A 45188-nucleotide genomic window follows, 5' to 3' on the forward strand; every position below is an offset into this window, starting at 1 on the left:
GGCACTTGGACCACAGATTCTCGGGCACCTCGCGGCGCGAGAACAGCGAATTGATGGTCGGGCGGACGTAGTTGGTGATCCAGTTCATCGGGTCTCCCCTCTTTGCTGGATCCAGATAGGACGCGGCCAGCCAGAATGCAACACAGGCCCGCGCCTTACCGGCGACGCACCCACAAACGACAGGCGGCCCAGACAGCCACCATCAGGATCATGTCGGAATAGAGCAGGGGCCGCAGCAGCTCTTCCCCCGCAGCCCCGTCGGGCAGCCGCAGTAGGGCCAGACCGTCCAGCCCGCCCATCACGCTGATCACCAGGATCGCCAGCACGTTATTGGCAAAGTGCAGACCCCAGGCCAGTCCCAGCGCCCCGGTGCGCTGCGTCAGATCCGAGGCGATAAGGCCAAACAGCGCCGTCGATGCAACAACGACCCACGCCAGCCCGCCCAGTTCCTCGGCATTGAAATGCGCCATGCCGAACAAGAGCGAAGGCACGATCAGATAGACCAGCGGCTGCGCGAACCGCGCCGCGAGCTGGCTTTGCACATAGCCCCGAAACACCAGTTCCTCGGCCCCGGTCTGGATCAGGATGCCCAGCAGCGCCAGCGGCAGGAAGGTCAGCCACACCCCCAGATCCGGCGTCAGCGCCAGAGGTGGCAGCCAGGGCGCAATCGCCAGGGTCATCGTGCCGCCGATCAGCGCCATCGCCCCAACCCCGATGACGAAATCGCGCAACACCAGCGGCGCGCGGCCCAACAGGCTGCGCAGGCTTCGGCGGTGCAGCAGGTGCATCGTCACCCACAGCCCGGCCCAGCCGCCCAGAAAGGTGCTCAGCAGCAGCACAAGCGACCACGGGTCGGACCCGGTGCTGATCCGCCCCAGCTGGACCGAGAACACATCCCCGCCCTGCCACGCCCAAAGCACCGCCCCCATGGCGACCATCCACAAGACGTAAATCGCAAGGGCGACGGCCAGCCCCAGCACCGTCCGCCACAGCTGACGGCGGGGCCGCGCGGGCGCGACAAGAGGCTCGTAGCTGGGCGGGATCATGCCGTGGGGCGCTCGAAGCGGGCGCGCGCGGCTTCCGACTTGGCATGCTGGGCGCAGGTCGGCAGGTGGTCATTGACCATGCCTATCGCCTGCATGAACGCATAAACCGTCGCCGGACCGACGAATTTCCAGCCGCGTTTTTTCAGATCCTTGGACATCGCCACCGAGGCAGGCGAGCTGGCGATCCCCGGCGTCGGGGCCTCGCTCGGCTCGTAGCCCCAGACATAGGCGGCAAAGCTGGTGCCGCTTGCCTGCAGCTCCAGCAAGCGGCGGGCGTTGTTGATCGTCGCGTCGATCTTGCCACGATGGCGCACGATGCCCTTGTCCTGCAGCAGCCGCGCGACATCGCCCTCATCGAAACCCGCGACTTTCTGCGCATCGAACCCTGCAAAGGCCAGCCGGAACGTGTCGCGCTTTTCCAGAATGGTGCGCCAGCTCAGGCCGGACTGGAAGGCCTCAAGCGTCAGCTTTTCGAACAGGCGCTGATCCTCACCGACCGGATAGCCCCAGTCGTCATCATGATAGGCGATGTATTGCGGGGTCGAGAGACACCACCAGCAGCGGTGCTGCCCATCGGGGCCGGGTTCGGTGTGCATAGTGCCTCCAGAGATTTCCGCCGCATTGTCGCGGTTCTGCGCGCGGGGTCAATTGCAACCGGGCGCGGCTGTCGTCACTGTGAGCGGTATGGATGGATGGGGCAGCCTTGTCGCCGCGATGGCGGTGTTTGTCGGCGCGCACCGGCTGATGGTATGGCCAAGGGTGAAAGCGCCTCTGGTCGCCCGGCTGGGGGCGGGTGGCTTCACGCTGGCCTATTCGGCGCTGTCGGTGGCGCTGCTGGTCTGGGTGATCGTGGCGGCGGCGCGCTCGCCCTTTGTGCCGCTCTGGTCGCCCGCCGCGTGGCAGGCCTGGGCGGCACTGGCGCTGATGCTGGTAGGTTGCGTACTGGTCGCGCAGGCGCTGGCCGGGGTGAATCCGTTCAGCTTTGGCAGCCGCACTGCGCCGTTTGATCCTGAGCGACCGGGTATCGCTGGCGTTACCCGCCACCCGGTTCTGCTGGCGCTGGCGCTCTGGGCGCTGGCCCATACGCTGGCCAATGGCGATCTGGCGCATGTGCTTTTGTTCGCGCCGATGGGGCTTTTTGCCCTGCTGGGCATGGCGGCCATCGACCGCCGCAAGCGCCGCGTGATGCCCGACTGGAACGCGCTCTCCCGCAACACCGCGCTGCTGTCGCTGCGCGGCGTTGCGGCCCTGCCGCTCTGGCCCAGTCTGGCTGGCGTGGCCGCCTGGGCCGCGCTGATCGCGCTGCACCCGCTGGTGATCGGCGCCGATCCGTTAGGCTGGCTGCGTTAGTCGCCCAGCATCCGCTTGAACCAGCCCTTCTTGGGCGCGTCGCCCTCGGCGTCGGCTTCGGGCGCGTCGGCTTTGGGGCCTTCGACGGCATCGGCAAAGCGGGCGAAGAAATCATCCGCCATCTTGCGGGCAAAACCGTCGATGATGCGACTGCCCAGCTGCGCCAGTTTACCGCCGACCTTGGCATCGACCTGATAGGACAGCTTGGTGCCCTCGCTGCCATCCTCCAGCGTCTCAAGCTCCAGCGCGACCTTGGCCTCGCCCTTGGCAAAGCCGGCAGCGCCACCCTTGCCCTCACCCAGCAGGGTAAGGCTCTGCAGTTCGACGATATCGGCAAAGGTCACGCGACCGGCAAAGCGCGCCTTGACCGGGCCGACCTTTTGCACGACGGCGGCCTCATAGCCCTCTTCCACCGATCCACTCAGCTCTTCACAGCCGGGCACAGCGGATTTGAGCACCTCGGCATCCAGCAGCGCGGCCCAGACCACGGCAGGCGGGGCGGCAATAATACGGCTGTCGATCATCTGCATGACAAAATCCTCCCTGGGTCGCGGGCACCTTAGGGCACCGGCGCAGGCTGTGAAAGCAGGCTTTTGTCTCTCAGACCTTCGTCGCATGAACGGGCGGTTCCGGGATGCCACGCAGCCTGCTATCGTGGGTGCCCAAGACCCGGAGCCAGCCCATGACCGCCAGCGCCCAGACCTTTGCCCACGCCCTGATCATCGAAGACCACCCGCTGTTTTGTGACGCGCTGGCGCTGACCTTGCGTGGCATCGCGGGCAACATCGCGGTGGACACGGCGCATTCACTGGGCGCGGCACTGACGCGTCTGGAAAGGGCGCCACAGCCGGATCTGGTGCTGCTCGACCTCGACCTGCCCGACGTTGACGGGCTCGACGGTCTGCTCCGTCTGCGCGCCACGCACCCTGAGCTGCCGGTGCTGGTGGTGTCTTCAATGGCCGAACCGCGGCTGATCCGGGCGGCGCTGGCTGCCGGTGCCGCGGGCTTCGTACCCAAGCACGCCGGTCGCGACAGCGTCCGCGCGGCACTGGACGCGCTGGGGCATGGGCGGACATGGCTGCCCGAAGGGATCGCGGCGGATGAAGCCGACGCCAGCGCCGATTCCGTCGCCCGCCTCGCCCAACTGACCCGCCAACAGGCCCGCATTCTGGAACTGCTCTGCCAGGGACGGCTGAACAAACAGATCGCCTGGGAGCTGTCGATCGCCGAAACGACGGTGAAGGCGCATGTCACCGCCATCATGCGCAAACTCGGCGTGCAGAGCCGGACGCAGGCCGTGCTGATCGCCCAACAGGCGCGGTTCACCAGCTTCGTGCCCGAAGGGTGAGCGGCGCTCGGGATATTTAGAGACAGAAAATAGGGGCGTTAACCTTCAGTTAACCGCGCATTTTCTGTCTGAAAATATCCTCGGGGGGTGAATTCGGCTTCAGCCGAAGAGGGGGCTGAAGGCCCCCCTCAACGCACGAAAAGGAACGCGCGCGGGCTTGCCCGCGCGCTCCGCTCGCATCGGGCGACGCGTGATCACCCACGCTCGTTGCGAAGCGGACGCGACAGGAGCAGGTCTTTCGCCTGCTCAAGGCTGACCTGTTCACGCAGCAAGGCCGAAACCATGCAGGTGACCGGCAGCATGTCGGGGTCAGCATCCTGGGCGATGGCGTGGGCGGTCATCACGCCCTCGACCGTCTGGGTCAGGTCTGGCGCTTCGCCCCGGCCGATCGCCTGCCCGTGCCGGAAGTTGCGCGATTTGTCCGAGGTACAGGTCAGCACCAGATCACCGAAGCCCGAGAGGCCCCAGAGCGTCTCGGCCTGCGCCCCGCGCGACTGGGCCAGCCGCCCGATCTCGGCAAAGCCGCGGGTCATCAATGCGGCGCGCGCACTTTCGCCAAAGCCTGCGCCCAGCACGACACCGGCGGCAATGGCGATGACGTTCTTCAGCGCCCCGCCCCATTGCGCCCCCACCACGTCATGCGCCAGATAGAGCCGCAGATTATGGCTAGCCAGCGCCGCCTGCAGCGCCTCGCCGCCCGCGCCCTCAACCGCCAGCGTCAGCGCCGTCGGCTTGCCCCGGGCGATATCCGCGGCGAAGCTCGGCCCGGTCAGCACAGCCGTCTGCGCCCCCGGGATCACCTGCCCCAGCACCTGCGTTGGCAACAGCCCTGTGCCCAGCTCAACCCCCTTGCAACACGCCACCAGCCGACGGTCGGCCAGAAACGCCGCATGCGCCCCGGCCAGCCCCCGCAGGGTCTGCGTCGGGACGGCGAGCAGCAGCACCGGGGCCTGCGCCGCCATCGCGACATCGGCGGTGACGTCCAGACCATCGGGGAACGCCGCACCCGGCAGGCGCGCGACATTCTCGCGCGCGGCCGCCATCGCAGCAGCCTGCTCCACATCCCGTGCCCAAAGCACCACGCGCTTTCCCGCCTGCGCCAGCGCAATCGCCAGCGCGGTTCCAAAGGCTCCGGCACCTAGAACGCCAATATCTGGCCGCATTACGACCGTCCTTTCCGCCCTTTGGGGCTTTGCACCTTCGGTTCCCTGCCGCTAAGAGGGTTCAAACGCCCTTGTGCGGCAGGAGGGCCGAGATGGTCGATATCGCAACCCGCGTCCATAATCACAACTGGAAGATCGATCCGATCGTCCGGTCGCTGATCGACACAGACTTTTACAAGCTTCTGATGTGCCAGTCGATCTTTCGCAACCAGCCCGAGACGCGCGTCACCTTCAGCCTGATCAACCGTTCGAAAGACGTGCGGCTGGCCGACCTGATCGACGAAAGCGAATTGCGTGAGCAACTCGACCACGTGCGCTCGCTCTCGCTGACGCGGGGGAAAGCACATGGCTGCGCGGGAACACCTTCTATGGCAAGCGGCAGATGTTCCGTTCCGATTTCATGGAATGGTTCGAGGCGCTGCGCCTGCCACCCTACCAGCTGGAAAAACGTGACGGTCAGTACGAGCTGACGTTCGAGGGCGCCTGGCCGGAAGTCATGCTCTGGGAGATCCCGGCGCTGGCGATCCTGATGGAGCTGCGCTCGCGCGCGGTGCTCAAGAGCATGGGCAAGTTCGAGCTGGAAGTGCTCTATGCCCGCGCGATGAGCCGGGTCTGGGAGAAAGTCGAACGCCTGCGCGCCATTCCGGGGCTGAAACTGGCCGATTTCGGCACACGGCGGCGGCATTCGCACCTGTGGCAGGACTGGTGCGTACAGGCGATGATGGAAGGCCTGGGCGATGCCTTCACCGGCACCTCGAACTGCAAGATCGCCATGCGCCGCGAGATCGAAGCGATCGGTACCAACGCGCATGAATTGCCGATGGTCTATGCCGCCCTCGCCGACAGCGACGCCGAACTGGCGCAGGCACCCTACAAGGTGCTGGCTGACTGGCACGAGGAACACGATGGCAACCTGCGCATCATCCTGCCCGACACCTATGGCACCGCAGGCTTCCTCAAACACGCCCCCGACTGGCTGGCGGGCTGGACCGGGATGCGCATCGATTCCGGCGATCCCGCCGAGGGGGCCGAGGGGGCAATTCGCTGGTGGAAAGAACGGGGCGAAGACCCGCTGAACAAGTTGGTGATCTTTTCGGACGGGCTGGATGTGGACAAGATCGAAGCCCTGCACAGGCAGTTTGCAGGCCGGGTGAAAGTGTCCTTCGGCTGGGGTACGCTGCTGACCAATGACTTCCGCGGTCTTGTTGCCGACGACGCCCTCGCGCCTTTCTCGCTGGTCTGCAAGGCGATCTCGGCGGACGGAAGGCCAACGGTAAAGCTGTCGGATAACCCCAACAAAGCCATGGGCCCGGCGGACGAGATCGCGCGCTACAAGCGTGTGTTCGAACTGGGCGCGCAGCAGGCGCTGGACGTCATCGTGTGACACGCCGTGTCGGGGGGCTGCCGCCCCCGAACCCCCTGCCCAAAGGGGTGAGCACGCTCCCCCTTTGGAAACCCCCCGTGGATATTTTCAGACAGAAAATAAAACAGGGTTAACGAAACCTTATCATCTGTCCTTAAATATCCTGGGGGGTGAATTGGCCGTCAGGCCAAGAGGGGGGCAAGGCCCCCCTGCCCGGTCGCCCGAGGGCGCGGCGGCGGCAGCCGACAGGGGGCGAGGGCGAAACCCCGCCCTAGCTGCGCAGCGCCGGCAGCCCCACACCCGTGCTCTCGAACCCGCCGTCTGCCGCGACGATCTGGCCGGTCACGTAGCTCGCCTTGTCCGAGCACAGGAACACGATCACCTCGGCGATCTCGCGTTCGGTGCCGTAGCGGTTGAGCGGGATCGCGTCGTGATAGGCGTCGATGATCTCCTGGCTATGCACCGCCATCGCCAGCTTGGTGCGCACCGGCCCCGGGCAGACGCAGTTGCAGCGGATGCCGTATTCCCCCAGTTCCGCCGCCTGCTGCTTCGTCAGCTGGATCACCGCCGCCTTGGATGTGCCATAGGCCACCCGCAGCGTCGACGCCCGCAATCCGCTGATCGAGGCGATGTTCACAATCGCGCCCTTGGTTTCTTTCAGCGCCGGGATGGTTTCCTGCGACATCAGGAACACGCCGTCCAGATTGGTGCTCATCACCCGCCGCCAGCGATCAAAGGTGGTTTCCTCGATCGGGCCGAAATCCGCCACGCCCGCGTTGTTCACCAGCGCGTCGATCCGTCCGAAGCGTTTTTGCACCTGCGCGACGGTGGCCGCCACCTCGTCAGGGATCGAGACGTCGCAGGCGAAGTGCTCGGCCTTCTCCAGATCAGCCGCGCTGCTGTCGAGTTCGGGCAGGTCGCGGTCGATCATGGCGACCTGCCAGCCCGCTTCCAGAAACAGTTTCGTCGTGGCCAGACCGATGCCGCGCGCGGCGCCGGTGACGAGGGCGGTTTTCAGCATACCAACTCCTATTGATGCGCCGTCACGATGGCGCAGAGCATTTCGAACATCAAGGACACGCCCAGAAAGGCCGTGCCCCCGGCAGGGTCAAACGGCGGCGAGACCTCGACCAGATCCGCGCCAACGATCTTCACCCCGCGCAGCAACCGCGCGCATTCCAGCGCCTGCCACGAGGTCGGGCCGCCGACCTCGGGCGTGCCGGTGCCCGGCGCATAGGCGGGGTCGACGAAGTCAATGTCATAGCTGACGTATGTGTCACCCGTACCGACGATGTTGCGGGCCTCGGCCATCACATCCTCGACCCCGCGCCGGTGGAAATCCTCGATCGGGATCACCCGGATGCCGACCGCCTTGGCGAAATCACGGTCCTCACTGTCATAGGCCGTGCCGCGAATGCCGATCATGCAGACGCGGTGCGGGTCCAGCAGCCCCTCTTCCACCGCGCGGCGGAACGGGGTGCCATGGGTGTACATCTGGCCACCGAAATAGCTGTGGAACAGGTCGGTGTGGCTGTCGAAATGGATCATCCCGAGCCTGTTTTCGGGCGGGCACTCGGCCGCCAGGGCGCGCAGGATCGGCAGGGTGCACAGATGGTCGCCCCCGGCGGTCAGCGGGATGATCCCGGCCCCCCGCACCCGGGTGTAGAACGCGGTCATCCGGCGCAGGCTGTCTTGCACATCGGCCGGGTTGGGCGCGACATCGCCCAGATCGGCGCAGTTCATTGCCTCGAAGGGCCGCACCCCGGTGATGCCGTGCTGCGCGCGGATCATCGTCGAGGCATCGCGCAACTGCCGCGGCCCATGGCGCGGGCCGGGCCGGTTGGTCGTGCCGCCATCCCAGGGCGCACCGATCAGCCCGACCTGCACCTCGGCCAGACGCGGGTCGTCCAGCCCGATATGCGGCAGGCGCATGAAGGTGGCGATCCCGGCATAGCGCGGCAGCACAAAGCCGGAGGCGGGTTGAAAATCACTGCTCATCGGGGCCTCACCTGTGACGTGTCGTCAGCAAAGCAGAAGCCTCTTCGCCTGTCACCCTCTGTTGACGGCACCCGCCCTGCGGTTAGTCTTGGGCGCAAAGGGAGCATAGCATGCGCATTCTGGCCATCGATCAGGGCACGACATCAAGCCGTGCCATCGTCTTTGACGCGGATCTGACCGTGCAGGCCGTGGCGCAGCAGGAATTTCCCCAGCATTTCCCGGCCTCGGGCTGGGTCGAGCATGATGCCGAGGATCTGTGGCGCACCACCGTGGACACCGTCACCGAGGCGCTGGCCAAGGCCGGACCGGTCGCCGCCATCGGCATTACCAACCAGCGCGAGACGGTGGTGATCTGGGACCGCGCCACCGGCGAGCCGATCCACCGGGCGATTGTCTGGCAGGACCGGCGTACGGCGGATATCTGCGCCAGTCTGAAAGCCGCCGGGCATGAGGCGGAGGTGACAGAGCGTTCCGGCCTGCTGCTGGACCCGTATTTCAGCGCGACCAAGGCGGGGTGGCTGCTGGACAACGTCGACGGCGCGCGGGCGCGGGCGGAACGGGGCGAGCTGGCGCTGGGGACGGTGGACAGTTTTCTGATCTGGCGGCTGACCGGCGGCACGGTCCACGCGACCGATGCCACGAATGCCGCGCGCACGATGCTGTACAACATCGGCACCGGCAAATGGGACGACGAACTCTGCCGCCTGTTCAACGTCCCCATGGCGCTGCTGCCCGAGGTGCGCGATTGCAACGCTGCGTTCGGAGAGACCACGCTCTTTGGCGCGCCCATCCCGATTCTGGGCGTCGCGGGCGACCAGCAGGCCGCGACCATCGGGCAGGCGTGTTTCCAGCCCGGGATGATGAAATCGACCTATGGCACCGGCTGCTTTGCGCTGCTCAACACGGGCGAGACCATGGTGCCCTCGCAAAACCGGCTGCTGACAACGGTGGCGTATCAGCTGAACGGCAAGGTCACCTATGCGCTGGAGGGCTCGATCTTTGTCGCGGGGGCGGTCGTGCAATGGCTGCGCGACGGGTTGGGGATCATCGAGCGGGCCGACCAGACGCAGGCGCTGGCCGAATCCGCTGACCCCGCGCAACAGGTGATCATCGTCCCCGCCTTCACCGGCCTTGGCGCGCCCTATTGGCGGCCCGAGTCGCGCGGCGCGGTGTTCGGTCTGACCCGCAACTCTGGCCCGGCGGAACTGGCCAAGGCGGCGCTGGAAAGCGTCAGTTTCCAGACCCGCGATCTGGCCGAGGCAATGCGCGCCGACTGGGCGGCCAGCGGCGAGACAGCGACGCTGGGAACGCTGCGGGTGGACGGCGGGATGAGTGCGTCGGACTACGCGATGCAGGCACTGGCCGATGTGCTGGCCGCGCCGGTGGACCGGCCGACGGTGCTGGAAACCACGGCGCTGGGGGTGGCATGGCTGGCCGGGCATCAGGCGGGCATCCTGCCCGACGCCAAGGGATTTGCCGAAAGCTGGGCGCTGGAACGCCGGTTCGAGCCGGTGATCGACGAAGACCGGCGCGCTGCCCGTTACGCGGCGTGGCAACGCGCGGTGCAGGCGACCATCGCGGCGGGATAATCCCGCCGCAGCGGGGTCAGGGGCGGCCCATGTTGAAGATCAGCCGCGTCAGGCGCTCTTCGGCCTTGCCGCGCACCAGCCGCATGGATTGCAGCGCCAGCTTGGCCATGATCGTGCGCGCGCTGACCACCCCCTTGCCGATCACCCGGCAGCCGCCATCGGGCAGGTCGTAGAAATCCATCGTGATCTGCGCATCGGCCAGATCCGAGGTGAACTGCATCACCATGGTTTCCGCCGCCGCCGTTTCCACCAGCCCGGCTGCAAAGCGCCGCGGTTCCTCGCGCCACTGGACCGAGCAGGCCCAGGTCGCGCTCGGCGGCTCGCTGGTGCGCTCGGTCTCGATCTTCATATCGCGCATCACCGACTCGAAGCGGGCGGGATCGCGGAATTTCTCCAAGACCTGAGCGCGCGGGCGCTTGAAATCCTTGGTGGCGTCAATGTCCAAAGCGGTGCTCCTTGTCAGTCTTCAGCGTCGGTCTGCGGCGCGAAGCCGATCTCTTGGGCCAGCCAGCGGGCCATCAGCTCTTGCGCGATGGCACCCTTGCGCGGGCGGCGAATGCGCGGGTGCTCGCCTGCCATCACGTGCGCCAGCTCGGCACGGGTGATCCACAGCGCGTCTTCCAGCTCGTGATCCAGCGTGATGTCTTTGCTCACCGCCTCGGCCACGAAGCCCAGCATCAGATTGCTGGGCCAGGGCCAGGGCTGCGAGGCGACATAGGACACCCGCGTGACACGGACGCTGGTTTCCTCGAACACCTCACGGCGCACGGCGGCTTCCAGCGATTCACCGGGTTCCACGAACCCTGCGAGCGTCGAATACATCCCCTCGGGCCAGCCCGGAGAGCGGCCCAACAGCACCGTATCGCCGTGCTGCACCAGCATGATAACCGCCGGATCGGTCCGTGGGAAATGCACCCCGCGGCAGGCCGGGCAGATGCGCTGCCAGCCCCCCTGCGCCGCGTCGCTGGGTTGACCACAAGACGAACAGAACCGATGCGAGCGGTGCCAGTTCAGCAAACCGCGCGCGGTCGCGGCCATGGCCGCGTCGACGGGGTCCAGCCGCGCCATCAGCCCGCGCAGATCGGCATAGCGGTGATCCTCGGGCAAGTCGGGATGGCCGTATTCGGTGGCGTCGAAAAAGCCGGACATCGCGGCCTCGTCCAGACCGGCGGGCACCCAGGACGACACATCGGCCACGAAACGCGCGTGGCCCTGATGGGTGCCCAGAAAGATCAGATCGGCCCCGGCATCGTCCAGCACAACGTGACCCGGGGCCAGCCAGACGGCTGTCGCCTCGGCCTCGCCCGAAATCAGCGGTCGGCCACGCCAGACCGGCAGGATCCGCGTCGCCGAATCACCAAGCAGCGCGCTCAAACGATCGGCGTCCCCGCGCAGTTCTGCCTGGCGATCGTCCCATTCTGCGGCAAAGACTATGTTTCGCGGCACGCTAACCCCCTAAATTACACGTCGTTTAGGGTATTTTCCGTAGCTTGGGAACACCGCTGCTTTGCAGCATTCAGTTTACGTGTTGTCTTGCAACTATGAGCTGTGGATACTTGCCTTCGACAGGTCGGTCTTTTGCCTAATTTGTGCCACTGAGTGCCATCATTAACCAAGGCGTGTCCCTCGCGCCTGGTCATCGCCGGAACTGCGTGCGCGTTTGGGACTGAAACAGTGATCGTCAGAGGCAACAGGTTGCTCAACACCCTCTCCTTCAGCGGATTAGCCGCCGGGCAGCGCGCCGTCCACCTCAGGGTGATCGAGACGACGGACCTGCACCTGCATCTTCTCCCCTACGATTACTACGCTGACCGCCCTTCGGCCGGGGTGGGCCTGTCCGAAGCCGCCCGCCTGATCGACGAAGCCCGCACCGAGGCCGGCAATTCGGTGGTGTTCGACAACGGCGATTTCCTGCAGGGCACCCCGATGGGCGATTACGTCGCGCATCAGACCGGATTGCGCGACGGTGACGTGCACCCGATCATGGCGGCGATGAACGCGGTCGGCTATGACGCGATCACGCTGGGCAACCACGAATTCAACTATGGCCTCGATTTTCTGATGGCCACGCTGGACGGCGCGAACTTCCCCGTCGTCTCGGCCAATCTGGCGGTCGGTCTGGGGTCTGAGCCGCGCAAGGACACAACGCTGGTCAAACCCTATGTCCTGCTGGACCGCAGGCTCAAGGATCAGACCGGGTTCGAGCATCCGATCCGCATCGGCGTGGTGGGCTTTGCGCCGCCGCAGGTGATGGACTGGGACAATCACGCGCTGGATGGGCGCCTGCACGCCCGCGACATCGTCGAAGCCGCCCGCGCCTGGGTGCCCGAAATGCGCGAGGCCGGGGCCGATCTGGTCATCGCCCTGGCCCATACCGGCATCGGCAGCGCGCGCTATTCGCATGGGATGGAGAATGCCGCCATCCCGCTTGCCCGTGTCCCCGGGATCGATGCGCTGCTGACCGGCCACAGCCATCTGCTGTTCCCCTCGCCCGTGTTCGGCTCGCTGCCCGATGTCGATATCGCCACCGGCACCATCGCCGGGAAACCCGCCGTGATGGCCGGATGCTGGGGCGCGCATATCGGTGTCATCGACATGTTGCTGGTCCACGAAGCGGGCGAATGGCAGGTTCTGGGCACACGGTCCGAAGTCCGCGCCCTGCCGACCGCACAGGAGATCGCGCACGCCGACCCCGCCGCCCCTCGCGATAACGGTCCCAGCGAACGCGTGGTCGAGGCCGTCGCGCAGGCCCATGCCGATACGCTGACCAGCATCCGCCGCCCGGTCGGCACCTCGTCCGAGGCGCTGCATTCCTACTTCACCCATCTGGGCGTCACCGCCTCGCTGCAGGTCGTGGCCGAGGCACAGCGCGATTACGTGCGCGCCCGCATCACCGATCCCGATCTGGTGGATCTGCCGATCCTGTCCGCCGTGGCCCCGTTCAAATCGGGCGGTCGCGGTGGCCCTGCTGGCTATACCGACGTGCCCGCCGGTCCCGTCGCCCTGCGCCACATCGCCGATCTCTACCCCTTTCCCAACGCGATTGCCGCGCTGTGCCTGACCGGGGCCGAGGTCATCGAATGGCTGGAACGCTCGGCGGCGGCTTTCAACCGGATCCGCCCCGGCTCGACCGGAACACCGCTGCGCAACGGCGATGTGCCGGGCTATAATTTCGAGGTCATCGACCCGCTCGACGTGATCTATGATCTGTCGCAACCCGCGCGCTATGATGTCGCCGGGGTGATGATCCATGAACAGGCGCACCGGGTGATTTCGGTGATGCTGGACGGTGAACCGCTGGACCCGCAAGGCCGCTATCTGCTGTGCACCAACAGCTACCGTGCCGGGGGGCGGGTAAATTCGCCGGGGCCAAGGCAAGCAATCTGGTGCTGTCAGACGAAAGCGTGACCCGCGATATCCTGCACCGCCATGTCCGCGAACATGGCTCGCTGCGGCGCCCCGATCACGGCAGCCTGCGCTTCAAGGCGATGCCGAACACCAGCGTGATCTTCGAAACCGGCCCCGCCGCGATGGCGCATATGGACGAGATCGAGGGCTTCCACCCCGAGCAGCGCGGGCTGACGCCGCATGGCTTCCTGCGGCTCAAGCTGGATTTGTCGGACGGGGCCTGACGCGGGATGTCCCACGATGGGACAGCCGCTTGCCGCGAATGCCATCAATGACTTACGGTGACGCGTTAAGCTTTCGTCAAGCGTTCGACGCCCCAGACCGAGTGCAAGCCGCGCGCAGCGCCCCCTGCAAGCCGTTGGCCGACTTGACGCGAACCGGAGTCAGCCCGTCGTGAACTTCGCCCTCCTCCTGTCGCTCTTTGCCCTGAGCGCCTCGGCCGCCTGTGCCGATCAGGCGACGGGTGTGACCACAGTCGTTGACCGTCACGCGGACAGGCCTTTGACCATGACACTCTGGTATCCCGGCACTGGCGGCATGGCCGAAGACGTCGGCGGCAACGCGGTCTTCACCGGCGTCACCGGTGCGCGGGACGCTGCGGTGGCGATGGAGAGCCTGCCGGTGGTGCTGGTCTCGCACGGCGGCTTGCGCTCGGCAGCGGACTCCGGCGCGTGGCTCTCGGCCGGACTGGCGCGGGCGGGCTATCTGGCCGTCGAAATCAACGCCCCGCGCGCACCCTCGGCGGTGCAGGGCGTCAACGAGATCTGGCAGCGCCCCGCCGATATGACCCGCGCGCTGGACGCCCTGACCCGCGATCCCGAATGGTCGGCGCGGATTGATCCGGCCCGCATCGCCACGGTCGGCTTCGCGCTTGGCGGCACGGCAGCGCTGGCGCTGGCCGGGGGCAGGGTCGACCCCGAAGCGTACCGGCAATCCTGCACGCCGCCGCAATCCGGGCCGGACTGCGGCTGGTTCGCGGCGCAGGGGGTCGCGCTGGCCTCGGTTGACGGCCCGGCGCTGGCAAGCCCGCGCCGCGATCCGCGCATCGGGTCGGTGGTAGCACTTGCGCCTGAACTGGTCGGTGTGTTCGCGGACGCGCTGAGCACGGTCGCGGTGCCGTCGCTGATCCTGTCGCTGGGCGACGCACAAAGCGGAACGGGCGCGGTCCCGCAGGTCACGCTGGCGGCGACGGTGTTCGACGGGTTCGCGACCTGCACGCCCGCCGGTCCCGCGATCCTGCGCGAGGAAGGTGGCGATCCGGCGCTCTGCGGCGGCTCTCCTTCCGCGCGCGACGCGGCGCATGCGGCGATCCTTGCCGCGGTTCTGCGCTTCCTGCAGGCCGCCGGGCAGTGAGCCCGCGACGGCGGGAATATTGACGCGACGCAGAGAACCTGTTCCAAGGCGGCGACTTCCTTCCCTCAGCAAAACAGGGCGCCGCCATGACCACCACCACCCGTATCGTCCTGTCCAGCGATCACGCGGCCATCGCGCTGCGCCGGATCATCGCCGCGCATATCACCACGCTGGGCTGGGAGGCCGTCGACATCGGCCCGACCACGGCTGAGAGCACGCCCTACCCTGAGCGCGGCGAAGAGGCGGCGCGGCTGGTGGCCTCGGGCGATTGCCGGTTCGGCATCATCCTGTGCGGCACCGGGCAGGGCATCATGATGGCGGCGAACAAGGTGACCGGCATCCGCTGCGGGGTCTGCGCCGAGCCGTTCTCGGCCCGCATGATCCGCCAGCACAACAACGCCAACATGCTGTCCATCGGCGCGCGGGTGGTGGGGGAGAGCCTCGCGCTGGACATCGTCGAGGCGTTCCTGAGCGCCGAGTTCGAGGGCGGCCGGCACGCGACGCGGGTGGCGATGATCGAGGCGTTGGAGGGGTAAGCAGCCTTCGGGTTTCAGCACGGATCAACCGGAAAAGGGTCGCGCCACGCGGCCCTTTTTGCGTTTCGGGAGGGGGATGTCCCATGATGGGACATTTTGTGAGGTGAGGGGAATCAAGGGGTTAGGGGGAGTGTTAGGGATTTGGTAGGGGTTTTGGTTGGTGGGGGGAGAGAGTCGGGGTGAACCCCGACCTACGGATGCTGATTGAGTTAATTGTAAATTCGCTAGATGATATGAAAAATCATCGTAGTAGCTAAGGCAACCTCATGTTTAGTGACGCATCCACCCCGATAGAAGTCCCAGATGATTTATTTGAGTGCGCGCTGCATCTGAAAGGTAACGTACTCGCCCTTACGACTGAGGGAGGCTCCGAGTCGGATTATAGGATTGCACGAACGAGATTAGTGGAAGATCCTGCGAGCAAGCGATTACTCCCTGATTTCGTACGGTTATCGCGAGATGCCCCTTCATTGCGGGCAAACCTTTCAAGCGTTGCTAGTGGATCCGGTTCATGGGCATTGCGTCGCGCACACGTAATTGAAAAATTTGCACCGCTACTAGACTTCTTAGAAACGGGCGGTAGCGCTGCAGATTTAACCATCACTGAGGGCCTTACTGGCTATGATGCCCCCGCAGTTCAAGCGTTCTGGGCGAAAGCACTGGACCGCCGAGCATCCGACCCAGAAGGTGCGGTAACTGCTGCCAGCACTCTCCTAGAGGAAGTTTGCAAACACATAATTGAAGACAGCGGCGATGAATGGTCCGCAAATTGGAATATGCCTAAACTCTACGCTGAAGCCGCTACGAAATTGAATTTAGCCCCATCTCAACATCAAGGAGACGTGTTCAAGACAATCCTTGGGAATTGCCAGAGCATTGTTCAGAGTGTCGGGTCACTTCGTAACAAAGGCGGCGACGCTCACGCTGGAGGGCGAGCGCGTGTCCCATTCAAACCCCGACACGCAGCTTTAACCGTAAACCTTGCAGGCTCAATGGCTTTGTTTTTGATTGAGACGTGGCAGGCCAGATCCGAAGAAGCGCGTCTTAGCGAATCGTAACTCAACATGTTGGATTCTCGGGCGACTCACTTGCTCTTGCCGCAAACAAAAAGAGCCGCTCTCGCGGCCCCTTCCCTGTCCCACAACGGTGCGTTGAAAACGCACCCTACGCGTCTTTGCGGATGGCGGTGTTGGTGGGGTCGTAGGGGCTGTCCTCGACCACCACGGCGTCCCATTCCTGCAGCAGGATCTTGACCTTGAGCCTTGTGCCGACCGCCGCCAGATCGGGGCGGACATAGCCCATGCCGATCTGCTTGCCGAAGGCGACGGAATACCCGCCCGAGGTCAGGCGGCCGATCTTTTCGCCGTCCAGCAGCAGCGCCTCTTTCCCCCACGGGTCGGTGTCGGACGGGCCGTCGATCAGCAGCGTGACGCATTTCGAGCGGATGCCGGTGTCCAGCATCGCCTGCTTGCCCCGGAACTCTTTGGAAAGGTCGATGAAGCGGTCGAGACCGGCTTCCATCGGCGTGGCGTCGCGGCCCAGTTCGGTGCCGAAAGCGCGGTAGGATTTTTCCTGACGCAGCCAGTTCTGTGCCCGCGCGCCGACGGGTTTCAGCCCGTGTTTCGCCCCGGCCTGCATCAAGAGATCCCACAGGTAGCGGCCGAATTCGATGGGGTAATGCAGCTCCCAGCCCAGCTCGCCGGTATAGGCGACGCGGATGGCGCGGACCGGGCACATGCCCAGCTCGATGTCGCGCATACTCAGCCAGGGGAAGCGCTTGTTGGACAGGACCGTGTCGGGGTTGGCGTCCTTGACGATCTCTTGCAGGATGGCGCGGGCATTGGGACCGGCCAGCGCGTAGACGCCCCATTGCGTGGTCACATCGTGGCAATCGACGTAATCACCGCCGGCTTTGCGGAAATCTTCAATCTTTTTCGTCAGGTAGTCGCCGTCATACGCGCTCCAGGCACCGGCCGAGATCAGGTAGTATTCGTCCTGCTTGAGCCGGACGATGGTGTATTCGGTGCGCGTGGTGCCGGTTTCGGTCAGCGCGTAGGTCAGGTTGATGCGGCCCACTTTGGGCAGGGCGTTGGTGGTGAAGTGGTCGAGGAAGGCCGTGGCCCCCGGCCCGCGCACGAGGTGCTTGGTGAAGGCGGCGGCGTCGAGGATGCCGCAGGTTTCGCGCACCGCCTTGGCCTCGGCTTGCGCGTATTCCCACCACGCGCCCCGGCGGAAGCTGCGGCTGTTGTGGTCGAAATCGGCGGGCGCACCGATGGGGCCGTAATAGTTTGGGCGTTCCCAGCCGTTCACCTGCCCCATCTGCGCGCCAAGGGCGAGCTGGCGGTCATAGGCGGGGGCGGTGCGCAGCGGGCGGGCGGCTTCGCGTTCCTCATCGGGGTGGTGCAGGATGAAGACATGCTCGTAGCATTCCTCATTCTTGCGGGCGGCGTATTCGGTGGTCATCCACGAGCCGTAGCGTTTGGGGTCGAGGGAGGCCATGTCGATCTCGGCCTCGCCTTGGGTCATCAGTTGGGCGAGGTAGTGGCCGGTGCCACCGGCGGCGGTGATGCCGAACGAGAAACCCTCGGCCAGCCACATGTTGCGCAGGCCGGGCGCGGGGCCGACGAGGGGGTTGCCGTCAGGGGTGTAGCAGATCGGGCCGTTGAAATCGTCTTTCAGGCCCACGGTTTCCGAGGTCGGAAGGCGGTGGATCATGGACATGTATTCTTCCTCGATCCGCTCGAGGTCGAGCTGGAACAGGTCGGCGCGGAAGCTGTCGGGCACATCATAAAGGAAACGGGCGGGGGCGTTACGCTCGTACGGCCCAAGGATCCAGCCGCCGCGTTCTTCGCGCACGTACCATTTGGCATCGGCGTCGCGCAGCACGGGGTGCTCGGGGTTGCCCGCCGCGCGCCAGGCTTGCAGGGCGGGGTCGGGTTCGGTGACGATATACTGGTGCTCGACCGGGATGGCGGGGATCTTGATGCCGAGCAGGCGCGCGGTGCGTTGGGCGTGGTTGCCGGTGGCGGTGACGACATGCTCGGCGTGGATCTCGAATTTTTCGTCGGACGGGATCAGCATGCCGCCTTTGTCGAGCATGCGCGTGCACGACACGATCCATTCGTCGCCGGTCCAGAAATAGCTGTCGACCTGCACCTTGCGCTCGATCCGCGCGCCGTGCTGGCGGGCACCCTTGGCCATGGCCTGCGTCACGTCGGCGGGGTTGATGTAGCCGTCCTGCGGGTGGAACAGCGCGCCTTTGAGGTCTTCGGTCCTGACCAGCGGCCAGCGGTCCTTGATCTGCGCAGGCGTCAGAAATTCGTGGTAGACCCCGGCGGTTTCGGCGACCGAGGAGTAGAGCATATACTCATCCATCCGCGCATCGGTCTGCGCCATGCGCAGGTTGCCGACGACGGCGAAACCGGCGTTCAGACCGGTTTCCGCCTCGAGCGATTTGTAGAAATCGACGCTGTATTTGTGGATGTGGGTGGTGGCGTAGCTCATGTTGAAGAGCGGCAGCAGACCGGCGGCGTGCCAGGTCGAGCCCGAGGTCAGCTCGTCACGCTCGACCAGCAGCGTGTCCCAGCCTGCCTTGGCCAGATGATAGGCAATCCCGGTGCCCACCGCACCACCGCCGACGACAAGGGCTTTCACATGGGTTTTCATCGCACCGGGCTCCGATTGCTGGTTTGGCTCCGGTTTCGCAGGTAATCACGCCGCGCGGTGAAATGCACCCGACCAGTCGAGGCGCGAAAACGACGCGCTCAGTCAAGCGCGGCGGTGAGTTCGGTCTGGTCGTGGCGGCTGTGACCTTCGGCCCAGCGGGCGGCGAGGTGGATCAGGATGATGATGAACGACACCGGCACGACGACCGAGATCCAGACCATCGGAATGCCCAGCGTGTCCATGGTGATCCCCGCCTGCCGCGCCAGATAGCTGCGCGCCATGCCTCCGCGCAGATCGAAGAAGCAGAAATAGAGCACCGGCAGGATAAAGGTCAGGATGGCAACGGTTTGCAGCGCGTCGGCCAGCAGGCCCAGCAGATGCGGGCGGCTGGGAAAGACGCTTTGCATCAGCACCGCGTCGCTGCGGGACTTGAACGACAGAGAGGCCCCCAGAAGACCGGTCCAGACCATCGCATAGCGCGCGACGTCTTCGGTCCAGACGGGCGGGGATGAGAAGACATAGCGGGCGATGACCTGAACCATCACCGCCACGAACATCAGCGCCACGGCAAAGATGGTGACGCGGCGGACGACGGCGTTGATGCCGTTGCTCAGACCCAGGATGAAACGGCGCATGGCAGGCCTCAGGTGTTCAAGACAGGGCGCGGCGGGCCGGGGGTGGCCCGCCGCGACAGGTTCAGCGCGTTTGCGCGGCCAGATCGACCCAGCGCGCCACATCCTCGGCGACCATCAGGTCAGACTGATAGGTGGTCGAGGACAGGTCGCGGAACACCGCGCGTTCCTCGGCTGACAGGCGCTGGACGGTGACGCCTGCGGCCTCAAGATCGGTGAGGGCAGTGTCGGTCATGCCCGCCAGCCACGCGCGGTTGGCAGCATTGCCCGCCTCGACCGCCGCATCGACGGCAGCGCGGTCGGCGTCGGACAGGTCAGAGTACCACGCCTGCGAGAACAGCACGGCGCGCAGCGGGATGATCACCCCGGCGTCCGAGAAGTTGCGCACAAAGTCGGTCTGGCCGAACATGATCGGCACGGTGGGCGAGTTCAGGTAACCGTCGATCACGCCGGTTTGCAGGCCGGTCGGCACCTCGCCCCACGGCACGATCGTGCCGCTGGAACCCCAGGCCTGATACATCGCGATCTGCGCGTCATCGAGGGCGCGCATGCGCAAGCCGCTCATGTCGGCGGGGCTGCGCACCGCCTGATCGGTGGTGATGATGCCCGACGACGGCCCCAGCGGCACCAGCGCGGCAAGGATCACTTCTTGCCCCGCGATGGACTCGTTGATCCGGGCGAACACGTCACCGGCGGCCAGCGCGCGGTCCATATGGGCGGCATCGTCAAAGATATAGGGCAGCCGGACGCCGTAGATGAACGGATCGACTTGCGCGACCGAGCGGACATCGGACAGCGAGACTTCCAGCAGGCCGGTGCTGATCTGGTCGAAGACCTCGGCCTCGGCCCCCACCGCGCCGCGCGGCAGTTCGCGCACGTCCATCCCGGCGGCGGTGAGCGAGGCTTCAAACGCGCTCACCCAGTTATACGAGCCCGAGGTGGCCAGATCCGGCGCGGTATCCAGCGCGATCTTCACCTCGGCCTGTGCTGCGGTGGCGGCTGCCAGCAGGGTGGCAAGGGTCAGTGTGGTCAGTTTCATGGTCGTTCCTCCCTAAGATCAGTTCACGGCGAAACCGGCGAAGCGCGGCAGCGCAAGGCTGATTTCCGGCCAATAGGCCAGCGCCAGCAGCAACAGGATCTGCACGGCGATAAACGGCAGCGCAGCCCGCGCCAGCCGCCAGTAGTTGAGGTCCGTCAGGGCTGCGACGACGACCAGACATTTGCCCAAAGGCGGCGTGATCAGGCCGATGCACAGGTTGAAGCACAGCACGATACCCAGATGGATCGGGTTGATCCCCTGCTCGACCGCCTGCGGGACAAAGAGCGGGATCAGCAGGGTCAGGGCCACCGGCGTGTCCATGAACATGCCCGCGACCAGAAAGATGGCGATCAGGAAAAACAGGTACTTGGTGCCGGTCAGGCCGATGCTGTCGACCCAGTCCGCCAAGGCCTCGGACCAGCCCAGTTGCCCGGCCAGATAGCCCAGAAGCGAGATCGCGGCGAGGATGATGAAGATCGTGCCGGTCAGGCGGGCGGTGGCTTCCAGCGCCTCGGCCACCATTTTGACGCTCAGGCCGTTGTAGAACAGGCCCGCCAGCAGCGCGAAGCAGACGGCGACGGCAGAGCCTTCGGTGGGCGTGGCAAGGCCGAACACCAGCGTGCCAAGGATGATCACCGGCAGCATCAGCGCCGGTGCCGCGCGGCGCAGAGCGGGCCAGAAGCGCGGCAGGCTGGGATCGCGGCCACCGGGGTGGTTGCGCAGATGCGCGATCAGGGTGTTGAGCGCCATCAACGATACGGCCAGCAGCAGGCCCGGCACGATCCCCGCCGAGAACAGCGCGCCGACCGACACGCCGGTCAGCCCGCCGTAGATGATCATGATGATCGAGGGCGGGATGATCGGGCCGATCATTGACGAAGCCGCCGTGATCGCTCCGGCGTAATAGCGGTCATACCCGCGCGCGACCATCTCGGGGACAAAGGTGCGCGACAGGGCGGCTGAGTCCGCGATGGCCGAGCCCGAGATCCCGGCAAAGAACACCGAGGTCAGGATGTTGACGTGGCCCAGCCCGCCCTTGAAACGGCCGACCATCGCCATGGCAAAGTCGATCAGGCTGCGGGTGACGCCCGCGCGGGTCATGATTTCCGCCGTCAGGATGAACAGCGGCATCGCCATGAAGGAAAACACGTCGAGCTGCGCGAAGATGCGTTGCGGCATGATCGACAGGTATTGCGCGCGGTCGGCAGCGAAAAAGGTCACCACCGACACCGCGCCCATCAGATAGGCAAAGGCGGTGCCGCTGATCAGCAGCACGACAAAGGCGAGGGGCGCGATCCACATCGGCGGGCTCCTAGACGGCGGTCGGCGCAGACAGCGCGGCGCTGGCGGCGTCGCTCTGCGGCGGATGGGTGACGATCGCGCGCAGATCGACGGTGGAGCGGGTGAGCGCGTCAAGGTCAGGGCGCGGGCGGGCGGTGTCCGGGTCGCGGGCCAGCAGCGCCTCGAGGCTGCGCGCGCAGGCCAGAAGGCCCGCGTCACCGCGCACCGGGCCGAGCAGTTGCAGGCCAAAGGGCATGCCCGCCGGGTCCAGCCCGCTGGGCAGGGTGATCGCCGGGCCGCCGGTCAGCGACCCGCGATAGGTCAGCGCCAGCCAGCGGTAGTAGATGTCCATGTCCTGCCCGTCGATCTGCGTGGCATGCGACTGCGTCCACGGGAAGGGCGAGACGGGCGCGGTGGGCAGCAGGATCGCATCCAGCCCGGCGATGCGGGCGTTGAACTGGCGCAGGATGCGGGTCTGCTCGGCATGCGCCCAGGCGCGGTCGGCAAGGCTAAAGCCCAGACCCAGCTGCACATTGGCGTGGATATGCGGGCCGAAATTGTCGGGATCGGTCTGGGTGGCGGTGCCAAAGGCGGCAACGAAGCTTTCGGCGCGCAGGATGTCGAAAGCGCGGTCCATGGCGCCGAGGGTCAGGTCCACCGGGCGCAGCTCGGCCACATCGGGCTTGAGCGCGGCGAGGCGGGCGCGGAAGGTGGCACGGATCTGCGGATCAACCGGCGCGCCGCCGAAATCCTCGCTATAGCCCAGCCGCAGGGTGCCGGGGTCGCGCGGGAGCAGGGCATCGAAGCGGGCGGGGTCCGACGGCGCGGACAAGGGATCGCCCGGATCGAAGCCGTGGCAGGCGCGCAGCATCAGCACCAGATCGTCCACGGTGCGCGCCATCGGCCCCAGCACCGAGATCGCCGACCAGCCCAGGGGCCGCGTCGGATGCGCGATCACATCGACCGAGGGGCGATAACCAACGATGCCACACAGCGCGGCGGGCAGGCGCAGCGAGCCGCCGGTGTCCGAGCCGGTGGCCAGCGGCACCAGATCCGCCGCCAGCGCCGCAGCCGAACCCCCCGACGAGCCGCCAACGATCAGCGCCGGGTTGAACGGGTTGCCGGTTGCGCCCCAGACCGGGTTGCGGGTGTTGCCGCCTGCGCCCAGCTCTGGCACGTTGGTCTTGGCCAGCACGATGGCCCCGGCAGCGCGCAGGCGGGCGACCATGGGCAGGTCCTGCACCGGAACATGGTTGCGCGAGCGCGGGTTGCCATAGGTGGTCAGCAGGCCCTTGGTTTCCTGCAAATCCTTGACGCCAATCGGCAAACCATCGAGCAACCCTTTCGGCTGACCCTTGGCCCAACGCTGGGTCGAGAGCGCCGCCTCGGCCCGTGCCGCGTCGATGTCGAAGGCGGTCAGCGCGTTGATAGCGGGATTGATCGCGGCGATATGCGCCAGCAGCGCGTCCAGCAGGGTGCTGGGCGTCAGGGTGCCCTGCGCGAATGCGGTGAGCATCTGGTGCGCCGTCAGCGCGGCGAGTGGATGTGCGGTCATTGGCCCTCTGACCGGATCGCCCGCGGGGCGGTCCGTGCCTTAATTTTCTCCCTCTGTTATGGTTATGGGGAAAATTCGGCCGGGAATATTGAATTATGCGGCGAGAACCTTAACCATTCGGCATGGTTTTACGCTCTGCCGCCGCCTGATCCAGACAGCGCAGGAACAGCGCGAGGGTGTTGTTGGTCTCGGCCCCGCGGGCGTGCCAGAAGCTGCGCGCCTCGGACAAAAGGCCATCGGTTTCCAGCGGCAGCACGACGATATCGCCGCGCGCGACATGGGTCTGGGCAAGGCTCTTGGGGAACAGACCCAGCACCGGCATGTCCCGCATCAACGCCAGATTGAGCGGCAGCGAAACCGAGGCGATGGTGTTGGTCGGCAGCGGCAGGCCAAGCTGGGCGAAATACGCCTCGACCGCATTGCGCGCGACGGAGGTGCTTTGCGGCAAGAGCCAGGGCCAGTCGGTGACATCGGCCCATTGGAGGGAGTCGCGCAGGCCCAGCGGGTGATCGCGCCCGGCGACGACCACCACGGCGTCGCGCATCAACACGCTTTGGCGCACACCGGGCAGTTCCTGCGGTTGCCAGGTGCGGGCGATCAGCAGGTCGATCTGCCCGGCTTCGAACTGCGGATAAAGGGCGGTGAAATGCCCCTCGGTGATGGTCACGCTGGCGGTCGGCGCGCCGCGTTTGAACAGCGTCAGCGCGGCGGGCAACAGGATCGGCGCAACCGAACTGACGACACCGATACTGACCGATCCGGTGATGCCGGTCGCCATGGCCTCGATGTCAAAGGCGGCGCGGTCAAGCTGGCTGAGCACCTGCTGCGCATGCACGGCAAGGCGCGCGCCGATGGGGGTGAGGAACAGCCGGTTGCGTTCACGCGTGACCAGCGGCGTGCCGACGAGGCGCTCCAGCTCGGCGATCTGCTTGGAGATCGCGGGCTGCGAGAGGTTCAGCGCCTCGGCCACCCGCGCCACCAGTTTGAGATCGGCCAGCGTGGCGATGACCCGCAAATGGCGCAGGGTCAGCAGCTTGCTCAGATCGGCGGTCAGCATGGGCGCGGTTTCCTTGGACGGGGCGCGGCCATTGTGCACCGCGCCGCGGCCGCGAACAATCGTGCGCCTGCGCCGCCGCCCCATGCGGCTTGCCGGTCGTGGCGAGGGACGCTAGGGATCGCGCTCAGCCTTGGGGGGTGCGATGCAGCTCATCACGACAAAATCCGCGATGCGCGACACCGCGCGCAGCTGGCGCGCGGCGGGCGAGGCGGTTGCGCTGGTGCCGACTTCAAGCTTTGTGCATGACGGGCACAAGGCGCTGGTCGCGCGGGCCAAGAGCGAGGGGGCCCGGGTTGTCGTGTCGATCTTTGCCAGCCCCACGCCCTTTGGTCTGACCGATGACGTCGCCACGCGGTCGCGCGTGCCGGAATGGGATGAGGCAATGTTGCAGTCGGCCGGGGTGGACGCGGTCTTCGTACCCTCGGTTGACGAGATGGTCGGGCCAGACGCGCAAACCATCGTGGAAACGACCGAGCTGGCAAAGACATTGATCGGCAAGTTCAGGCCGGTGCATTTCCGCAGCGTGGCGACGGCGTTTGCCAAGCTGTGCAACATCGTGCAGCCGGATATGGCCTGCTTTGGCGAGAAGGATTATCAGCAGCTCTGTGTGATCCGCCAGATGGTGCGCGATCTGGATATGCCGGTGCGGGTGCTGAGCGTCCCGACCGTGCGTGACGCCGACGGGCTGGCCCTGTCCACCCGCAATGCGCGCCTGACGCCTGGGGAGCGGAGCGCCGCGCTGGCGCTGTCACGCGCCCTGTTCGAGGCCGAAGAGATGGCGAAAACCGGCATCACGGCGTCCCGGCTGCGGGCCTGGGTCGCGGCGACACTTCAGGCAGACCCACGGGCCGAGCTGCAATCCGCCGACATCCGCGACGCCGAAACGCTGGCAACCATCGCCGGGCCGCTGACCGCGCCGGCGGTGCTGCTGCTGGCGGTGCGGTTCGGGGCGGTGCTGCTGCTGGATCAGCGGGTGGTCCAGCCTGAGGACGCGCAGATCGGGGGGCTGCTCGCCCCCCGACCCCCTCGCCCGGGGAGGGGGCACGCCCCTCCCCGGGACCCCTCCTGTGGATACTTAGAGACAGAAAATGCAGCTTAACGGCGCGTTAACCGTTCTTTGCTCTTCAAATATCCTCAGGGGGTGAGGCCGTCAGGCCGAGGGGGGCAGACGCCCCCCTGCGCGCGGCACGCGCGCCGCAACGAGGGGGCTCGATGCCCCCGAGTTGCGGGGTTCCAGACGCAAAAGGGGGGCGCGCGGCCCCCCTTTTCCTGTCTCGTATCGGCGCGGGGTTCAGCCCAGACGCGCGGCGACGTTTTCCCAGTTGACCAGCTTGTCGAGGAAGTTGGTCAGGTAGGCCGGGCGCTTGTTGCGGAAGTCGATGTAGTAGGAATGCTCCCACACGTCGCAGCCCAAGAGCGCGGTCTGGCCAAAGCACAGCGGGTTCACGCCGTTTTCGGTTTTGGTGACCTTCAGCCCGCCGTCGGTGTCTTTCACCAGCCAGGCCCAGCCCGAGCCGAATTGACCGGCGCCAGCCGCCGAGAAATCTTCCTTGAACTTGTCGACCGAGCCGAAGCTGTCAACGATCGCCTTTTCCAGCGAACCGGGCATGGCATTGCCGCCGGGGCCCATCATTTCCCAGAACTGGGTGTGGTTCCAGTGCTGCGAGGCGTTGTTGAAGATGCCGTTCTGCGCCACGGCGCCCGACTGGTAGGTGCCCTTGACGATCTCTTCGACCGACTTGCCTTCCCACTCGGTGCCGGCAATCAGCTTGTTGCCGTTGTCGACATAGGCCTTGTGGTGGATGTCGTGGTGGAATTCCAGCGTTTCCTTGGACATGCCGAGCGAGGCCAGAGCATCGTGGGCATAGGGAAGATCGGGAAGGGTGAAGGACATCGCGGTACCTCTTTCGTTTGGTTGCGTTGGGGGTAATAAGTGCCTCACGCACCAAAAGGTCAAGTGCAACCGGCCCGCGATCTGGGTTCCATCACGGTTTAGGGTGGTCGTCGTAGTCGCCGCGCAGGATGCGCTGGCTGTCGCCTTCGGGGTCATCGTATTGCCCGCGCCGCAGGGTCCACCAGAAGGCCAGCAGCCCTGCAATCCCCAAAAGCAGCGAAACCGGAATCAGGATCGCCAGAATATCCATGCCTTGATCCTTATTTGAGCCGCAGGGCGTTCAGCGCGACGGTAATCGACGACACCGACATGGCCAGCGCCGCAATCAGCGGCGACGCCAGACCGACCAGCGCAATCGGCACCGCGATCAGGTTATAGCCAAACGAGATCGCGAAATTTTCCCGGATCCGCCGCACCGCGCGTACGGCGGTGCGTTGCGCATGGGGCAGCGGGGCAAGCGAGGTGCCGAGCAGCACGATGTCAGACGCCACCCGCGCGGCATCCAGCGCCGTCGCCGGAGAGATCGACACATGCGCGGCGGTCAGCGCCACCGTGTCGTTCAGCCCGTCGCCGATCATCAGCACCTTGTGCCCCTTGGCCTGCAGCGCCTCGATGGTGGCGGATTTGTCCTGCGGCAGGGCTTCGGCCTGCCAGTCCTCGATGCCCAGCCGTTCGGCCATGGCGCGCACCGCACCCGGCACGTCGCCCGAGATCAGCATGACCCGTTTGCCCTGCGCCTTGAAGGCGGTCACGGCCTCTTGCGCGCCGTCGCGCAAGCGGTCGGTAAAGGCGATGGCGTGCACCGGTTCGGCACCGATGGCGAGGTAGGTGCCGGTGGTCTCAAGGCTGTCGGCCCCGACCCAGGCCGCGCGGCCAAGGCGCACGCGGGTGCCTTGCCACAGCGCCTGCACACCGTGGCCGGGGACTTCGGCGATGTCGTCAAGCAGGGCGGGGACCACGCCACGGGCCTTTGCCGCCTGCGCCAGAGACTGGGCGAGCGGGTGGGACGACGCAGCGCCCAGCGCCGCGCCGATTTCCAGCGCGTGGGGGCTGAGGGTGTCGAGGTTGACCGGTTCCGGCGTGCCCAGCGTCAGGGTGCCGGTCTTGTCGAAGACCACGGTGTCGACCTCGGCCAGACGTTCCAGTGCCGAGCCATCCTTGATCAGCAGCCCGGCCCGGAACAGTCTGCCCGAGGCGGCGGTGACCACGGCGGGCACGGCCAGACCCAGCGCGCAGGGACAGGTGATGATCAGCGTCGCAGCGGCGATGTTAAGCGCCAGGCGCACGTCGCCGCCGGTGATCCACATCCACGCAAGAAAGGCGCCAAAGGCGAGCAGATGGACCGAGGGCGAATAGAGCCGCGCGGCGCGTTCGGCCAGCGTGGTGTATTTGTTGCGGGCGTTTTCGGCCACGGCGACCAGATCGGCCATGCGGTGCAGCGAGCTGTCCTTGCCCGCCGCCGTAACGCGCAGTGTCAGCGGGCCGGTGAGGTTCACCGCCCCGGCGCTGACCACCAGATCGGGGCTGGCGAAGACCGGGAGCGTTTCGCCGGTGAGCAGCGAGCGGTCGAGTTCCGAGGTGCCCGCGGTGATCACGCCATCGACCGGGATGCGGCCACCGGGGCGCACCAGCACCAGATCGCCGACGGTAAGGGCCGAGACGGCAACGGTCTCTTCTGCCCCGCCCGTGACGCGGAGGGCGCGCGGCACCTCGAGCGCGGCGAGCTCCTGCGCGGCAGACCGGGCGACGGCGCGGGTGCGGAAGTCGAGGTAGCGGCCCGCGAGCAGGAAGAAGGTCAGCATCACGGCGGCGTCGAAATAGGCGTGGTGGCCGCCGTTCAGCGTCTCATAGAGCGACATGGCCGTTGCCAGCACGATGGCCAGCGAGATCGGGAAATCCATGTCCAGCCGCCCGGCTTTCACCCCGGCCCAGGCCTTGCGAAAGAACGGCTGGGCAGAGAAGGCGACGGTGGGCACCGCGATCAGGGCGGAAATCAGGTGGAACAGATCGCGCGTGGCGTCGGTGGCACCGGACCAGACGGCGACGGACAAGAGCATGATATTCATCATGCTGAACCCCGCGACGCCAAGCCGCATCAACAGGTCGCGGCCCTGCTTGTCGGTTTCGGTCATGCTGAGCTGGCCGGGGTCCAGTTCATACGCCGGGTAGCCGATCTTGCCCAGCCGTTCGGCCACCGCAGCGGCGGTGATGCCCGGCTCACCCTCGACCGAAACGCGGCGCAGGGTCAGGTTGAGCCGCGCGCTTTTGACGCCCGGCATTTTCTCAAGATCCCGCTCGATGTTGGTGATGCACAGCGCGCAATGGGCGTCCGGCACCGACAGCATGATCCGCGCCGAGGCCGCCGCAGCCGCCGCCTGAGCGCGATCCAGCGCCGAGGGCATGGCGACACAGGCCGGACAGGCGGACATCGGGGCGGGCCCCTGCCCGTATGACGAATCGGTCATGGCGCGGTCCTCATGGGTTGTGGATCACGCCGACACGGTAGTCGTATTGCGTGCCGTCGGCGGATTCGGCGTTGATGCGCAGATCCCAGTTGCCGTAGTCCACATCAACGGGGGCGGTATAGGCCGCGCCGTTGAAGGCGAGATCGGGGATGGTATCCTCGCGCTCGGTCGTGGGGCGGCCCAGAATGGCGGTGATCGCGGCCACCGGCGCGGGATCGCCCGAGGCCGTGATGATGCGCACGGTCAGCTGGCCGCCGGTCATGTCGGCCTCGGTCGTCCAGCCCAGCGCCTGTTGCGCGCGCATCCGGTCGTTGAAGCCTTGGCTGGCGACGTAGGAATTCGCCACCTCAAGCCCCGGAAAGGTGCCGACGGCGAAATAGGCCATGACCAGATTGACGCCGATGATCACCGAAAACGCCGACACGGTGATCGCCAGAACCTTGCGCCCGGTCAGTTCACGCCCTGCAGTATCGGCCATTATTCGCCCCTTCCGTTGAAGACTGTGTCGCCATAGATGCGGTCTGTCTCGCCGGTAACCGAGACCCAGAGCCGCACGGGCGAGGTTGCGGCCACGGCGGCAGGCGTACCCGCCGCTGCGGTCAGATAGACGCGCTGGTTGAGCTGCTCATCCGGTCCCACGGTGACCAGTTGGCCCTGCACCCCTTCGATCGTCAAGCTGATCGAGGCGTCATTGGCCACGGTCAGATAGAACTGGCGGGGTTCCGCGTACATGTTGCGCAGGCGGATGTCATAGGCGTTGCGGACCGAGCCATTGGCCAACACCACATGCGTGGGGTTGCGGACCGGCGCGATGGACATGTCGATATCGGTGCGCAGGAACAGCGCGACCAGCAGCGCCAGCCCGACCCCGGCCCAGAGGACGGTGTAGACCACGGTGCGCGGGCGGAAGACGTGTTTCCAGATGCTTTTCGGTGCCGAGCCGGCGCGTTCGCGGGTTTCATCGGTCAGCGCCATGTAGCCGATCAGCTCGCGCGGCTTGCCGATGCGGTCCATCACGTCGTTGCAGGCGTCAATGCACAGGCCACAGGTGATGCAGGCGAGTTGCTGGCCGTCGCGGATGTCGATGCCCATCGGGCAGACGTTGACGCAGGCCATGCAGTCGATGCAGTCGCCTTGCCGGGTGTCCTCGACGCCCTTGTGGTGCTTGCCGCGCGGCTCTCCGCGCCAGTCGCGGTAGCTGATGGTGAGCGTGTCTTCGTCCATCATCGCGGCCTGAATGCGCGGCCAGGGGCAGCCATAGATGCAGACCTGCTCGCGGAAGAACCCGCCGAACAGGAAGGTCGTCGCGGTCAGGAAGGCGATGGTGCCATAGGCGACCGGGTGGGCGCTGAAACTGGCCAGATCGTGCAGCAGGGTCGGCGCGTCGGTGAAATAGAACACCCAGGCCCCGCCCGTCGCCAGACCGATCAGCAGCCACAGCAGCCATTTGGTCAGGTTCTTGCGGATCTTTTCCGCGTTCCAGGGCTGGCGGTGCAGGCGCAGACGGGCGTTGCGGTCGCCCTCGACCCAGCGTTCCACCAGAATATACAGGTCGGTCCAGACGGTCTGCGGGCAGGCATAGCCGCACCAGACCCGGCCCAGCGCCGAGGTGAACAGGAACAGCCCGATACCCGCCATGATCAGCAGGCCTGCGACAAAATAGAACTCGTGCGGCCAGATCTCGACCATGAAGAAAAAGAACCGCCGACTGCCCAGATCGACCAGCACGGCCTGATCGGGCATCGCAGGGCCACGGTCCCACCGGATCCACGGCGTGATGTAGTAGATCCCCAGCATCAGCCCCATCAGCCACCACTTGAGCGTCCGGAAGTTGCCTTTGACGCGGCGCGGGAAGATCGGCTCGCGCTTGGCGTACAGCTGCTCTGGCTCTTCGGTGGTACTCACGGACTCGCTCCATTTCTTGGCTTGGGGCTGCTTCGCACAGGGGGGCGACCAGAGCCTTGACCTGAATCAAAAATCAGACTTCGTGAGACAGATTAAATGTGGCAAAGGCGCACACCGGAGGGACGACCGGGTGCGCCTTTGCTCACGTCAAAGCTGCACCGGCCCCGTGAAACGCGCGAACAGGATCGGGTCCGGTGCAGCCGCCGGGCCCTGCGTACAGGGCCCGGGTTCGTCAGGTTACTGGCCACCGCCCAGCTGGTGGACATAGGCCCCCACAGCACGGATCTGCGCCGGGTTAAGACGGTTGGTGAAGCCCGGCATGATGCCGAAATGGGCGTTGTTCACCGACGCACGGATGTCGGCCTCGGACCCGCCATAGAGCCAGATCGCGTTGTTCAGTGCCGGGGCACCGACAAACGTATCACCCGAGCCGTCAGCGCCGTGGCACGACGCGCAGTTGAGGTCGAAAACATCCACCCCCGCCGTTGCCAAGGCAGCGTCATGCGCCTGACCCGAGATGGCCAGAACATGGTTGACGACCTGGTCGATCTCGTCCGGCGTCAGCAACTCGTCGCGGCCAAAGGACGGCATTTCCGAGTACCGCGCATCGGGGAAGTCGGTATTGCGGATACCATAGGTCACGGTGGTCACGATGTCGTCCATCGTGCCGCCCCACATCCACTCGTCATCGAGCAGGTTGGGAAAGCCCGAACCGGCGCGCAGGCCATCGGCACCGGCGCCGTGGCATTGCGAGCACTGGGCGCGGAAGACGGCGGCCCCGGCGTTGACCGCGAAGCGCTCAAGTTCGGGATCGGCGGCAATCGCGTCCAGATCGGTCGACATCAGCCGGTCATACCAGACCTGATTGGCGGCGTCGGCATCGGCGATCTCGACCTCGACATCGGCGCGCGACGAGTAGCCCAGCACGCCCGACGTTGCCCCGCTTACCATCGGCCATGCCGGGTAGAGCACCCAGTAGACCACGGACCACAGGATGCACAGATAGAAGACCCAGAGCCACCAGCGCGGCAGCGGGTTGTCGAATTCCTCGATCCCGTCCCACGAATGCCCCGTCGTCTTGGGGTCGTTGCTTTTCTTCTTTGGCGTGGCCATCAGCGTGCCCCCTGGCTCTGGCGGGCCGAAGGAGAGCGATCTCCGTCGTCCGCCGGTCTGTCATCATTGCGGAAGATGCTGGCAGCGACTTCCTGCTGCACCTTGCGGCTGCCGGGCCGCCAGGCCCAGGCAATGATCCCGACGAAGAAGAGCGCCATGAACAGCAGATACCAGCTGTCCGCGAAGCTCCGAAGAAGAGTGTAGGTTTCCATGTCTCTCCCCCTTACCGGCTGTCGTCGCGCACGAAGGTGTCGAAATCCACCAGCGTGCCGATCATCTGCATGTACGAAATCAACGCATCCATCTCGGTCAGCTGAGGCTGTCCATCGAAGTTCCGCGTCTGTGCATCGTGATAGCGTTCCAGCAGGCCCGACGTATCGGCCTCGGGGTCTGCCTGCGCGAGGAAGTCCTCACGCGCGGTCGCGATCATTTCTTCGGTGTAGGGCACACCGACGATGCGGTAGGTGCTCATCAGATCGGCGATGTGTTCGCCGTTGATCGGACGATCGAGCAGGAACGCATAGGGCGGCATGATCGATTCCGGCACCACGTCACGCGGGTTGCGCATGTGGGCGACGTGCCATTCGTCCGAATAGCGCCCGCCCAACCGGGCCAGATCCGGCCCGGTCCGCTTGGAGCCCCACTGGAACGGGTGGTCGTACATCGACTCGGCCGCCAGCGAGTAGTGGCCGTACCGCTCGACCTCGTCGCGCATCGGGCGCACCATCTGGCTGTGGCAGACATAGCAGCCCTCGCGCACATAGATCTCGCGACCGGCGAGTTCCAGCGGTGCGTAGGGGCGCATGCCCTCGACCTCTTCGATCGTGTTCTGCAGGTAGAACAGAGGCACGATCTGCACGAGGCCGCCAATGGTCACCACCAAAAAGCTGAGGACCAGCAAGAGGGTGGCGTGCTTCTCGATTTTCTTGTGATGATCTAGAATACCCATTTCATCCTCCGCTTATTCAGCGGCAACCGCAGCGGTGGCAGGCTTCGCTTCGCCCACCTTCCGCACGGTCATCCACAGGTTGTAGCACATGATCAAGGCACCGGTCAGGAACATCAGGCCGCCCGTTCCGCGCACCACGTTCATCGGGAACTTGGCCGCAACGGTGTCCGCGAACGAGTTCACCAGGAAGCCTTGCGCATCGACTTCGCGCCACATCAGGCCTTCCATGATGCCGGTCACCCACATCGACGCCGCGTACAGAACGATGCCGATCGTGGCGAGCCAGAAGTGCCAGCTGACGAGGCTCAGCGAATAGAGCCGCTCACGCTTCCACAGTTTGGGCACCAGATAGTAGAGCGCCCCGAAGGTGATCATCCCGTTCCAGCCCAGCGCGCCCGAGTGGACGTGACCGATGGTCCAGTCCGTATAGTGCGACAGCGAGTTGACCGCGCGGATCGACATCATCGGGCCTTCGAAGGTGGCCATGCCGTAAAAGCCCACGGCGACGACCATCATGCGGATCACCGGGTCGGTGCGCAGTTTGTCCCACGCGCCCGACAGGGTCATCAGGCCGTTGATCATCCCGCCCCAGGACGGCATCCACAGCATGATCGAGAAGGTCATACCCAGCGTCTGCGCCCAGTCAGGCAGGGCGGTATAGTGCAAATGGTGCGGACCGGCCCAGATATACAGGAAGATCAGCGCCCAGAAGTGGATGATCGACAGCTTGTAGCTGTAGACCGGACGCTCGGCCTGTTTGGGGATGAAGTAATACATCATGCCCAGAAAACCGGCCGTCAGGAAGAAGCCCACGGCGTTGTGGCCGTACCACCATTGCACCATTGCCGACTGCACGCCCGACCAGACCGGGATCGACCGCGAGCCCAGGAAAGACACCGGGATCTGCAGGTTGTTGACGATGTGCAGCATGGCCACGGTGACGATGAACGACAGGTAGAACCAGTTCGCCACATAGATATGCGGCTCGCGGCGCTTGATCAGCGTGCCCATGAAGATCAGCAGATACGCCACCCAGACGACGGTCAGCCACAGGTCGGTCAGCCATTCCGGCTCGGCGTATTCCTGACCTTGGGTCGAGCCCAGCACATAGCCGGTCGCCGCCATCAGGATGAACACCTGATAGCCCCAGAACACGAACCACGCGAGGTTGCCGCCAAACAGCCGCGCCGCCGTCGTGCGTTGAACCACGTAGAAGGACGAGGCGATCAGCGCGTTGCCGCCAAAGGCGAAGATCACCGCCGAGGTGTGCAGCGGGCGCAGGCGGCCAAAGTTGCCAAAGCCCTCAAGCAGCGCAAGGTTCAGTTCGGGAAAGGCCAGCTGGAAGGCGATCACGACGCCGACCAGAAACCCGACGATCCCCCAGAAGCAGGTTGCGATGACGCCATAGCGAATGACGCCGTCCATATATTCTTTTTCGTTGTGTACCGTCTCTCCCATGTGGCGAATTTGCCACAGGAAAGCCGCTACCGCCGCCAGCATGAAGATCATCATGTGGACGAGGTAGGCGAGGTCACGCGCGTAACTTGCAGCGATCGCGGCGAGCACCGCGACAGCGGCAAGCACGATCAGCTTGACGTAATCCCACATTGTTTGCGTCCCTTCGTTCGATTTTTTAGCGTTTCCCCCGTCTCCAGACAGAGTCGGGGCCTGTTACGCCTTCGTCCTTATTTCGGCTCCGGGACCGCCAGACCTTGATTCAAGTCAAGTGACCCCAAATGTTATGCCTGCACGGACTTGATAGAGATCAATGCAGTCCGGCAAAGCGCGGCGGATCATCGCAGGACATCATGATCTGCCAGCAGCTGGCAGAAGGAGGACGTCCATGGACTATAAATCGATTCTCAGTTTTCTCTCGAGCGCCTCTGAGCTTGACACAACCTTGCCGGATGCGATCCAGTTTTCACTGTCCCATGACGCGCATCTGACGGCCTGCATGCTGGGTGTCGATCTGACGCCCGCGGGCGGGTTTTACATGGGCGCATCGCCGGTCCTGCTGCAGGAAACGCTGGAACGGGCACAGACCGAGGCCGAGGCCCTGGAAGCGCGCGGGCGACGCCAGCTTGAAGGCCAGTCCCTGCGCTGGAGCGTTGATTCAGCGATCGCGCAGTTTGGCGGGCTGCCGATGCTGGTCGGCCAGCGCGCCCGCTTCGCCGATCTGGTGATCCAGTCGCGACCTTATGGCGCAGACGTGACCCCGGCGCAGGAAGCGGTCATCGAGGCGGCGCTGTTTGAGGGCCGCGCCCCCGTTCTGGTGTTGCCGCACAAAGGGCTCAAACCCGATTTCGGCAAGCGGGTGATGATCGCCTGGGACCAGTCGCACGAGGCTTTGTCCGCCGTGCGCCGCGCGATGCCGCTGCTCAAGGCTGCGGACGAGGTGATGGTGGTGATCGTCGATCCGCCCGCGCACAGCACCGAACGCTCGGACCCGGGCGGCTTGCTGACGCAGATGCTGGCGCGCCACGGCGTGCGGGCCGAGGTGGCCGTGCTGGCCAAGACCTTGCCGCGCATTTCCGACGTGCTGCTGCGCCACATGGAAGACAGCGACGCATCGTTGATGGTGATGGGGGCTTACGGTCGCTCGCGCCTGCGCGAGGCGATTCTGGGCGGGCCGACGCGCGACGTGCTGGAGCACGCCGAGCGGGCGGTGTTGCTGGCCCACTGACGCCTTGAGCGCCCCGGTCTTTGTGCCGGGGCGTTTGCGTTTCAGCGCTGGTACTTGATGAACGCCGTCTTGCGCGCCACGCGGTCATAAAGCTGGCGCGCGGTGGCGTTGCTGTCTTCGGTCAGCCAGAAGACCTGCGCGGCATCGTGGCGGTCGGCATCGGCGTAAAGCGCCTCGATCAGCGCGCGCCCGACGCCGTGGCCGCGCGCCGCCGTGGAAGCGAAGAGATCCTGCAGAAAGCAGCGCGGCGTCCAGTCCGAGGTGGACGGGGTGAAATAGTAATGCGCGAAGCCGACCACCTTGCCGTCGAGTTCGGCGGCATAGGCAAAGGGCTCGCCCGCGCCTGACAGCAGCAATCCCCACAGACGTTCGGTCGTGCGGTCCTCGACCGTGCGACGGTAGAAGTCGTTGTAGCCCTGCCACAGCCCGATCCAGTCGGTGTGATCGCTGGCGACAAACCGGCGGATGATGACGGCGCTCATGGGGGCCTCCCTTTGGCTTTGGCGGTGCGGACCGGCACGCTACCGCGCAGGCCGCGCGCTGTCTGCCCCCCATGCATCTGGCTTGCCGCTGCGGGGCGCTTGCGCTAGAATCGCGGGATGGTCGGCAGTTCCCAAGGCGTCGCTGTCCCGCAAGGGAAGCTAAACCTGCCCTATCGCGATGATCCGACACACCCCATGCTGTGCCGCGCGTCGTAAGTCAGCGACCACGACCTTGCCCGCGGCCCTCATGAGGATGCCATGTCGCGCGATCTGATTCCGCTGACCACCCCCGATGTTTCCGCCTTTGCCCGCCAGCTGTCGCGGCAACTGGATGCCAGCGGCCCTGCCCCGTCGCATCTGGCGATGCTCAACATGCTCGCCCGTTCGGCCGGGTTTCGCAATCACCAGCACCTGCGCGCGGCGCATGCCGCCGAAGCGCGGCTGAGTGCCCCGGCCGAGCCCAGCGCCGACTTCCGGCAGGTCGAGCGGGCGCTGGCCTGTTTCGACGGAGCCGGCCAGCTGATCCGCTGGCCTGCGTGGCGGCAGCTGCAGATCCTGTGCCTGTGGGCGCTGTGGTCCCGCCTGCCGCGCGATCTGCCGCTGGACGAGGCGGCGATCAACCGGCTGCTGGACGGCTGGCACAGCTTCGGCGACCGGGCGCTTTTGCGCCGCGACATGATCGGGCTGGGGCTGATGCAGCGCGCGGCAGGCGGGCGCGATTACCGGCGGGTCGAGCAGCGGCCCAGTGTCGAGGCGCGGGCGTTGATCCGGCAGGTCACGGCACGCTTAGCCTAGCGCCTGCGCGATCCGGGTCACCGCATCGCTGATCGACGTGCGGGCGGTGTCGATCTGCAGATCGGCATCGCACCATGGCAGGTAGTCGCGCGCCAGCACCTCGGGCCAGCTGGGAACGCGGAACCCGGGCAGATCCGAGATGCGGGATTGCACGCGGCGGCGGTGTTCCACCGGATCCGAGCAGATCAGCTCTACTCCCAGATGCCGCGCGCCCGCCTGCGCGGCGGCGGTCAGGAAGACGTCGCGCGTCACCGGCCACGGGTTCACGCAATCGCTGATGACGCTCAGCCCCAGCCCAAGGTTGGAGACGGCGATGGCCCCGGCGATCAGATAGCTTTCGCCCTGCCCTTCCCGCGCCGGATCAACCTGCCAGATCGCCGCGTCAATCGCGTCGATGCGCAGCAACACCGCCCCCATGCGGCGGGTAAGCGCCTGCGCAATGCTGGTTTTCCCGGTGCCGGGCAAACCGGCGAGGGCAATCAAGGTCGGCACGGGTGGTGTCCTTGCAGTGGCTCCGCCATTCGGTTGCCGTTACGTCCCCAGTCCTGCTGTCATGGCACAGTTACGTAAGCGCGCGATGAATCGCGCGACTCAGGCGGCCCTTTGCCGGTCACAAATTGAACCATCGGTCAAATTTCTTGCTGGAATCCTGATGCCGGTTCACGATGCCTCATTCGCCGCCAGAGCGACTCACTCACAGGGAGCCTCCCACCATGACCCGCTTGTCGCGCCGCGCGTTCCTCGCGTCCTCGACCGCAGCCACCAGCCTTGTGCTGCTGCACCCGTTTTCCGCCCGCGCTGCCGCTGGCCAGGCGCATCTGCGCATCCTGACCACGACCGACCTGCATTGCCACGCGCAGGCCTATGATTATTACGCCGACCGCCCTGTCGATACGCTGGGTCTGGCGCGCACCGCCTCGATCATCGAGGAAATCCGCGCCGAGGCGACCAACACGCTGATGGTCGACAATGGCGACTATTTCCAGGGCAACCCGATGGGCGACTGGATGGCCTATGAGCACGGCATGAATGACGGGGATATCCACCCGATCATCGCCGCGATGAACACGCTGGGCTATGATTGCGGCACGCTGGGGAACCACGAGTTCAACTATGGCGTCGCGTTCATGGACCGCGTGAACGCAGGGGCGAATTTCCCGGTGGTCAGCGCGAACTTTGCCAGCAGCCTGGGCGAGACCCCGCTGGACGACGCGCTGCACCTGCCGCCCTATGTCATTCTGGACAAGATGCTGACCGATGGCGACGGCACCGAAATGCCGATCAAGATCGGGATCATCGGCTTCCTGCCGCCGCAGATCCTGCAATGGGACCGCTCGCATCTGGAAGGCCAGTATAACGTGCGCGGTATCGTCGAGGCCGCCACCGCCTGGGTGCCGCAGATGAAGGCGGAAGGCGCCGACATCATCGTGGCACTCTCGCATTCGGGCATCGCCACCGGCTATGAGCCGATGATGGAGAACGCCTCGCTCTATCTGGCCGAGGTCGAGGGCATTGATGCCATCGTCACCGGGCACCAGCATCTTGTGTTCCCCGGCAGCAACCACGAAGGCGACGGCATCGACGCCGAAGCGGGTACGCTGATGGGCAAGCCCGCCGTCATGGCCGGGTTCTGGGGCTCGCATCTGGGTCTGATCGACCTGATGCTGGTGCGCGACGGCGACAGCTGGCGCGTGGACTCTGCGCAAAGCTCGACGCGCCCGATCTCGCAGCGCAACGAGGATCGCTCGATTTCTGCGCTGGTCGGGGATTACGCGCCGGTGGTGGATGCCACGGCGGATGCGCATGCTTCGACGCTGGAATACGTGCGGGCAGAGGTCGGCCAGACCTCGGTGCCGCTGTATTCGTATTTCGCGCTGGTGGCGGATGATCCGTCGGTTCAGGTCGTGAGCGATGCGCAGACCTGGTACGTGACCGAGATCCTGAAGGGCACCGAGCACGAAGGCCTGCCGGTTCTGAGCGCCGCCGCCCCGTTCAAGGCCGGTGGCCGTGGCGGTGCGGAATACTACACCGACGTGCCCGTTGGTCCGGTGGCGATCAAGAACGTGGCCGATCTGTACCTGTACCCCAACACGCTGATGGCGGTGCGCATCACCGGCGCGCAGGTGCGCGAATGGCTGGAACGCTCGGCGGGGATGTTCAACCAGATCGAACCCGGCGTGGCCGATCAAGTGCTGCTGAACCCGGCCTTCCCGTCGTACAACTTCGACGTGATCGACGGCGTGACCTATCAGATCGATCTGAGCCAGCCGTCGCGCTATGACAACGACGGCGCGGTGGTCGCGCCTGACGCGCACCGCATCGTCAACCTGCAGTTCAACGGCGCGCCGATTGATGACGCAGCCGAGTTCATCGTCGCGTCCAACAACTACCGCGCGGGCGGCGGCGGGCATTTCCCGGGGGCGGATGGCTCGACCATCATCTTCCGCGCGCCCGATACCAACCGCGACATCATCGTGCGCTATATCATCGACAACGGCACCATCGCGCCGGCGGCGGATGGCAACTGGGGCTTTGCCCCGGTCGAGGGTGCGACGGTTCTGTTCGAGACCGGCCCGGCAGCGGCAACCTATGTCGATGAAATCCGCGCGCGCGGTGTGCAGATGGAAGCGGCAGGCGACGGCGAAAACGGCTTCGCGCTGTATCGCATCACGCTGTAAGCAAATGTGGGCCGCTTGCGGCCCGACGGTGAGCAACGCGAACGCGGGTCTGTTGGCCCGCGTTTTGCGGTGAACGGCTGTCAGGCGTCCATATCAAGGAAGCGTGCATCAAGCTCTTCCGAACCGGGCAAATCGCCGGGAATGTCGATCCCGCGCTCGGTCATCGTCGCTGCGATTGTCGCCACAGCATCGACGGCATAGCCCGCGCTCGACCGATCGCCGGCGTCGAGGGCATTCACCGCATTCTGTGTCCAGGTTGCGTAGAGCGAGGCGACCATTGCGTCGTCGTACCCGGCCAGTTCTTCCAGCCAGCCAGCATAGGTGGACTCGTCGACCGCCAGGAGTTCGCGCAGCGCAGCCGCCACCGACCCATCGCCGGTCCCCAATGTCCCCAAGGCAGCAACCGAAGCGTTGCTCAACGAGTCGCTGATGCTGGTGCCCAGCGACCCCGTGCCTGTGCTCACCGCCGCGACCGAGGCAATGCCCAGGCCTACGACAGCAGCGGTCAGAACGACCCAGTCCACAGTCACCGCGCCGTCTTCATCGTGAAGCCAACGTTTCAGGGCGTACGCTTTCATTTTGGCCTCCAATAAACTGTTTTCATGGTTAACGTGGTCAGAAATAACGGCTGAATTGCGGCGCAATGCGGCGCTTTGATGTGGCGCTCTCTGCGTGCCCCAGACTTTGAGGTCCAAAATGGCCTATGACGAAACCTTCGCCGAGATGCTGCGCGCCGATCTGGAGCTCACGCCCGGTCTGACCGAAAAGCGCATGTTCGGCGGGTTGGTGTTCCTGCGCGAGGGCAACATGCTGTTCGTTCTGCGCGGCAAGGGCGGGGCAATGGCGCGGGTCGGCGCCGATCAGACCGAGGCGGCCCTGACCATCGACGGTGTCACCCCGACGCAGATGCGCGGGCGCGCGATGACGGGTTTTGTCACGCTGGACGACGACGTGCTGGACGACGACATCCGCCGCGCGCAGCTGATCGCCATGGCGCAGCGGTTCGTGGCCAGCCTGCCGCCCAAGGCCTAGCAGCTGACGCCGCCTGCCCCACCGGTCGAAAAGGCGCTGCGTTCAGGGCTGGCGGATTCGCGCGCGGCCTGCCGGTCAGAGCCGTAGAGATAGGCGCCGGGCTTGGCACGCTCATGCGGATAGCTGGCGCGGGCGCGTTGTTGGGAAGTGCTCATGGTCTCTCCTCCGTGAGTCGCGCGTGTAGCCACCCCATGCAGCCCGTCGTGCGATCCCAGAAAGATGCCCCACAAGCGTGGCAACGCTGCGGGGCAATCAGGGAAAAACCGTGATAAATCTGGGCGTTTTCGCGGTCAGGACCGGTGCAGAACCGCCGCCAGACTGGCCATGGGGCGCGGCAGGCCGCGGCGGTCGATCTCACGCTCGGCCAGATAGAGTGCGTCCATCAGGAAGGCGCCCATGACGTCGCCTGCGCCGGTCAGGCTGGCCTGCGTGGTGCGCGCGTATTCCAGCAGATCCGCATCGCTGAACTGGGCGATGCCGTGGCGGAAGCGGTCATACTGGCTTTGATCATAGGTGTGCAGCGCGTCAGGCATCACGGCATCGCCGTCACCAAACACAAGGGACGACCATTGGGTGAGGGACGAAAGGGCCGCGCCGTCATTGAACGAAGGGGCAAACTGCACACCAGCGGCGACCGCTGTCAGACCCAGTGCCACCAGCGCCGGCATCGTGGCCCGGCGCGCGATATCGCGCACGCGGGTCAGCCACGGCGCGGGCTGCGGCGCGTCGGCGGGCCTGTCACGCAGCACGACCGTCGAGGTGGTCACCAGCGTCTCGTAATCTTCATCCCAATTGAACATTGTCCTGGTCTCTGCTCGACTGCCTGTGTCTCAACAGGTTGCGCGGCGAAGCGTGACCAAAATGCGGCTTCCAGACGGCGGTTTTCGGGTCAAAGGCCCGTTAACGTTGATTCAAACGAGGAATCCGCCGTCGCTGTCGTCACCGGCCTCTTCCAGCAGGCGTTCGAAATCGGGGATGGTGATGTGGCGCTTGCCCTCGATCACGATGATTCCGTCCTTGCGCAGGGCCGAAATCTGGCGGCTGACGGTCTCAAGCGTGAGGCCCAGATACTCCGACATCGCCTCGCGGGTCAGCGGCAGATCGACCACGACGCTGCCGCCGCTGTCGGCCATTTTCAGCGAGGCATCGCGCCGCGCGATGATCGCGATCAGGCTGGCGATCTTTTCACGCGCGGTCTTGCGACCCAAGAGCAGCATCCATTCGCGCGCCGCGTCCAGTTCGTCCAGCGTCATTTCCAGCAGGCGCTGACCGACATGGGGGGTCGAGACCATCATCTCTTCAAACGGCTTCTTGCGAAAGCAGCACATGACCAGATCGGTGGTCGCCACGACGTCATACGCGGCGGTGTCGCGGCCCGGACGGCCGACGAAATCCGAGGGCAACAGCAGCCCGACCATCTGGCGGCGGCCGTCTTCCATCGTCTGGGTCAGCGTGGCGATGCCGGTCACGACCGAGCCGACAAAATCCATCCGGTCACCCGACCAGACAATGGTCTGCCCCGCCTCGAAACTGCGGTAATATTTCGTCTCTTCGAGGCTGGCCAATTCATCGTCGTCACAGCGCGCACAAACAGCGCGGTGACGAATAGGACAATCACCACACTGAATATGGGTTAACTTTACAGGCGTGGCGGCGGTTTTTGACATTGTTTGATCTAGGTCAAGGCTCAAAGACGTTCAATTGGCAACGTAAGCCAATGGAAACAGAATCGCAACTCGCCCGATTGGGGCTCTTTGACGCGCGCGTGCCGCGTTACACCAGCTATCCGACGGCCCCGCAATTCACGGATACCGTGGGATCTTTGCAGTTTCGTCAATGGGTTGGCGCGATCAAGCCGGGCAGCCGGGTGTCTTTGTATCTGCATGTGCCCTTCTGCCGCAGGTTGTGCTGGTTTTGCGCCTGTCGCACGCAGGGCACCAGCAGTGAGGCGCCGGTCATTGCCTATGTGGAAACGCTGAAGGCCGAATTGCAGCACCTCAAGGCGCTTTTGCCGCAGGGCGTTACGCTGTCCCGGCTGCATTGGGGCGGCGGCACGCCGACGCTGATGCCCGCCGCGCAGATGCGCGCGCTGGCGGCAGCAGTGTTTGACGCGGTGCCTTTGGGCAAGGACGCCGAATTCTCGGTCGAGATTGACCCCAACGAGATTGACGCCGAACGGCTGGACGCGCTGGCCGAGGCGGGGATGAACCGCGCCTCGATCGGGGTGCAGGATTTCGACCCTGAGATCCAGCAGATCATCGGCCGCGACCAGAGCTATGAGACGACCCGCGACGCGGTCGAGATGATCCGCGCGCGCGGCGTCACCAGTCTGAACGCCGATATCCTGTTCGGTCTGCCCTATCAGACGCGCGCCCGGCTGTCGGATTCGGTGCAAAAGCTTCTGTCGCTGTCGCCCGACCGGGTGGCGCTGTACGGCTACGCGCATGTGCCGTGGATGGCGCGGCGGCAGCAGATGATCCCGTCGGACAGCCTGCCCCGCCCCGAAGAACGGCTGGCGCTGTTCGAGGCGGCGCAGGAGCTGTTCACCTGGGACGGCTATGACGAGATCGGCATCGACCATTTCGCGCGGCCCAGTGACGGGCTGGCAGTGGCGGCGAAAAACGGCACGCTGCGGCGGAATTTTCAAGGCTATACGGACGATACATCCGAGGTGCTGATCGGGCTTGGTGCCTCGTCGATCTCGAAGTTTCCGCAGGGCTATGCGCAGATGAACCCGGCGACCTCGGGTTGGACAAAGGCGGTGCGGGCCGGTGAGTTCGCCGTCACGCGGGGCCATGCGTTCAAGGGTGAAGACCGGCTGCGCGCGCGGATCATCGAGGCGCTGATGTGCGATTTCGCGGTGTCGTCGGCGGCGCTGGTGCGCGATTTTGGCACTGACGCTGTGGCGCTGCAGGCGCTGTTCGCGCCGGTGGCCGAGGCCTTCGCACCCTTCGTGGTGCTGGACCGCAACGGTCTGTCGATCCCGCCTGCCGGGCGGGCGCTGACCCGGATGATCGCCACGCGGTTTGACCAGTATGCGATGGCGAAGACCGGGCATTCCTCGGCGATCTGACGGCATAAGGGGGCCGCTCGGGCCCCCTTAGCGCTTTCATCGCCGGCGCAGGCTGGCCAGCAGCGTGCCATTGGCGTCGCGCATGTCCAGCCGACCGCTGCCCTGCAGCATCACGAAACGGCGGACCTCTTGCAGGGACTGGTAGAACAGGTTTTCGACCTGCCGCACGTCACCGCCGCAAGCGCGCCGGGTGGTGATGATGTTGCGCACGACGATGGTGTCATCATGGCCGCCGATACGGGCGTCGAACTGGTTGCAGCTGCTGTTGCCCTCGACCGCGCCGAGGCGGGCGATGTTCATATAGGCACCGGCGATGGCCTGCGGGTCCAGTGCGACCGGGCGGCCGTTCCGGTACAGCGTCTCAAGCTGCCAGCCGCCGACATAATCCTGCGGCGCGGCGGGGCGGACAGGGAGGAAGGGGCGGGTCTGACCCACGGGTTGCAGCAGATAGGTCTGCCCCATGCCGCGCGTGCCCCATACCGCCGCCAGTCGCGGGTTGGCCGGATCAGCGCCGACATACATCCCGTTCTGCACCGAGCGCAGCGCGAAGCCGGGGCCGTTGGGGATCAGCTCGAACGTTTCCCAGCTGCGGATATGCGGCGAGGCGATGGCGAGTTCGGTCTGTGCGCCCACCCCGGCGCGCAGGAACAGCCCACTTTGCGGATCGCGGAAGGCGACGCGGTTGCCCTCGAGCTGGACCATATCCAGCGTCATGGCCGTGCCCCCGTGCAGCGACAACCGGCCCGAGGGGTCGATGCCGACGCGGGTGGCGGGCTGGACGGCCTGCATCGAGACCAGTTCGGCCGCAGCGGGAGACGCGAGGGTGAGCACAAGCGCGGCAGCGCGCAGGAAGGGACGAAGCATGGGAACTCTCCTGTTGCGGGGTCAAAGCCCGAGCGCGGGCGCGGTGGCGGGAAGCAGGGCGAAGAACGCGCCGAGCAGACCGGCGATGAGAACGAGAAGCTTGTCCATAGTGACCCTCTGATGGCTGGCCCTTCGCGGGCGTTCAAAGGTCAGTCGCGCCAGCAAAAGCCCCGGTTCAATCAAGAACCGGGGCTTTTGCAAAAAACCGCAAAACGGCGGTGTCAGGCGTTGACGCTGGCCCAGGCGCGCAGGGCCTCGCCAAAGGCGGCGAAGAGCGGGCGGGACACGGGATCACCGGCGGCGTTGTATTCGGGGTGCCACTGCACCGACAGGGTGAAGCCGGGCGCATCCTTGACATAGAGCGCCTCGGGCGTGCCATCGGGGGCATAGCCGTCGATGACGATGCGCGCGCCGGGCGTCTTGATCCCCTGCCCGTGAAGCGTGTTGGTCATCACCTCGGTCGCGCCGAGCAGTTTGTGGAACGGCCCGCCCTCGGTCAGCGTCACGATGTGGCGCAGGGCGAATTTCGCCTCAAGCGTGCCATCGGGGGGCATGCGGTGGTTCATGCGGCCCGGCAGATCGCGGATCTCAGGGTAAAGCGAGCCGCCCATGGCCACGTTGACCTCCTGAAAACCACGGCAGACGCCAAAGAACGGCTGCCCGCGCTCGACGCAGGCGCGCACCAGCGGCAGGGTGATCGCATCCCGGCAGCGGTCAAAGGTGCCGTGCGCGGGGGTTTCGGCCTCGCCGTATTCCTCGGGGTGGACGTTGGGCCGACCGCCGGTCAGCAGGAAACCGTCGCAGGTTTCGAGCAGTTCGGCGACCGAGACAAAGCGCGGATCGGCCGGGATCAGCATCGGGATCGCCTCGG

46 protein-coding genes and 1 pseudogene (1 of these 47 only partly in view) are annotated in these 45188 nt (G+C 65.7%); 15 read left to right on the forward strand and 32 right to left on the reverse strand.

Annotation, left to right across the window (positions count from 1 at the left end; genetic code table 11):
- From accD to OKW52_RS21910, 3 genes are all read right to left on the reverse strand, one after another.
- On the reverse strand, nucleotides 1–88 hold the start of the coding sequence (accD, locus tag OKW52_RS21900; protein ID WP_264507573.1) for an acetyl-CoA carboxylase, carboxyltransferase subunit beta. It extends 854 nt beyond the left edge of the window; 88 of the gene's 942 nt are visible here — the first part of the coding sequence; its start codon is at nucleotides 86–88; its stop codon lies off the left edge, out of view.
- Nucleotides 89–155: 67 nt separating this feature from the next.
- Nucleotides 156–1046 carry a CPBP family intramembrane glutamic endopeptidase gene (locus OKW52_RS21905; RefSeq protein WP_264507574.1) on the reverse strand — a complete coding sequence of 297 codons (891 nt, stop codon included), beginning with the start codon at nucleotides 1044–1046 and terminating at the stop codon, nucleotides 156–158.
- Nucleotides 1043–1642, reverse strand: coding sequence for a DNA-3-methyladenine glycosylase I (locus OKW52_RS21910; RefSeq protein WP_264507575.1), 600 nt, complete (start codon nucleotides 1640–1642; stop codon nucleotides 1043–1045). The genes OKW52_RS21905 and OKW52_RS21910 overlap by 4 nt, the downstream gene beginning before the upstream one ends.
- A gap of 88 nt (nucleotides 1643–1730) precedes the next feature.
- On the opposite strand from OKW52_RS21910, the gene OKW52_RS21915 reads away from it, so the two are divergent.
- A complete protein-coding gene (locus OKW52_RS21915) occupies nucleotides 1731–2396 on the forward strand; it encodes an NnrU family protein (RefSeq protein ID WP_264507576.1) in 666 nt (221 codons plus the stop codon).
- On the opposite strand, the gene OKW52_RS21920 is transcribed toward OKW52_RS21915, so the two are convergent.
- Nucleotides 2393–2926 carry a CoxG family protein gene (locus OKW52_RS21920; protein WP_264507577.1) on the reverse strand — a complete coding sequence of 178 codons (534 nt, stop codon included), beginning with the start codon at nucleotides 2924–2926 and terminating at the stop codon, nucleotides 2393–2395. The genes OKW52_RS21915 and OKW52_RS21920 overlap by 4 nt on opposite strands.
- Nucleotides 2927–3078: 152 nt before the next feature.
- Between OKW52_RS21920 and OKW52_RS21925 the strand changes: the two genes are divergently transcribed.
- Complete coding sequence (locus OKW52_RS21925) at nucleotides 3079–3744, forward strand: helix-turn-helix transcriptional regulator (protein ID WP_264507578.1); 666 nt, start codon at nucleotides 3079–3081, stop codon at nucleotides 3742–3744.
- A 194-nt stretch (nucleotides 3745–3938) separates the two neighbouring features.
- Here OKW52_RS21925 and OKW52_RS21930 read toward each other — a convergent pair whose 3' ends face one another.
- Nucleotides 3939–4907: an NAD(P)H-dependent glycerol-3-phosphate dehydrogenase gene (locus tag OKW52_RS21930; protein ID WP_264507579.1), complete on the reverse strand. Its 969-nt coding sequence runs from the start codon at nucleotides 4905–4907 to the stop codon at nucleotides 3939–3941.
- A 92-nt stretch (nucleotides 4908–4999) separates the two neighbouring features.
- Here OKW52_RS21930 and pncB point away from each other — a divergent pair.
- Nucleotides 5000–6291, forward strand: a pseudogene (pncB, locus tag OKW52_RS21935) (nicotinate phosphoribosyltransferase).
- 250 nt (nucleotides 6292–6541) lie between these two features.
- Here the strand turns inward: pncB and OKW52_RS21940 are convergent.
- Both OKW52_RS21940 and OKW52_RS21945 read right to left on the reverse strand, forming a co-directional pair.
- Nucleotides 6542–7291 (reverse strand): SDR family NAD(P)-dependent oxidoreductase, encoded by a 750-nt coding sequence (locus tag OKW52_RS21940; RefSeq protein ID WP_264507580.1) that lies wholly within the window; start codon nucleotides 7289–7291, stop codon nucleotides 6542–6544.
- Between the two features lie 8 nt (nucleotides 7292–7299).
- Nucleotides 7300–8268, reverse strand: coding sequence for an agmatinase (locus OKW52_RS21945; RefSeq protein ID WP_264507581.1), 969 nt, complete (start codon nucleotides 8266–8268; stop codon nucleotides 7300–7302).
- A gap of 110 nt (nucleotides 8269–8378) precedes the next feature.
- Here OKW52_RS21945 and glpK point away from each other — a divergent pair, with 110 nt between their 5' ends.
- Complete coding sequence (glpK, locus tag OKW52_RS21950) at nucleotides 8379–9857, forward strand: glycerol kinase GlpK (RefSeq protein ID WP_264507582.1); 1479 nt, start codon at nucleotides 8379–8381, stop codon at nucleotides 9855–9857.
- Between the two features lie 16 nt (nucleotides 9858–9873).
- Here glpK and OKW52_RS21955 read toward each other — a convergent pair whose 3' ends face one another.
- The gene (locus OKW52_RS21955; protein WP_264507583.1) at nucleotides 9874–10302 is read right to left on the reverse strand and encodes a hypothetical protein; all 429 of its coding nucleotides are present in this window, start codon (nucleotides 10300–10302) and stop codon (nucleotides 9874–9876) included.
- Between the two features lie 14 nt (nucleotides 10303–10316).
- A complete protein-coding gene (gene nudC, locus OKW52_RS21960; RefSeq protein ID WP_406622295.1) occupies nucleotides 10317–11303 on the reverse strand; it encodes an NAD(+) diphosphatase in 987 nt (328 codons plus the stop codon).
- Between the two features lie 249 nt (nucleotides 11304–11552).
- Here nudC and OKW52_RS21965 point away from each other — a divergent pair, with 249 nt between their 5' ends.
- The 5 genes from OKW52_RS21965 to OKW52_RS23345 all read left to right on the forward strand — a co-directional run bounded on the left by OKW52_RS21965 (nucleotide 11553) and on the right by OKW52_RS23345 (nucleotide 16212).
- On the forward strand, nucleotides 11553–13265 hold the full coding sequence (locus tag OKW52_RS21965) for a bifunctional 2',3'-cyclic-nucleotide 2'-phosphodiesterase/3'-nucleotidase (RefSeq protein ID WP_264507585.1): 1713 nt from the start codon (nucleotides 11553–11555) through the stop codon (nucleotides 13263–13265).
- On the forward strand, nucleotides 13262–13489 hold the full coding sequence (locus OKW52_RS21970; protein ID WP_264507586.1) for a hypothetical protein: 228 nt from the start codon (nucleotides 13262–13264) through the stop codon (nucleotides 13487–13489). Before OKW52_RS21965 ends, OKW52_RS21970 begins: the two co-directional genes overlap by 4 nt.
- A 169-nt stretch (nucleotides 13490–13658) precedes the next feature.
- Nucleotides 13659–14618: an alpha/beta hydrolase family protein gene (locus OKW52_RS21975; protein WP_264507587.1), complete on the forward strand. Its 960-nt coding sequence runs from the start codon at nucleotides 13659–13661 to the stop codon at nucleotides 14616–14618.
- An 86-nt stretch (nucleotides 14619–14704) separates the two neighbouring features.
- Nucleotides 14705–15154: a ribose 5-phosphate isomerase B gene (rpiB, locus tag OKW52_RS21980; RefSeq protein WP_264507588.1), complete on the forward strand. Its 450-nt coding sequence runs from the start codon at nucleotides 14705–14707 to the stop codon at nucleotides 15152–15154.
- A 776-nt stretch (nucleotides 15155–15930) separates the two neighbouring features.
- On the forward strand, nucleotides 15931–16212 hold the full coding sequence (locus tag OKW52_RS23345; protein ID WP_406622310.1) for an abortive infection family protein: 282 nt from the start codon (nucleotides 15931–15933) through the stop codon (nucleotides 16210–16212).
- A gap of 106 nt (nucleotides 16213–16318) precedes the next feature.
- Here OKW52_RS23345 and OKW52_RS21985 read toward each other — a convergent pair whose 3' ends face one another.
- The 6 genes from OKW52_RS21985 to OKW52_RS22010 all read right to left on the reverse strand — a co-directional run bounded on the left by OKW52_RS21985 (nucleotide 16319) and on the right by OKW52_RS22010 (nucleotide 24384).
- Entirely contained in the window at nucleotides 16319–18820 is a 2502-nt protein-coding gene (locus OKW52_RS21985) for a GcvT family protein (protein ID WP_264507589.1), read from the reverse strand.
- Between the two features lie 98 nt (nucleotides 18821–18918).
- Nucleotides 18919–19455, reverse strand: a complete 537-nt coding sequence (locus OKW52_RS21990) for a TRAP transporter small permease (RefSeq protein ID WP_264507590.1) — start codon at nucleotides 19453–19455, stop codon at nucleotides 18919–18921.
- A 61-nt stretch (nucleotides 19456–19516) separates the two neighbouring features.
- Nucleotides 19517–20491 carry a TRAP transporter substrate-binding protein gene (locus tag OKW52_RS21995; RefSeq protein WP_264507591.1) on the reverse strand — a complete coding sequence of 325 codons (975 nt, stop codon included), beginning with the start codon at nucleotides 20489–20491 and terminating at the stop codon, nucleotides 19517–19519.
- Between the two features lie 18 nt (nucleotides 20492–20509).
- Entirely contained in the window at nucleotides 20510–21793 is a 1284-nt protein-coding gene (locus OKW52_RS22000; protein WP_264507592.1) for a TRAP transporter large permease, read from the reverse strand.
- 10 nt (nucleotides 21794–21803) lie between these two features.
- Nucleotides 21804–23327 (reverse strand): amidase, encoded by a 1524-nt coding sequence (locus OKW52_RS22005; protein WP_264507593.1) that lies wholly within the window; start codon nucleotides 23325–23327, stop codon nucleotides 21804–21806.
- 109 nt (nucleotides 23328–23436) lie between these two features.
- The gene (locus tag OKW52_RS22010) at nucleotides 23437–24384 is read right to left on the reverse strand and encodes a LysR substrate-binding domain-containing protein (RefSeq protein WP_264507594.1); all 948 of its coding nucleotides are present in this window, start codon (nucleotides 24382–24384) and stop codon (nucleotides 23437–23439) included.
- Nucleotides 24385–24526: 142 nt separating this feature from the next.
- Between OKW52_RS22010 and panC the strand changes: the two genes are divergently transcribed.
- A complete protein-coding gene (gene panC / locus OKW52_RS22015) occupies nucleotides 24527–25483 on the forward strand; it encodes a pantoate--beta-alanine ligase (RefSeq protein ID WP_264507595.1) in 957 nt (318 codons plus the stop codon).
- Between the two features lie 192 nt (nucleotides 25484–25675).
- Here the strand turns inward: panC and OKW52_RS22020 are convergent, their stop codons facing one another.
- The 9 genes from OKW52_RS22020 to ccoN form a co-directional block, all read right to left on the reverse strand.
- Nucleotides 25676–26278, reverse strand: coding sequence for a superoxide dismutase (locus tag OKW52_RS22020; RefSeq protein ID WP_264507596.1), 603 nt, complete (start codon nucleotides 26276–26278; stop codon nucleotides 25676–25678).
- Between the two features lie 91 nt (nucleotides 26279–26369).
- Complete coding sequence (gene ccoS / locus OKW52_RS22025) at nucleotides 26370–26528, reverse strand: cbb3-type cytochrome oxidase assembly protein CcoS (RefSeq protein WP_127107183.1); 159 nt, start codon at nucleotides 26526–26528, stop codon at nucleotides 26370–26372.
- Nucleotides 26529–26538: 10 nt separating this feature from the next.
- Nucleotides 26539–28743, reverse strand: coding sequence for a heavy metal translocating P-type ATPase (locus OKW52_RS22030; RefSeq protein ID WP_264507597.1), 2205 nt, complete (start codon nucleotides 28741–28743; stop codon nucleotides 26539–26541).
- Nucleotides 28744–28753: 10 nt separating this feature from the next.
- Entirely contained in the window at nucleotides 28754–29221 is a 468-nt protein-coding gene (locus tag OKW52_RS22035) for a FixH family protein (protein ID WP_264507598.1), read from the reverse strand.
- Nucleotides 29221–30648: a cytochrome c oxidase accessory protein CcoG gene (ccoG, locus tag OKW52_RS22040; RefSeq protein ID WP_264507599.1), complete on the reverse strand. Its 1428-nt coding sequence runs from the start codon at nucleotides 30646–30648 to the stop codon at nucleotides 29221–29223. The genes OKW52_RS22035 and ccoG overlap by 1 nt, the downstream gene beginning before the upstream one ends.
- 237 nt (nucleotides 30649–30885) lie before the next feature.
- On the reverse strand, nucleotides 30886–31761 hold the full coding sequence (ccoP, locus tag OKW52_RS22045; protein WP_264507600.1) for a cytochrome-c oxidase, cbb3-type subunit III: 876 nt from the start codon (nucleotides 31759–31761) through the stop codon (nucleotides 30886–30888).
- Nucleotides 31761–31973, reverse strand: a complete 213-nt coding sequence (locus tag OKW52_RS22050; protein ID WP_264507601.1) for a cbb3-type cytochrome c oxidase subunit 3 — start codon at nucleotides 31971–31973, stop codon at nucleotides 31761–31763. Before OKW52_RS22050 ends, ccoP begins: the two co-directional genes overlap by 1 nt.
- A gap of 11 nt (nucleotides 31974–31984) precedes the next feature.
- Nucleotides 31985–32710: a cytochrome-c oxidase, cbb3-type subunit II gene (ccoO, locus tag OKW52_RS22055; protein WP_264507602.1), complete on the reverse strand. Its 726-nt coding sequence runs from the start codon at nucleotides 32708–32710 to the stop codon at nucleotides 31985–31987.
- Between the two features lie 12 nt (nucleotides 32711–32722).
- The gene (gene ccoN / locus OKW52_RS22060) at nucleotides 32723–34318 is read right to left on the reverse strand and encodes a cytochrome-c oxidase, cbb3-type subunit I (protein WP_264507603.1); all 1596 of its coding nucleotides are present in this window, start codon (nucleotides 34316–34318) and stop codon (nucleotides 32723–32725) included.
- A 235-nt stretch (nucleotides 34319–34553) separates the two neighbouring features.
- On the opposite strand from ccoN, the gene OKW52_RS22065 reads away from it, so the two are divergent.
- The gene (locus OKW52_RS22065; protein WP_264507604.1) at nucleotides 34554–35393 is read left to right on the forward strand and encodes a universal stress protein; all 840 of its coding nucleotides are present in this window, start codon (nucleotides 34554–34556) and stop codon (nucleotides 35391–35393) included.
- A gap of 41 nt (nucleotides 35394–35434) precedes the next feature.
- Here OKW52_RS22065 and OKW52_RS22070 read toward each other — a convergent pair whose 3' ends face one another.
- The gene (locus OKW52_RS22070) at nucleotides 35435–35875 is read right to left on the reverse strand and encodes a GNAT family N-acetyltransferase (protein ID WP_264507605.1); all 441 of its coding nucleotides are present in this window, start codon (nucleotides 35873–35875) and stop codon (nucleotides 35435–35437) included.
- A gap of 258 nt (nucleotides 35876–36133) precedes the next feature.
- On the opposite strand from OKW52_RS22070, the gene OKW52_RS22075 reads away from it, so the two are divergent.
- Complete coding sequence (locus OKW52_RS22075; protein ID WP_264507606.1) at nucleotides 36134–36670, forward strand: DUF2087 domain-containing protein; 537 nt, start codon at nucleotides 36134–36136, stop codon at nucleotides 36668–36670.
- On the opposite strand, the gene OKW52_RS22080 is transcribed toward OKW52_RS22075, so the two are convergent.
- Complete coding sequence (locus tag OKW52_RS22080) at nucleotides 36662–37162, reverse strand: AAA family ATPase (protein WP_264507607.1); 501 nt, start codon at nucleotides 37160–37162, stop codon at nucleotides 36662–36664. The genes OKW52_RS22075 and OKW52_RS22080 overlap by 9 nt on opposite strands.
- Before the next feature lie 221 nt (nucleotides 37163–37383).
- Between OKW52_RS22080 and OKW52_RS22085 the strand changes: the two genes are divergently transcribed.
- Complete coding sequence (locus OKW52_RS22085) at nucleotides 37384–39348, forward strand: bifunctional 2',3'-cyclic-nucleotide 2'-phosphodiesterase/3'-nucleotidase (protein WP_264507608.1); 1965 nt, start codon at nucleotides 37384–37386, stop codon at nucleotides 39346–39348.
- A gap of 80 nt (nucleotides 39349–39428) precedes the next feature.
- Here the strand turns inward: OKW52_RS22085 and OKW52_RS22090 are convergent, their stop codons facing one another.
- Nucleotides 39429–39926, reverse strand: coding sequence for a hypothetical protein (locus OKW52_RS22090; protein ID WP_264507759.1), 498 nt, complete (start codon nucleotides 39924–39926; stop codon nucleotides 39429–39431).
- A gap of 118 nt (nucleotides 39927–40044) precedes the next feature.
- Between OKW52_RS22090 and OKW52_RS22095 the strand changes: the two genes are divergently transcribed.
- Complete coding sequence (locus OKW52_RS22095) at nucleotides 40045–40380, forward strand: TfoX/Sxy family protein (protein WP_264507609.1); 336 nt, start codon at nucleotides 40045–40047, stop codon at nucleotides 40378–40380.
- Here the strand turns inward: OKW52_RS22095 and OKW52_RS22100 are convergent.
- The 3 genes from OKW52_RS22100 to fnrL all read right to left on the reverse strand — a co-directional run bounded on the left by OKW52_RS22100 (nucleotide 40377) and on the right by fnrL (nucleotide 42047).
- Nucleotides 40377–40535, reverse strand: a complete 159-nt coding sequence (locus OKW52_RS22100; RefSeq protein ID WP_264507610.1) for a hypothetical protein — start codon at nucleotides 40533–40535, stop codon at nucleotides 40377–40379. The two genes, OKW52_RS22095 and OKW52_RS22100, sit on opposite strands and share 4 nt — an antisense overlap.
- A gap of 135 nt (nucleotides 40536–40670) precedes the next feature.
- Nucleotides 40671–41180 (reverse strand): hypothetical protein, encoded by a 510-nt coding sequence (locus OKW52_RS22105; RefSeq protein ID WP_264507611.1) that lies wholly within the window; start codon nucleotides 41178–41180, stop codon nucleotides 40671–40673.
- A gap of 111 nt (nucleotides 41181–41291) precedes the next feature.
- Entirely contained in the window at nucleotides 41292–42047 is a 756-nt protein-coding gene (gene fnrL, locus OKW52_RS22110; RefSeq protein WP_264507612.1) for a transcriptional regulator FnrL, read from the reverse strand.
- Between the two features lie 50 nt (nucleotides 42048–42097).
- On the opposite strand from fnrL, the gene hemN reads away from it, so the two are divergent.
- Nucleotides 42098–43453, forward strand: a complete 1356-nt coding sequence (hemN, locus tag OKW52_RS22115) for an oxygen-independent coproporphyrinogen III oxidase (protein WP_264507613.1) — start codon at nucleotides 42098–42100, stop codon at nucleotides 43451–43453.
- 36 nt (nucleotides 43454–43489) lie between these two features.
- Here hemN and OKW52_RS22120 read toward each other — a convergent pair whose 3' ends face one another.
- A complete protein-coding gene (locus OKW52_RS22120; protein ID WP_264507614.1) occupies nucleotides 43490–44317 on the reverse strand; it encodes an META domain-containing protein in 828 nt (275 codons plus the stop codon).
- 221 nt (nucleotides 44318–44538) lie between these two features.
- On the reverse strand, nucleotides 44539–45188 hold a 650-nt coding region (locus OKW52_RS22125; protein WP_264507615.1), incomplete at its 5' end, for a gamma-glutamyl-gamma-aminobutyrate hydrolase family protein.

The sequence above is a fragment of the Pararhodobacter zhoushanensis genome (assembly GCF_025949695.1).
In the GTDB taxonomy this organism is placed as follows: Bacteria; Pseudomonadota; Alphaproteobacteria; order Rhodobacterales; family Rhodobacteraceae; genus Pararhodobacter; species Pararhodobacter zhoushanensis_A.

Excerpts from the sequence above, each read along its gene's own strand:
- ccoN (WP_264507603.1), bottom strand. The coding sequence starts at position 34,318 with ATGTGGGATTACGTCAAGCTGATCGTGCTTGCCGCTGTCGCGGTGCTC.
- OKW52_RS22075 (WP_264507606.1), top strand. The coding sequence starts at position 36,134 with ATGTCGCGCGATCTGATTCCGCTGACCACCCCCGATGTTTCCGCCTTT.
- OKW52_RS23345 (WP_406622310.1), top strand. The coding sequence starts at position 15,931 with ATGCCTAAACTCTACGCTGAAGCCGCTACGAAATTGAATTTAGCCCCA.
- OKW52_RS22085 (WP_264507608.1), top strand. The coding sequence starts at position 37,384 with ATGACCCGCTTGTCGCGCCGCGCGTTCCTCGCGTCCTCGACCGCAGCC.
- OKW52_RS22070 (WP_264507605.1), bottom strand. The coding sequence starts at position 35,875 with ATGAGCGCCGTCATCATCCGCCGGTTTGTCGCCAGCGATCACACCGAC.
- OKW52_RS22050 (WP_264507601.1), bottom strand. The coding sequence starts at position 31,973 with ATGGAAACCTACACTCTTCTTCGGAGCTTCGCGGACAGCTGGTATCTG.
- OKW52_RS22090 (WP_264507759.1), bottom strand. The coding sequence starts at position 39,926 with ATGAAAGCGTACGCCCTGAAACGTTGGCTTCACGATGAAGACGGCGCG.
- OKW52_RS21915 (WP_264507576.1), top strand. The coding sequence starts at position 1,731 with ATGGATGGATGGGGCAGCCTTGTCGCCGCGATGGCGGTGTTTGTCGGC.
- OKW52_RS21910 (WP_264507575.1), bottom strand. The coding sequence starts at position 1,642 with ATGCACACCGAACCCGGCCCCGATGGGCAGCACCGCTGCTGGTGGTGT.
- ccoP (WP_264507600.1), bottom strand. The coding sequence starts at position 31,761 with ATGGCCACGCCAAAGAAGAAAAGCAACGACCCCAAGACGACGGGGCAT.
- OKW52_RS22005 (WP_264507593.1), bottom strand. The coding sequence starts at position 23,327 with ATGACCGCACATCCACTCGCCGCGCTGACGGCGCACCAGATGCTCACC.
- OKW52_RS21920 (WP_264507577.1), bottom strand. The coding sequence starts at position 2,926 with ATGCAGATGATCGACAGCCGTATTATTGCCGCCCCGCCTGCCGTGGTC.
- OKW52_RS21945 (WP_264507581.1), bottom strand. The coding sequence starts at position 8,268 with ATGAGCAGTGATTTTCAACCCGCCTCCGGCTTTGTGCTGCCGCGCTAT.
- OKW52_RS22100 (WP_264507610.1), bottom strand. The coding sequence starts at position 40,535 with ATGAGCACTTCCCAACAACGCGCCCGCGCCAGCTATCCGCATGAGCGT.
- OKW52_RS22035 (WP_264507598.1), bottom strand. The coding sequence starts at position 29,221 with ATGGCCGATACTGCAGGGCGTGAACTGACCGGGCGCAAGGTTCTGGCG.
- OKW52_RS21925 (WP_264507578.1), top strand. The coding sequence starts at position 3,079 with ATGACCGCCAGCGCCCAGACCTTTGCCCACGCCCTGATCATCGAAGAC.
- OKW52_RS22030 (WP_264507597.1), bottom strand. The coding sequence starts at position 28,743 with ATGACCGATTCGTCATACGGGCAGGGGCCCGCCCCGATGTCCGCCTGT.
- OKW52_RS22095 (WP_264507609.1), top strand. The coding sequence starts at position 40,045 with ATGGCCTATGACGAAACCTTCGCCGAGATGCTGCGCGCCGATCTGGAG.
- glpK (WP_264507582.1), top strand. The coding sequence starts at position 8,379 with ATGCGCATTCTGGCCATCGATCAGGGCACGACATCAAGCCGTGCCATC.
- OKW52_RS21990 (WP_264507590.1), bottom strand. The coding sequence starts at position 19,455 with ATGCGCCGTTTCATCCTGGGTCTGAGCAACGGCATCAACGCCGTCGTC.
- ccoO (WP_264507602.1), bottom strand. The coding sequence starts at position 32,710 with ATGGGTATTCTAGATCATCACAAGAAAATCGAGAAGCACGCCACCCTC.
- OKW52_RS22000 (WP_264507592.1), bottom strand. The coding sequence starts at position 21,793 with ATGTGGATCGCGCCCCTCGCCTTTGTCGTGCTGCTGATCAGCGGCACC.
- OKW52_RS22010 (WP_264507594.1), bottom strand. The coding sequence starts at position 24,384 with ATGCTGACCGCCGATCTGAGCAAGCTGCTGACCCTGCGCCATTTGCGG.
- rpiB (WP_264507588.1), top strand. The coding sequence starts at position 14,705 with ATGACCACCACCACCCGTATCGTCCTGTCCAGCGATCACGCGGCCATC.
- ccoS (WP_127107183.1), bottom strand. The coding sequence starts at position 26,528 with ATGGATATTCTGGCGATCCTGATTCCGGTTTCGCTGCTTTTGGGGATT.
- fnrL (WP_264507612.1), bottom strand. The coding sequence starts at position 42,047 with ATGTCAAAAACCGCCGCCACGCCTGTAAAGTTAACCCATATTCAGTGT.
- OKW52_RS21905 (WP_264507574.1), bottom strand. The coding sequence starts at position 1,046 with ATGATCCCGCCCAGCTACGAGCCTCTTGTCGCGCCCGCGCGGCCCCGC.
- OKW52_RS22020 (WP_264507596.1), bottom strand. The coding sequence starts at position 26,278 with ATGTCCTTCACCCTTCCCGATCTTCCCTATGCCCACGATGCTCTGGCC.
- OKW52_RS22120 (WP_264507614.1), bottom strand. The coding sequence starts at position 44,317 with ATGCTTCGTCCCTTCCTGCGCGCTGCCGCGCTTGTGCTCACCCTCGCG.
- panC (WP_264507595.1), top strand. The coding sequence starts at position 24,527 with ATGCAGCTCATCACGACAAAATCCGCGATGCGCGACACCGCGCGCAGC.
- OKW52_RS21985 (WP_264507589.1), bottom strand. The coding sequence starts at position 18,820 with ATGAAAACCCATGTGAAAGCCCTTGTCGTCGGCGGTGGTGCGGTGGGC.
- OKW52_RS21940 (WP_264507580.1), bottom strand. The coding sequence starts at position 7,291 with ATGCTGAAAACCGCCCTCGTCACCGGCGCCGCGCGCGGCATCGGTCTG.
- OKW52_RS22105 (WP_264507611.1), bottom strand. The coding sequence starts at position 41,180 with ATGTTCAATTGGGATGAAGATTACGAGACGCTGGTGACCACCTCGACG.
- OKW52_RS21930 (WP_264507579.1), bottom strand. The coding sequence starts at position 4,907 with ATGCGGCCAGATATTGGCGTTCTAGGTGCCGGAGCCTTTGGAACCGCG.
- OKW52_RS21995 (WP_264507591.1), bottom strand. The coding sequence starts at position 20,491 with ATGAAACTGACCACACTGACCCTTGCCACCCTGCTGGCAGCCGCCACC.
- OKW52_RS22065 (WP_264507604.1), top strand. The coding sequence starts at position 34,554 with ATGGACTATAAATCGATTCTCAGTTTTCTCTCGAGCGCCTCTGAGCTT.
- hemN (WP_264507613.1), top strand. The coding sequence starts at position 42,098 with ATGGAAACAGAATCGCAACTCGCCCGATTGGGGCTCTTTGACGCGCGC.